The 57,671-nt window shown below is 62.0% G+C and carries 45 protein-coding genes and 1 tRNA gene (2 of these 46 running past the window's edge); 30 read left to right on the plus strand and 16 right to left on the minus strand.

Going from position 1 to position 57,671, the window contains the following annotated elements; translation table 11 throughout:
• Positions 1-1,236, plus strand: the final stretch of a protein-coding gene (locus tag HG800_RS00675) for an ion transporter (protein ID WP_169972698.1). 3,153 nt of this gene lie to the left of the window's left edge; 1,236 of the gene's 4,389 nt are visible here — the last part of the coding sequence; its start codon lies beyond the left edge, outside the window; it ends in the stop codon at positions 1,234-1,236.
• A 144-nt stretch (positions 1,237-1,380) separates the two neighbouring features.
• Here the strand turns inward: HG800_RS00675 and HG800_RS00680 are convergent, their stop codons facing one another.
• A complete protein-coding gene (locus HG800_RS00680) occupies positions 1,381-2,532 on the minus strand; it encodes a citrate/2-methylcitrate synthase (RefSeq protein WP_169972699.1) in 1,152 nt (383 codons plus the stop codon).
• Between the two features lie 676 nt (positions 2,533-3,208).
• Positions 3,209-3,814 carry a GbsR/MarR family transcriptional regulator gene (locus tag HG800_RS00685; RefSeq protein WP_235963170.1) on the minus strand — a complete coding sequence of 202 codons (606 nt, stop codon included), beginning with the start codon at positions 3,812-3,814 and terminating at the stop codon, positions 3,209-3,211.
• A gap of 332 nt (positions 3,815-4,146) precedes the next feature.
• Between HG800_RS00685 and HG800_RS00690 the strand changes: the two genes are divergently transcribed.
• On the plus strand, positions 4,147-4,323 hold the full coding sequence (locus tag HG800_RS00690; RefSeq protein WP_169972700.1) for a toxin-antitoxin system HicB family antitoxin: 177 nt from the start codon (positions 4,147-4,149) through the stop codon (positions 4,321-4,323).
• 152 nt (positions 4,324-4,475) lie between these two features.
• Positions 4,476-4,548: transfer RNA gene (locus HG800_RS00695), tRNA-Asn, on the plus strand.
• A gap of 497 nt (positions 4,549-5,045) precedes the next feature.
• On the opposite strand, the gene HG800_RS00700 is transcribed toward HG800_RS00695, so the two are convergent.
• Positions 5,046-5,798: a hypothetical protein gene (locus HG800_RS00700; RefSeq protein WP_169972701.1), complete on the minus strand. Its 753-nt coding sequence runs from the start codon at positions 5,796-5,798 to the stop codon at positions 5,046-5,048.
• A gap of 298 nt (positions 5,799-6,096) precedes the next feature.
• Here HG800_RS00700 and HG800_RS00705 point away from each other — a divergent pair, with 298 nt between their 5' ends.
• Positions 6,097-6,309 (plus strand): hypothetical protein, encoded by a 213-nt coding sequence (locus tag HG800_RS00705; RefSeq protein WP_169972702.1) that lies wholly within the window; start codon positions 6,097-6,099, stop codon positions 6,307-6,309.
• Positions 6,310-6,476: 167 nt separating this feature from the next.
• On the opposite strand, the gene HG800_RS00710 is transcribed toward HG800_RS00705, so the two are convergent.
• The 6 genes from HG800_RS00710 to HG800_RS00735 all read right to left on the minus strand — a co-directional run bounded on the left by HG800_RS00710 (position 6,477) and on the right by HG800_RS00735 (position 15,514).
• Positions 6,477-7,202 carry a hypothetical protein gene (locus HG800_RS00710; protein WP_169972703.1) on the minus strand — a complete coding sequence of 242 codons (726 nt, stop codon included), beginning with the start codon at positions 7,200-7,202 and terminating at the stop codon, positions 6,477-6,479.
• Positions 7,199-8,686: a hypothetical protein gene (locus tag HG800_RS00715; RefSeq protein ID WP_169972704.1), complete on the minus strand. Its 1,488-nt coding sequence runs from the start codon at positions 8,684-8,686 to the stop codon at positions 7,199-7,201. Before HG800_RS00715 ends, HG800_RS00710 begins: the two co-directional genes overlap by 4 nt.
• Positions 8,687-8,819: 133 nt before the next feature.
• Complete coding sequence (locus HG800_RS00720) at positions 8,820-9,836, minus strand: DUF1214 domain-containing protein (RefSeq protein ID WP_169972705.1); 1,017 nt, start codon at positions 9,834-9,836, stop codon at positions 8,820-8,822.
• Positions 9,837-10,253: 417 nt separating this feature from the next.
• The gene (locus HG800_RS00725; protein ID WP_315851943.1) at positions 10,254-12,692 is read right to left on the minus strand and encodes an efflux RND transporter permease subunit; all 2,439 of its coding nucleotides are present in this window, start codon (positions 12,690-12,692) and stop codon (positions 10,254-10,256) included.
• A gap of 263 nt (positions 12,693-12,955) precedes the next feature.
• On the minus strand, positions 12,956-13,720 hold the full coding sequence (locus HG800_RS00730) for a DUF6655 family protein (RefSeq protein WP_169972706.1): 765 nt from the start codon (positions 13,718-13,720) through the stop codon (positions 12,956-12,958).
• 183 nt (positions 13,721-13,903) lie between these two features.
• Positions 13,904-15,514 carry a trypsin-like peptidase domain-containing protein gene (locus tag HG800_RS00735; protein WP_169972707.1) on the minus strand — a complete coding sequence of 537 codons (1,611 nt, stop codon included), beginning with the start codon at positions 15,512-15,514 and terminating at the stop codon, positions 13,904-13,906.
• 286 nt (positions 15,515-15,800) lie between these two features.
• On the opposite strand from HG800_RS00735, the gene rlmN reads away from it, so the two are divergent.
• The 10 genes from rlmN (at position 15,801) to HG800_RS00790 (ending at position 32,362) form a co-directional block, all read left to right on the plus strand.
• Positions 15,801-16,856 carry a 23S rRNA (adenine(2503)-C(2))-methyltransferase RlmN gene (gene rlmN / locus HG800_RS00740; RefSeq protein WP_169972708.1) on the plus strand — a complete coding sequence of 352 codons (1,056 nt, stop codon included), beginning with the start codon at positions 15,801-15,803 and terminating at the stop codon, positions 16,854-16,856.
• Between the two features lie 188 nt (positions 16,857-17,044).
• Complete coding sequence (locus HG800_RS00745; RefSeq protein WP_169972709.1) at positions 17,045-20,170, plus strand: PSD1 and planctomycete cytochrome C domain-containing protein; 3,126 nt, start codon at positions 17,045-17,047, stop codon at positions 20,168-20,170.
• A gap of 3 nt (positions 20,171-20,173) precedes the next feature.
• A complete protein-coding gene (locus tag HG800_RS00750; protein ID WP_169972710.1) occupies positions 20,174-21,649 on the plus strand; it encodes a DUF1501 domain-containing protein in 1,476 nt (491 codons plus the stop codon).
• Positions 21,646-24,159 (plus strand): PSD1 and planctomycete cytochrome C domain-containing protein, encoded by a 2,514-nt coding sequence (locus HG800_RS26880; protein WP_206352071.1) that lies wholly within the window; start codon positions 21,646-21,648, stop codon positions 24,157-24,159. The genes HG800_RS00750 and HG800_RS26880 overlap by 4 nt, the downstream gene beginning before the upstream one ends.
• A gap of 36 nt (positions 24,160-24,195) precedes the next feature.
• Positions 24,196-25,647, plus strand: a complete 1,452-nt coding sequence (locus HG800_RS00765; RefSeq protein WP_169972711.1) for a DUF1501 domain-containing protein — start codon at positions 24,196-24,198, stop codon at positions 25,645-25,647.
• Between the two features lie 96 nt (positions 25,648-25,743).
• Entirely contained in the window at positions 25,744-27,018 is a 1,275-nt protein-coding gene (locus HG800_RS00770; protein ID WP_169972712.1) for an L-rhamnose isomerase, read from the plus strand.
• Positions 27,015-28,532, plus strand: coding sequence for a sugar ABC transporter ATP-binding protein (locus HG800_RS00775; protein ID WP_169972713.1), 1,518 nt, complete (start codon positions 27,015-27,017; stop codon positions 28,530-28,532). Before HG800_RS00770 ends, HG800_RS00775 begins: the two co-directional genes overlap by 4 nt.
• The gene (locus HG800_RS00780) at positions 28,529-29,461 is read left to right on the plus strand and encodes an ABC transporter permease (RefSeq protein ID WP_169972714.1); all 933 of its coding nucleotides are present in this window, start codon (positions 28,529-28,531) and stop codon (positions 29,459-29,461) included. The genes HG800_RS00775 and HG800_RS00780 overlap by 4 nt, the downstream gene beginning before the upstream one ends.
• Before the next feature lies 1 nt (position 29,462).
• Entirely contained in the window at positions 29,463-31,559 is a 2,097-nt protein-coding gene (locus tag HG800_RS00785) for a substrate-binding domain-containing protein (protein ID WP_235963171.1), read from the plus strand.
• 14 nt (positions 31,560-31,573) lie between these two features.
• Positions 31,574-32,362 carry a 3-keto-disaccharide hydrolase gene (locus HG800_RS00790; protein WP_169972715.1) on the plus strand — a complete coding sequence of 263 codons (789 nt, stop codon included), beginning with the start codon at positions 31,574-31,576 and terminating at the stop codon, positions 32,360-32,362.
• 70 nt (positions 32,363-32,432) lie between these two features.
• Here HG800_RS00790 and HG800_RS00795 read toward each other — a convergent pair whose 3' ends face one another.
• The 3 genes from HG800_RS00795 to HG800_RS00805 form a co-directional block, all read right to left on the minus strand.
• Positions 32,433-32,906, minus strand: a complete 474-nt coding sequence (locus HG800_RS00795) for a VanZ family protein (protein WP_169972716.1) — start codon at positions 32,904-32,906, stop codon at positions 32,433-32,435.
• Between the two features lie 217 nt (positions 32,907-33,123).
• On the minus strand, positions 33,124-33,936 hold the full coding sequence (locus HG800_RS00800; protein WP_169972717.1) for a carbon-nitrogen hydrolase family protein: 813 nt from the start codon (positions 33,934-33,936) through the stop codon (positions 33,124-33,126).
• 34 nt (positions 33,937-33,970) lie between these two features.
• Entirely contained in the window at positions 33,971-35,053 is a 1,083-nt protein-coding gene (locus HG800_RS00805) for an alpha/beta hydrolase (protein WP_235963173.1), read from the minus strand.
• 305 nt (positions 35,054-35,358) lie between these two features.
• Here HG800_RS00805 and HG800_RS00810 point away from each other — a divergent pair, with 305 nt between their 5' ends.
• The 3 genes from HG800_RS00810 to HG800_RS00820 all read left to right on the plus strand — a co-directional run bounded on the left by HG800_RS00810 (position 35,359) and on the right by HG800_RS00820 (position 38,152).
• Positions 35,359-36,138: an ATP-binding cassette domain-containing protein gene (locus tag HG800_RS00810; RefSeq protein WP_169972719.1), complete on the plus strand. Its 780-nt coding sequence runs from the start codon at positions 35,359-35,361 to the stop codon at positions 36,136-36,138.
• The gene (locus HG800_RS00815; RefSeq protein WP_169972720.1) at positions 36,135-37,715 is read left to right on the plus strand and encodes an ABC transporter permease/substrate-binding protein; all 1,581 of its coding nucleotides are present in this window, start codon (positions 36,135-36,137) and stop codon (positions 37,713-37,715) included. The genes HG800_RS00810 and HG800_RS00815 overlap by 4 nt, the downstream gene beginning before the upstream one ends.
• A 74-nt stretch (positions 37,716-37,789) precedes the next feature.
• A complete protein-coding gene (locus HG800_RS00820; RefSeq protein ID WP_169972721.1) occupies positions 37,790-38,152 on the plus strand; it encodes a 4a-hydroxytetrahydrobiopterin dehydratase in 363 nt (120 codons plus the stop codon).
• Here the strand turns inward: HG800_RS00820 and HG800_RS00825 are convergent.
• The 3 genes from HG800_RS00825 to HG800_RS00835 are packed head-to-tail and all read right to left on the minus strand — an operon-like array spanning position 38,142 to position 42,145.
• The gene (locus HG800_RS00825) at positions 38,142-39,209 is read right to left on the minus strand and encodes a hypothetical protein (RefSeq protein ID WP_169972722.1); all 1,068 of its coding nucleotides are present in this window, start codon (positions 39,207-39,209) and stop codon (positions 38,142-38,144) included. The two genes, HG800_RS00820 and HG800_RS00825, sit on opposite strands and share 11 nt — an antisense overlap.
• 51 nt (positions 39,210-39,260) lie before the next feature.
• Positions 39,261-41,069, minus strand: coding sequence for a lipopolysaccharide kinase InaA family protein (locus HG800_RS00830; protein WP_169972723.1), 1,809 nt, complete (start codon positions 41,067-41,069; stop codon positions 39,261-39,263).
• Positions 41,066-42,145, minus strand: coding sequence for a glycosyltransferase (locus tag HG800_RS00835; RefSeq protein ID WP_169972724.1), 1,080 nt, complete (start codon positions 42,143-42,145; stop codon positions 41,066-41,068). Before HG800_RS00835 ends, HG800_RS00830 begins: the two co-directional genes overlap by 4 nt.
• 296 nt (positions 42,146-42,441) lie before the next feature.
• Between HG800_RS00835 and HG800_RS00840 the strand changes: the two genes are divergently transcribed.
• From HG800_RS00840 to HG800_RS00885, 10 genes are all read left to right on the plus strand, one after another.
• Entirely contained in the window at positions 42,442-43,371 is a 930-nt protein-coding gene (locus HG800_RS00840; RefSeq protein ID WP_169972725.1) for a hydroxypyruvate isomerase family protein, read from the plus strand.
• A gap of 84 nt (positions 43,372-43,455) precedes the next feature.
• On the plus strand, positions 43,456-43,734 hold the full coding sequence (locus HG800_RS00845; RefSeq protein ID WP_169972726.1) for a hypothetical protein: 279 nt from the start codon (positions 43,456-43,458) through the stop codon (positions 43,732-43,734).
• Positions 43,735-43,862: 128 nt separating this feature from the next.
• Complete coding sequence (locus tag HG800_RS00850; protein WP_169972727.1) at positions 43,863-44,630, plus strand: YkgJ family cysteine cluster protein; 768 nt, start codon at positions 43,863-43,865, stop codon at positions 44,628-44,630.
• Positions 44,631-44,818: 188 nt separating this feature from the next.
• A complete protein-coding gene (locus HG800_RS00855) occupies positions 44,819-45,040 on the plus strand; it encodes a hypothetical protein (RefSeq protein WP_169972728.1) in 222 nt (73 codons plus the stop codon).
• Positions 45,041-45,684: 644 nt separating this feature from the next.
• Complete coding sequence (locus HG800_RS00860) at positions 45,685-47,262, plus strand: UxaA family hydrolase (protein ID WP_169972729.1); 1,578 nt, start codon at positions 45,685-45,687, stop codon at positions 47,260-47,262.
• Positions 47,238-49,412, plus strand: a complete 2,175-nt coding sequence (locus HG800_RS00865) for a hypothetical protein (RefSeq protein WP_169972730.1) — start codon at positions 47,238-47,240, stop codon at positions 49,410-49,412. The genes HG800_RS00860 and HG800_RS00865 overlap by 25 nt, the downstream gene beginning before the upstream one ends.
• Positions 49,409-50,812, plus strand: coding sequence for a glycosyltransferase (locus HG800_RS00870; RefSeq protein ID WP_169972731.1), 1,404 nt, complete (start codon positions 49,409-49,411; stop codon positions 50,810-50,812). Before HG800_RS00865 ends, HG800_RS00870 begins: the two co-directional genes overlap by 4 nt.
• 8 nt (positions 50,813-50,820) lie before the next feature.
• Positions 50,821-51,858: an NAD-dependent epimerase/dehydratase family protein gene (locus HG800_RS00875; protein ID WP_169972732.1), complete on the plus strand. Its 1,038-nt coding sequence runs from the start codon at positions 50,821-50,823 to the stop codon at positions 51,856-51,858.
• 245 nt (positions 51,859-52,103) lie between these two features.
• A complete protein-coding gene (locus HG800_RS00880) occupies positions 52,104-52,694 on the plus strand; it encodes an FHA domain-containing protein (protein WP_169972733.1) in 591 nt (196 codons plus the stop codon).
• A complete protein-coding gene (locus tag HG800_RS00885) occupies positions 52,658-53,035 on the plus strand; it encodes an FHA domain-containing protein (protein WP_169972734.1) in 378 nt (125 codons plus the stop codon). The genes HG800_RS00880 and HG800_RS00885 overlap by 37 nt, the downstream gene beginning before the upstream one ends.
• Before the next feature lie 11 nt (positions 53,036-53,046).
• Here HG800_RS00885 and HG800_RS00890 read toward each other — a convergent pair whose 3' ends face one another.
• Positions 53,047-54,393 carry a hypothetical protein gene (locus tag HG800_RS00890; RefSeq protein ID WP_169972735.1) on the minus strand — a complete coding sequence of 449 codons (1,347 nt, stop codon included), beginning with the start codon at positions 54,391-54,393 and terminating at the stop codon, positions 53,047-53,049.
• A 203-nt stretch (positions 54,394-54,596) separates the two neighbouring features.
• Between HG800_RS00890 and mbhE the strand changes: the two genes are divergently transcribed.
• The 3 genes in view from mbhE to HG800_RS00905 are tightly spaced (each overlapping or abutting the next) and all read left to right on the plus strand, a layout consistent with a single transcriptional unit that may run on beyond the window.
• Complete coding sequence (mbhE, locus tag HG800_RS00895) at positions 54,597-56,915, plus strand: hydrogen gas-evolving membrane-bound hydrogenase subunit E (protein ID WP_169972736.1); 2,319 nt, start codon at positions 54,597-54,599, stop codon at positions 56,913-56,915.
• Positions 56,912-57,346: an MnhB domain-containing protein gene (locus tag HG800_RS00900; RefSeq protein WP_169972737.1), complete on the plus strand. Its 435-nt coding sequence runs from the start codon at positions 56,912-56,914 to the stop codon at positions 57,344-57,346. Before mbhE ends, HG800_RS00900 begins: the two co-directional genes overlap by 4 nt.
• On the plus strand, positions 57,343-57,671 hold the 5' portion of the coding sequence (locus HG800_RS00905; RefSeq protein WP_169972738.1) for a sodium:proton antiporter. It continues 7 nt past the right edge of the window; the window shows 329 of its 336 coding nt (coding positions 1-329); its start codon is at positions 57,343-57,345; the stop codon falls past the right edge of the window. The genes HG800_RS00900 and HG800_RS00905 overlap by 4 nt, the downstream gene beginning before the upstream one ends.

Consider the following 57,671-nt stretch of genomic DNA (forward strand, 5'->3'; position numbering starts at 1 on the left):
GTCGACTTTCTGATTGCCGACCCGGAGCGTGACGAGCTGATCCGGCTTCGCTACGGAGACGCGGTTGCTTCGTTATTGCAGATCGATCGCGAGCGGAACCTCCGGAGTGCGTTCCGGAGCTTGCCCTTACACCGCGCCCCGATCTCGCAGCGGACGATCAACCTGTTCCACCTTTATGAATCGTACCTGGCGGGTGGTCGCCTGCTGATCCTGCCGTTCCGGATGGTCTGGTGGGGGTTCCGAGGTCTCGGTTACATCGCCGTTCGGATCGTGAACGTGATTCGGGAGATCCTGAACCCGACCGTCTCGACGACCCCTGACGAGCCGGGAGAATCGTATCAGGCGGCCGTTCGGAAAATTCACCGGATGCGCAAGCCAGCGTTTCTCGAAGCGCTCTGGATGCGAGCACGGTTCGATGTTGAATATCTGGGCTTGCCCCTGCCGCAGGTGCCGATCAGCGTCGGAAGCGATTCACTCATGGAGATCGACCTCGACTTCATCGGGGCCTCTCGGCACGAGCGGGTCATGGCCGAGCGGTTCCGCAACCAGCAGCACGATCGGATTGAGTGGCTCAACCACTTCCTTTCCGAATTTCAGTGGAATTTCGACAATTTGCCCGAGATGCTCGGACGGGATCTTCCCCATCTGACGGATCGGCGTGGTGAGGTGATCCGAGCGCTTGTCACCGCCTGGGTTGCCGACCATGACGATGTGGCCACGCTCGGTCTCGCGGTGCTTGCAATGCGGAGAGTGGTGAGTTATGCCGCCGATTCCGATTCAGATCCGCGACAGCTTCCCGAGAAACTTCCCGACCCTCCCAACCTGAGTGAGCCGCTCTGGCATCGAATTCAGGATGTGCGACGACCGATGGACGACCTGCTCGAACTGCCTTGCTTCCCAAGGTACGACGCGGAGCAACGGTTGCGGATTACCGCCTACCTGCGACGCCACCGACGCGCGGTCCGCGAATGGGTCAGGGTAATCCGGGGCCAGGGAGGTCCAGATCCGATCGAGACGCTCCGGACTCGATTCGTCGAGGTAATGCTCCGAACCGATCTGTGGAGCGACCAGATCCTTACGCTCCGGGCCGTCCAGACCCTGACGATGCTCGACGTGCAGCATTACATCGAGCTGGTCTGGAACCTTGGCGGCTATGACCGGCTCTCGCCGGTGTCTCAGGTGGTTGATCTGCCGTTTGCGGATCCGGAACTGCTTGAAGAAGCCTCGGCACGCTGAATCCGAAGCGTAGCGGAAGTGCGTTCCATCGATTGACACTCCTCGCAGGCCCCAACGGGAACCCCTCCGCACCTTCATTCGAAGGGTGAAGGTTGCGGAGGGGAGCATTCGATCGTTTCCCGTCGCTGATCCGAAGGGCAACGCTCAACCGCGTTCGGAGATCGGTTTGACTGATCGCTGCGGGGCACCGACGTATCGAGCCCTCGGACGCATCAGCCGATTACTGTCGAGCTGCTCGATCACGTGAGCTGACCAGCCTGCGACCCGAGCCATCGCAAAAATGGGGGTGTAGATTGGCACGTCGATCTTCAGATAGTGGTACAAGCGGGCGCTAGGCCAGTCGACATTGGGGGGCAAACCCTTCTGTTCGGTGACGGCACGCTCGATCGGCTCGGCGGTGCGTTCCCAGCGATCGTCGCCCATTTCCTTGGCGACGAGCTGGCAGTGCCGCTTGAGGATCACGGCGCGGGGGTCGCCGGTCTTGTAGACGCGGTGGCCGAAGCCCATGATCCGCTCTTTGCGGGCCAGAGCGTCCTTGATCCACTGCTCGGCCTTTTCGGGAGCGTCGACCTGCTGGAGGACCTCCCAGGATCGCTCGTTAGCTCCGCCGTGCAGGGCCCCCTTGAGGGTGCCGACGGCCGAGACGATCGCCGAGTGAATGTCGGAGAGGGTCGAGGCGGTGACGCGGGCGGCGAAGGTCGAGGCGTTTAGCTCGTGCTCGGCGTAGAGCGTCAACGAAAGGTCGAAGGCGTCGGTTTCGGCTGTGCTCGGCTCAGTCCCGTTGAGCATGTAGAGGAAGTTGCCAGCGTGGCTCAGATCGTCACGAGGGGCGATCGGCTCTTGCCCTCGGGCAACGCGAGCCGCGGCGGCCACGGCGGTGGCCATCTGGGCGATCAGGCGCTCGGCCTTGCGGACATTAGCGTCGTGGTCTTTCGGGTCGGCGTTGACGTCCGGATCGTAGTGGGCCAACACACTGACGCCGGTCCGTAGGGTGTCCATGGGGTGGATGTTGTGCGGCACCGCTCGAAACAGCGTCACGAGCGAGTCGGGAATCGAGCGGGAGGCCCGGAGCCGACCGTTGAACTCGTCGAGCTGCGACGGGGTGGGCAAGTCGCCATGAAGCAGCAAGAACGCGGCTTCCTCGTACGACACCTTCTCGGCGAGATCCTCGATCGCGTATCCCCGGTAGGCCAGGCCACCCTGACCCTCGGTTCCTTGCATGTCGGCGATGGCCGTCTCGTTGGAGACCACACCTTCAAGACCGGGGAAAAAGTTCTCCTCCGACGCGCTACTCATCTCGGCTCGGCTCCAGGTATTTCCGACTCGAAATGCTCCCGAGCCTCAACGGCCGGGAGGACGACGACCAGAATACCATCCCCCCGGGAACACGGACGAGGCAAACGGATACCTCGGTCACCGGAACCCGTCAGAATGCGCTCCGAGATTCATCGACACGCGGTTCAAGCAAGCAGGGCTTGGCGTGACATCCGAGTGAGCAATTTCCCGGGATGGTTGTGGCCGTCGAGCCATTATGGCACCAGTTTATGCGCAACAAGAGCCGACTGCCAGTTAAACCCTCCGAGAAGCATTGAATCATCAAACAGGACAGCGTTTGCGTCTCACAATTCACTCACGCGAATCGAAAGAAAAACCGGGGGCCTCGGCACGTAGATCACGCAACCGAGACCCCCGGATCGTTACGGCCCCGACAAGTCCTCACCCCCGAGGTGAGTTGCTCACGCCTTCCGCCCAAAACGCGCAAGCGACCTGACGGGTACCGTTCGCTCGCTGGTTCGTGAAGCCCTTTCGGGCATGACCTCGTTTTAGACGTTCAATTGCGTCTGAAAAGGGTGTCAGCTCGATTTTCGACGAAATTCTTTCGACACCCCTCGGGCTGATCGAGGGACCTGGGGCGTAAGCCCAAACCAGAGCAAAACCTACGGGTGTTGCCTGCTCTTTTTCGGTGCGGCGATCAGGAGAGGGGATCGCGAGGTGAGGGGTCGGAATCGGTCGAGTCGTGGTGTTCGAGGAGCATGACCAGATCTTCGAGTTCCGCTGGTCCAAGCGCATCGACCCGGGCTGCCAGCGCATGGACGAGTGCAAAGAAGCGCCGAAGTGCTGCGATTCGCTCCAGGTAGCGAGGGGCGAGTTCGGGATCCTCGGAAATCTGTTCCACGGCACGGTCGAGGACGACCAGGGTCGGGTCGAGTTCTCGACGTTTGCGTTCCAGCAAGATTCGGCGAAAGAGGGTCCAGATGTCCGTCTCGGCCCGGAAGTATTCCCGACGCTCTCCCTGACGGTGGACCTTGTGAACAACCCCCCAGGCGATCAGTTCACGAAGGTTCATGCTCACGTTGCCCCGCGAGACTTTCAAGCGATGTCTCAGGCCATCGGCCGTCCAGTCAGTCCCGGTGATGTAGAGCAGCGCGAACAATTCTCCCATCGTGGGATTGATGCCCCAGGAGCGAGCCATCATGCCCCAGTGTTCAACGAACTGGCGGATAACCGCCGCCTCGGCCGGGCTCTCCCGAGGGAGTTCCGGCTCTTCGGATGATTGAGGTTCGGGAGACGCCGACATGCTTGAACACCGTCCTGTCATCGCGATGAGGGCAGAAGGGGATGTGCCCGGGAGCTCGATGATTTCATGCGACCATTCGGGCGCGGTGCCTCGCGCGGGATGATGCGGACACCCAGGGTCACAACATCGGAGCTCATCGACCGATCGGGAAAATCGAGGTTAGAAGATACTAGGCGAGAACGCAAATTAGAGGTTAGAATACCGCATTGCTCGCATCCTGGCTTGCCTCAGCTTCCGGCTGGTTTGGACTGGCCACGTCGAGTAATTCTCGAGTGTTCCTGAGTTGAGCCTCCCCCCCCCTTCTTCGGTCCCTGATTCAAGGAGGCATATCGATGCCAGAGACAGTCGTTCATTTCCAAATTCGCATGCCTCCAGCCCTTCATGAGCAATTGGCGAGCTGGGCCAAGGAAGATAAGGCGTCTCTGAACGCTCTAATTGTCGGACTGCTTGAGAAGGCAGTCGAACAGCACAGCAAAGGCGGATCGAAGGAAAAAACCCTCTCCGGCTGATGTTCTCTGCGATCGCTTCCATCGTTTGCATCTCAATCGATCGGAACGCGATGGAAGCGATCAATCGCAATCATGAATGATCGGGATCGACGGACTGAAGGCACTGACCCCTTGATTGACTCACGCTGATCCGGTATCTTTCCCCTGTCGATTCCCCGATAGCTCAATCGGTAGAGCGAGCGGCTGTTAACCGCTAGGTTCAAGGTTCGAGTCCTTGTCGGGGAGCTCGTTAACTTTCTCCGGAAAGAACCACCAAACCAGTAAATACCCAACGCCGAGAGAACGGCTGTTGGGATTTTTTTGTTTACGGCTGGTTCCCGCAAGGGGTTGCGTCGATTTGCACGGGTTCTCTGTCTCGAGAGAGAACCTTCGCGGTTCGAATGGGACCTTCAAGGTTCCTTCCGCAGTCCGGATCTCGGGCCAAAACTCTCGAAGCCCCTGTTTAACAGACCTCTAATCGGTATCAGGCTGGTCTCTTTCGATGGGCGAGAGGGTTCAGCGGATGCCTTAGGGTTGTGCAGAAAACCATGGCATGCGCGCCAGGAACGGATCCGAATGGCACGAGAGTCTTGTAATCCCCTCGACTCTCTCCCTTCTCAGTGCTCGACATTGAAATGGCGCAGAAGCGGATGTGAAGGGGGTCATCGTTGCCGCATTGCCCAACCCGATCGGAACTGGATTTTCGGAGCCGCACGCAGGGTGATGTAGCAGCGAGAAGCTAATCACTCGACAGGACCCGTTTGTGCCTTATATTTTCGTTGCAGCGTGGAGGGCAGGTTGTCCCAAATTACGGGAGGAACAGCCATCATCTCATCAACTTCAGTTTCCGCCACGGTTCCGTCGGACTTGAACTCAAAGAGCTTGAAGTAGCCGATATCGCTTCCGTAGCCCCAGAGCCTTGAGGGAGACTCCCAGTAGAGGAACCATCGCATCGCAGCCCAACCGATGGAATCGCTTGCAAGTTTCTTTCCGCTGGCGGAATCGACCACCTCAAAGTCCACAAGGTCCTTGTCACGTCGCTTCACTTCTAATCGCTTGGTCCCATCTGGGGACGTGAAAGAGCCAAAGTCCCTGACAAGAGGACCAGACCGGATCACGAGAATTTGGACGCGAGAATCCTCGTTCCCTTCGTTGTACTTGACATGCATGACCTGAACATCGATGTCGGGTATCTTGGCATTCTCGTATACGAAAAGATTGACCTCGGCAATTGAAGTCAGGCCTGTGTTGGCTGCGAGGCTCATCTCCTCCGGACTGAGTGTTCGCTTACGCCATTCCGCTCCGAGGAACTTGCTCAGCGTGGTCGAGAACTCCTTGGCGCTGAGAGCTGTCTTCAGGCTATAGATCTCTTGGCCGTTGATCTTCAGCTTCCTCTCCAGATTCACATCCGGAATGCCTTTCGAGAAATCCGGAACGGTCAGTTCTTGAGCAGATAGCGGCACGGCGAACAGGAGAAGGCATAATGGTAAAAACATGCGTGAAATATCCATCTGATGGCCTGTCTGAGTATTTTGTCTGTATTGCGTGAAGATGCTGCGGGGATCAGCGAATTCCGCCGCGGAACGTTGAAACGCTGCTTAGCCGCCTCACCTTTCGCCCAGCCGAAATTGTATCCGCCAAACTCTGCTCAGTCGAGTAACACGTCATGGACGTCAGTCAGCATGCGAACCGGGTAGGTTAACAAATAGAGGCTGTTAACTCGTTTGTTTCGCCAGACATCGCGCCGGTCGCCAAGCGAAGGTTGATGTGGGCATTTCCACACGGAGGCACCACATGCGACCATTCGACGATTCTCATTCCATGACACCTGACGAGCGTCGCGCGGCCATTGCCAAGAGTTCTCGGCTGGCGTTCTTCGTCTCCACACGCGGGCCGCTCTCCCGCCAGCATCTGCGTCATCTTGCGACGCCGAAAGCACCGAGCGAGAGGGGAACCGCCACGATTGTGCTTCGATCGTGGTTCGGTTCTCTGATTGTGAGTTTTTGAGCGTAATTGTTGGATCGTTTCCCTCGATGGTAACGCCGACCTTCATCGGTCATCGTCCGAATCAAGGTCGGCTTCCTGGTGATTTCATTTCACTGGGATTGAAGGTCAAGAGGCATGCAGATGCCCTGGCGTGACGATTGATTGGTCGTGAAAGCCGGTTGGATCGGCTATTCAGGGATTCGGATGTAGATCTGATCGAACTCGTCCTGGACGGAAGGGATGGGAGCGTTCGGCGTCAGCTTCATCTCCAGGTCCTCCTCCAACGATCGGACGCGATACTGCCATCCCTCGGGTAGGTCGGCAAACTTCTCACCGAGTGTGGCGAGTTGCGACTCGGGCACTTTGTGCCCTTGCAAGACATAGACATGGCCGTCTGGGTCGACGAGTTGGTACACGGGCTTGCCGCGCTCCCAGGTCAGGTTTTGAAATTTGGCTGGGCTAAAGATCGTGTATTTCGCGATCTTCAGCGTACCGGGCGGAAGGTGGGCACCGAAGACCATCTCCACACCTGCGACAGATACCGGCTGGGATGCCATGACTCCGACTTCATCCATTGACCACCACTGCGGCCCATTCTTGTAGACCGATTCGGCGCCGAACTCCTTGGCGAGGGCGTCGAGGTCAAGCGTGTTCCACCAGTCGAGGTCGGCCCTGGCCAGTGGTGAGGTGCTGTAGATGTCAGACCCTTTTTGGCCGTAATTGAAGACCAGCTCGCAATACTGGTAGCCTCGCGAATGGGGCAACTCCTGCATGGTGAGCGTCATGGACTTTCCCTGTCCGGTGGTCATCGTGACGGTTGGAGGCTCCTGGGCCGAGCTTTGCTGATTCCGCTCCAAGCCCATTCCGGCGTAAATGTTGATTGCGAGCAATTGTGTGAGTGTAAATGTTTTCATGGAAGCTTTACTCCGTTCGATTCAAAGTCTGTCCTGGTGGTGTAGTAGCCTCGGGGGAAGTAGGGACCCATCACCTCGGCTTCGGTCCCTGGTGTGGTGATCAAATCGGGGCGTTCCTTCCATTCGGGGTTGTTTGCCATGATTCGCATAATCAACATCCCGAAGTCAGACCGGTTTCGAGGATCGTCCAGCCCTTCGCCGCGAGGGCTCCACTTGAGCCAGGCCACGCCGTTCTCGAGCGTCGCGTTCGAAGGGCGGTCTTCCGGCCGGCTCACGACGATCGTGTAGTTTCGGTCTGCGTCCAGGGGGACCTGGAAATCGGCGATCCCGTCCACGACCTGACCGCTGGGGACCGCTTCGCAACTGACCAGTGACCAGTATTGGGTCTGGGCTTCCGGCATGATGGCAAGGCCCTTGCCGTCTTCCCCCGCGAAGGTGTCGGGGAAGGTGGGCATCTTGCCCTGCAGCACATAAACGGGGCCGAATGTTCGAGAGAGGAAGGTCACGAGATAAGGCCCCTCACCGCCTCCTTCCATGGCCCCTTCGTAGCGGATATTGGCACGTTCGGTGGGGGGCTTGAACGCACCGAACAGGGTGTAGGCGTTGGTCCAGTATTTTTCCCATTGGGGAGGATTTCGGGCGGGAGCAGTCTCGGGTGGCAGGTCGGGATCATTGCGCTCGCTCTGGACCAGTTGCACCCATTCGTCCGTGGTCATCGGCTGCTTGGTTGCAGCCGAAAACGGCTTCCCGAATTGCTGAGCGACCTGCTCAGCGTTGAGCTTCGTACCGTCGGCAAGTGTTCCCTCGTACACGGGCAAGCCCGTGCCTGCGAAGGGTGCGTCTGCCGGTCCCCAGCCTGCTCCATCCTTGTTTTGGTCCGCAAGGTAGATCCGGATGACACCTTGAAGCTCGGCTCCGTCTCGACCCACATAGAGCGTGTTCGTCTCGCGTTGCGAGGCGTCTTGCGGTGGCGGCTCGGCGAGGATTCGGATGGTGTAGTTGCGATGCTCTGCCAGCCGATTCGCTCCGACGCGAAAGGGATTTTCGGAGAGGGGGTCCGGTTCGAAATCGGGACCTCGGAGCGACTCTCCAATCGCGACGAACGTTTCTCGCTCGAACTTGTAGATTGCGAACTGGAAAAATCGGGCGTAGGGGAAGCTCCCCCGCAAGGTCATCGAGCTACCGGGCGGCATGGCGAAGCGGCCAAGGAAGTAGGTCGACTGCATGTCGGGCCAGAGATTGGGATTCTGGATCGGTTTGGGCCCTTCCAGAACATTCCAGTACACCCAACCCCGAGGCCCTTGGAACAATCGGTCATGTCCATAGCGCTCATCGGTTCGAACAACGGTTCCAAGCGATTTGGCCGCATGCTCGCTCACAGGCTGGGCAGCGGGCCGGACCTCCTCAGAGGTTGCATCCTGTGCAGAGGCCGGCAGCAACGTCAGTGTCACCGTAAGCCCAGTCGAGAGGGCCGCAATCGCCATTCGTATGAAATCTCGCGAGTTGAGTTTGCATAAACTCATGTCTTGTACCTTCCACACAGGTCTGAAACCTCAATCCGTGGGAGCTTTCGTACGCGGGGCCCGTCCTTGCTCAACGAACTCTCAGCGGCACTCGTCAGTTGACCGGCTGCGCTTCGGGAGGGATCCAGTTTCCCTCGATGATCTCCCAGCCTGGCAGATAGCAGCGGATGACGTAGTTCCAGCCCTCAGTAATCGGCAGAAAGTTGGTCGATTTGGGATCGCCGCCGAAGTGGATTGTCACGCGACCATCATCGTCGCGTGTTGCGGTGATGCTGTTCCATGAATATGCGTTAAGGTCGTTGGGCGAAAAGAATCCGTCCTTGTTGTAGACGGTCACCGACCAGAACGCCTCGACGGGCACCTCCTTCGGCATGGTCAGGGTGTAGGCGGCCTGGCCGTCGTTTCGCTCGGGAGCGAAGCTGAAGTACATCGCTCCGCGTTGAGGATTGCCTCCCCAGCCTGCGGCGCTCCCTATGAGGTGTTGCACGGGGTCGACCTCGCCTCGACGTCCGAAGGCCCCGGAAAAGTCAGTCATCTTCAGGGCCATCTGATTGAGCTGCTTGCGCGTTTCGAGCAGTGAGGGCTGATCCCAATCCGGAAGGTCCAGGGTGCCCGGCGAGGCCTGTTTGATCTGAATTGCGTCTTGCAGCGCATGAGCCTTTTTCAGGTCCTCCGGGTCATTGGGGTCCGCAAAGGTCCGGACCAGCGCCATCGCGTACCGGGTGCCGACCGAGTCGAGGCTCAAGGTTACTTCGCCCGAGCCGTGTTTGAGCACAGGGTTGTACTCATCCTGGTCGATCACCAGCAACGATTGGAACCGTCCCTGGGAGTCGGGCATCACGATCGTGACCGGAGAAGCCAGGTCAAACACACCCGCCGAATAGAGCGTGTCGCGATTGCCCCGTATGGTCGTCTGGTCCTCGACCGAATAGGGCTCTCGCAGATGCATCAATATTCCGATGCCACCTGCCTTGGCGGCATAGGCCTTGAACTGCATGTCGGTTTCCGCTCGCGTGTAATTCAGCACGTTGACCGGTTCGTTGCCCTTTGCTGAGGTCGACGTAACGGAAAGCGCGAGGATGAGCGAATATCTTACGTAAGCAGAGATCATGAGGAACTCCGGATCGGTTCCGTTCAATTTCAGCGAATCCTTCAGCACAGCCCTCTCGCCATCAGCACAGTCCTGACTGCGGTTGGACCTGCGAGTTCGGTTGAACGTACTGCGACTCCGGTTGAACAACAAGGTTGTGCTCGATGAGCGAGTTGTCACCCGGATTGAAGAGGCGATCTCGCTTTCTCTGAGCGTTGACGTGGGGAACGGTGTGGCACGGGTTGCCGGGACCATCAGACGGTTGAGTCCCTGTGTGCCACAGATGCGAGCTGTTTCGAGAAACCGACCTTCAGCAGTCGCCCTGCGAGCGATCTTCCCAGGTGAGAAACTCCGGCTCCGAGAGATGTCATCGCGAGCATCTGGCGACGGCGAATACCGATGAGTGTTGGTCGAAGGTGGGCGAAGCAGCGATCCTGATCAAGATCGCGTCGCATCGGCTTCAAGGGTGTCCGAAGACCGCGAATCGATCTCCCCCTCCCCGTTTCTCCAGCGGTGAGCCAGGCTCAGACAGGCTGGAAGCAGGATCAGATTGCCGATGGTGCTGCCGGCCGTGGCAATGGCGACCATCAGGCCAAAGGTGGCGAACGGCACGAATTCACTGAACCAGAGGACCGTGAAGCCAAGAGCCACGGCAAGGCTCGATAGCAAGACCCCTGGCCCCGTCACCGTGTAGCTGGCAAACAGGGCGTCCTCGAAGGGCTGGGTCAGTCGCCGTCTGCGGAATTGAAGCAAGCAGTGAAAGGTGTCGTCGATCGACAGTCCCAGAGCGACGCTCGCGACCAGAGCCGTGGCGAGGTCGAGCTTCACGCCGAGCCACCCCATCAGGCCGAGCACCAGGCCCACGGCCAGCATGGTCGGCAAGATCGCAAGAATAGCCAGTTTCGGCCCCCGGAAGGCGAGCGTGAGCATGAGCAGAATGCCGACGGTGGCAATGGCCAACGTCGTCCACTGGGTCTCGATCACGCCTCGGGTGGTTTGCGTCAAAAGGTGGGATAGTCCAGTGAGATATGCTCGGTTGTCGTAGCGATTCCGAGCAAGCGACTCGGCCTGGTCAAAGAGAAGCATCTTGGCCGGGGCAGGCTGGCTTTCGGAAAGACGGACCATCGAGCGTGCCCAGCCGGTCTGCGGGTCCCAGAAACTTCCGAGTAACTCCGCCTGCGGCGTGGCCGAGATCAGGTCCAGTTTCGTCGATAGTAACCAGGCAGCTCGCTCGGGATCGAGTTCGGCGAGACGTTCGTCCGGGTCGAGCACCGTGGCGAGCGAGGTGACGTAAGCAATCCCCTCGCTGTTGCGAGGCGGGGCAATGTCCAGCACGGCGCGATCGAGGGTCCGGATCCGTTCGAGCGTCTGCGGCGTGATCTCCCCTTCCGTGGGAACGATCAACCCGGCAAGGCCGATTCCTCCCAGATGCTCCTCGATGAAGCGATAATCCTGCACCACTCGGGTCGAGGCTCGGAAGGCGTTAATATAGTTTGATTCGTATTGAAGATACGGTGTGCCGGCGATCATGGGGATCACGATGATCAAGGTGCCGAAGACGATCGGCGCCGGGCGTCGGTAGACCCGAGCAATCAGGCCGTTCATGGCCTGGGCGATCCGGGAGGTCGAGCCGAATCGAACCGGGATTTCCATGATCTTGAACGGCGGAATCATCGCTCCCGGGGAAATCAGCAAGGTGAGCAGTGCCGCCGCTGCGGTGGCGATGGCCAGCACTGTGCCGAACTGGCGGATCGGCATCACGTTGCTTGTCCCAAGGGCTCCGTAGCCGATGGTGGTGGTCAGGGCACACCAGAAGATCGGCTCGGAGACGACCTGTAAGGTTTCCCGGGCAGCCTCGCGACGGTCAGCCATGCGGCGGAGGTCTTCGCGAAAGTGCAAGGCCAGGTGGCTGGCGGCAGGCATGGTGAGCACAATGATCTGGGCAATCATCGGGCCGCTGGAGAGAGAGAGTTTCAGGTCGAGGACCCCGAGAATTGTTGAGGTCGCCAGCCAAACTGTCCACCCGGCGATCAAGGGGACCAGGGCCCACCAGAGGCTCCGGGTGGCGATCAGGGTGACGGCGCCGATCAGGAGCATGCCGACGGTCGCGAGCCGCTGGCCGTCAATCTCGATCGCCCGGAAGCCGTCGGCCAGCAAGACCGGAGGCCCGACGACGGCCGGATCGCGGTCGAGATCGTGCCGATCGGCGAAGTCGTCTGCAATGGCTCGGAGTGCCTCGACTGTGATCTTGACATCGTGCTCTCCGGCCGATTTGAGGCGGGTCATCAGGGCGGTGTAGGTGCCGGATTGGTCCACGAGCGTTCCGAGGAGCAACGGATGCGCAGTGATCCGCTCCCGAAGTTCGGCCAGACGCTCGGGCTGGTCAGCGGTCGATCGCAGGGCGCCGGCGATCGTCGGGGTGGCCCACTGGCCCCCCCCTTCCCCGGAGATTCCTTGCTTGATGAGATCGAGAACCTCAGCCCGACTGGGGAGAAACAGGCGCTTTTTCTCGGGGATCTTCTCAAGGGCGAGCAAGGCGTCGTCAAGCTGCCAGAAGAGGGGCATTTCGTCGAGCGACTGGACCGACAGCACACCTTCGATCTCGGTCGATCGGATCGCGCCGGCCAGTTCGGCCACCCGGGCAATTCCTTGCGGCGTTAGCAATTCGGGATCGTGATAGGCAACAAAGACGAACTGATCGTTGCCGAATTGGGACGACGCCTGTCGATAGGCGACCACATTCGGATCATCCTTGGCGAAGAAGGACTCAATCGATTGATCGTAGTTGACTTCCTTGCCATAGATCCAAAGCAAGCCCAGCGCAAGGGTTGTGCCGGCAAACAGGAGGAGTCGAGCCCGGAGCAAGAGGGCAATCACGAGGGGCGGTCCTTGGCGAGGGTCGAGGCGTCAATCGGGGAGGTCGGCCGTGGTGGTCGCGATCGCGTTCTCCCGGGATCGTTATAGGCCGATCCCCCGTCCCGCGTCGAGTCGGACTCTCGACGGAGCGCTCCACGATCGATCCTCAACACCGGGTTCGATCGGCTGTTGTGGCGTAACGCCGTGCCTCGGTGCTTCGGGAGCCTGGAAGGTCGCTCCTCGAACCAGCGTGAAGCCCTGGAACCAAGGGGAGATGATCCGAGTTATCGGGGCAGGAAATCACCTCGGTCGAGCACGCCGACGGGAACCTGGATCGCAGGGTCGGTAAACGGCACGGCACCGCCGGTCCGCTCGTGGGCGGGCTGATTCTGCTCGGACTCGGTCAAGGGAATCGTCATGCCGATGAACTCGGTGCCCCCGCGGAGCGATCCGGACTGGAACGGCCCGAGTCCGCCGATGTGAACGTTCTTGTCGTCCGAGGTTCCCAGGACGGTCCCCGAATTCCAGACAAGCTGACCGCTGGCTCGGTCGTAGGCGAACAAGGCCAGTTTGGTCACAGCCTGTTGATCGCTCTTTTTGATGAGAGGAATTTCCGGCACGTTCCCGGCAGGGATGCCCGGAATGGTCATCGGCACGTTCATCTGCGGAACACCGATGAGCAACTGCGAATCATCTGTGCCGTAAGCTCCGGTACGGGCCTCGACAACCCATTGCGCGTCTTCTTTCGTCTCTCGGAGCAAGACCCCTTGAGAGAGCAACGCCTGGCGAAGGCTCGAGGTCACCCAGCCCTTGTCCACCGCCTCGACGTGCGTCGTGTCAAGGAATACGGGCACGCCGATGAGCGGGCGGAAGTCAACCTGCCGCAGTGCCTGGTCCCAGGAATTGGTCAGTAAGAGCTGCTCGGTCCCGGTTCTCGCGGTGTTCGTCATCCGGGTACTGCCGCAGCCACCGGCCAAGGTCAGGACGAGGCCAGTGAGGGCCAGGATCACCCTAGCCGATCGCCGGGCGACCGTCGCTTCCATGCACATCAGGCAGAAACTCCTCAAAGGTCCTGAAGCCTTCAGCACGCCGGGGCTTCCGGATCCGGGGTAGACGGTATCGCAAACCGCCCGGCCGGTCAACGCGGATCCTTTTTCCAGAGAAAAAGATCGGCGAGACCGGCCGGGCGGGTGAAGAATCGCGGTCTTGAGGATTGGTTCGGCTCAGGCCGATCAGTTGTCGTTGTCCGATTCCTCGGCCTTTAAGACGATGAACCGGCCTGCGGCATCGGGCGGCTGGACGTAAACGGCCAGGCTGTCCGAATCGCCGACCATGGCCTCGAATTCGTCCAGATTGGTCACGTTTTGCGGCTTACGGTCCTTGATCACCTTGGTGATCAGGTCGCCCGGCTCGATCCCCTGAGCAAAGGCCGGCGACTCGGGAGCGACGTTACGTACGAGCACGCCCTGAGTGCCCGCCTCGTAGCCGAACTGCTCGGCCAGATCGGGAGAAAGATCCTGAAGCTCCAGGCCGAACCGGTTCAGCTCAACGCCTGGGGTTTCCCTCGGGCCTTCGCGGCTCGGAGCGCGAGACAGCGCGGCGATTTCGACCTCTTCCGAAGGAGCCAGGTTGATCGTTGCCGATCGCTCCTGACCTTCGCGAATGTAGGTCAGTTCATGACCTTCGGTCAGGGGGCTGGTCGAGACCTCCAGACGGAAGCCAGGAACACTGCGAACGTCTCGGCCCTTAAAGCCGACGATCACGTCACCCGGCCGCAGGCCGGCCTTGTCCGCCGGGCTACCGGGGGCAATCTCGTTGACGAGGATGCCGTCGAGGTTCGGGTCAATGCCGAACGACTCAGCCAGTTCAGGGGTCAACGGAGAGATGACGACGCCGAGCCTGGCTCGCTGCACCTTACCGTTTTCGATCAAGTTGTCGGCGACATACGACGCCAGCTTGATCGGGATGGCGAAGCCAACTCCAGCATTGGCCCGGCTTCGCGTGGCGATGGCCGAGTTGATGCCGATGACCCGGCCTTCGATGTCGACCAGCGGCCCGCCAGAGTTCCCCGGGTTGATCGCCGCGTCGGTCTGGATGAAGTCCTCGTAACCTTCTCTCGGGTCGAGGATGCCAACCGCCTGTCGGTTCGTTGCCGAGATGATCCCGGCCGTAACCGTCTGACTCAGGCCAAACGGCGAACCAATCGCCAGGACCCACTGGCCAACGTGCAGATCCTCGCTCGTCCCGATCTGCGCGGGTCTCGGCTCGTTGCGCAGCTCAGCCGGATTGACCTTGATCACGGCCACGTCGGTCGCCGGATCGAGCCCGACTATCTTGGCCTGTGCTGTGCTGCCATCAGAAAAGCTGACGAGAATGTCCCCCTCGCCGGCCCCTTCAACCACGTGGTTGTTGGTCAGGATGTGCCCATCGGTATCGTAGATGAAGCCCGAGCCGGTTCCCTCGATCGGCATCTGCTGCGGCTCGAACCGGAAGAAATCTTCCGGAATTCCAGGACCGCCTTCCGGGAAGAAGCGTCGGAATCGCTCCATGAACTCTTCCATCTGCTCGGGAGTCATTTCGCGGGGCATCCCGTCGCCCCGAGGAGGCTGGCCGTTGTTCCCCTGGCGACGCATCTCAGGCACGCGCTGCACGCTGATTTGCACTACCGACGGGCTCACGAAGTCCGCGACCGCCTCAAACGCACTGGAGAGTTTCTTGGCCTCTGCCAGCCCTTCCTGAGGCATTTGCGGGCCGGCCGGCACGGTGCGCGACCAGTTCTGCGATCCGATCAGGGCGACGGTCGAAACGACGAGTGCCGCCCAGGCGACTGTGTTCCGTCTCATACGTTGAATACTCCTGTATGAACACTGGCGATCGGCCTTGTTGACCCCAATCCAACCATTCGGGATCGAGCGGCACGGTCGATGTCGGTTCTCGAAAAGCAGACCCCGGCACGGGACGGGCCTTCATGACGCCAGTTCTCTTCCGATACGATCGTCGATCCGGGAAGGTTTGATCGGCAATCCAAAACGGAAGTTTGAAGGCTCATGGTTCGGCCTTCTCACTCTCTTGTTACTTTAGGAAAATCGGATTGTTCGGCAATGAGCAAGAAACCCCTGAGCCACTTTGATGAACTTGAGCGTCAGATCGACACCCATCGACCCCCGAAATTGGCTTCCTGAGCAGTTCATCGCCTATGCCGCCACGCGTCAAACACCTCCCGAGCCGGCCCGAAGACTCCTTGCGGCGATTCTCAAGGACGGAGAACACAACCCGGTCGCCTGGAATCAACGCTTTCAGATCCCCCGCCGGTTGTTCGAAGACTGGCCCGCGCTGCCTCGATTGACTCGGGAACGGGTTGAGACGTCTCCCGCCGATGGTTTCCAGAAAATCCTGTTCCGAACGAGCGATCATCTGGCCGTCGAGACGGTGTTGATCCCCTTGCACAAGGCCGGGGCGGTCAGCATCTGCCTCTCGTCTCAGGTCGGCTGTCCGATGGCCTGTGCCTTCTGTGCCACGGCCCGGATGGAGCAACGACGCAACCTGGCCACCTGGGAGATGATTGATCAGTGGGTCCAGGCTCGCGACCTGGCCCGGTCGCAGGGACGCCGCGTCACCGGCACCGTCTTCATGGGGATGGGAGAACCGTTTCTCAATTATGATCGGGTGATGGCCGCTGCCGACCTACTCCGCTGCCCCTTCGGCGGTTCACTCTCGGCCAAGGCCATGACCGTCAGCACGGTCGGCCTCGTTCCCGAGATCGACCGCTTCACGGCGGAACGACGCACGATGCGCCTCTCGATCAGTATTGGTGCCGCAATCGATGCCAAGCGACAGATGCTCGTTCCGGTTGCCGCCCGAACCCCTGTCGCAGAGGTCATGGCCGCGGCCCGTCGCCATGCTGAGGCGCGTAAGGGACGTGTGATGATCTCTTACGTCTGCATCTCGGGCGTCAACATTGGCGAGGAGGATGCTGAGGCGATCGCCCGGGTCGTCGGCGACACCCCGGTTCGGCTTGATCTGATCGATGTCACCGACCCAACCGGCCGCTTCGAGCCCCCCTCCCCTGCTGAGCTTTCCCGATTCCGCGACGCCTTGACCCGCCATCTCGGTCAGCCGGTCGTCCGACGCTACTCGGGAGGCGCCGACATCCAGGCCGCCTGCGGCACCCTCGCCGGAGCCTGACGAGGGGGCCTCTGGCACCCCGGTTCCGAGGTGATCATGATTGAATCTCCCCGCAACTTGTCACACAATGGTACAATACTGCTCAGGCTCGTAAGCCTTCCCCCCCCGTTTCGATCTGACGCGTCCCGCCTTCCGCGCGTTTCGATGTGTTCTGAATTCCGTTTCGAACCAAACGAAATGGTGGTCCGATGGTTCTGAACTGGCTCCGACGGTTTGCGCTGGCGATGCTGGCATCGGCCCCGGTGAGTTCCCTGGCAATGGCCCAGGTTGACGAGCCGAGCTTGCCACCACCGGCCGATCGTCTAGTCCGATTCGAGACGGACATCCGACCGATGTTCGAGGCCCATTGCATCTCCTGCCATGGTCCCGACCAGCGCAAGGGGGGACTGCGGCTCGATAACCGATCCGATGGCCTCGCCGGGGGCGATTCCGGGCCGATGATCGAACCGGGTGACAGCGCGCTGAGCTACCTGATCGAGAAGGTCGCCGGACTCGATCCGCTCTCCACCATGCCCCCTTCGGATGATCCGCTGACTCCTGAGCAGATCGGGATTCTCCGCGCCTGGATCGATCAGGGGCCCGATTGGCCTGATTCGGACGCTCCCACCCGGGGGCCATCGAGTGATCACTGGGCCTTCCAAGCTCCCGAACTGCCTGAATTACCGACGGTTAGCGATCCGTCGTGGCCCCGTAACCCGATCGATCATTTCATCCTTGCACGTTTGGATGCCGAAGGGCTTGCTCCGGCTCCCGAGGCCGACCGGACAACCTTGATCCGTCGCCTCTCGCTCGACCTCATCGGTCTGCCGCCGACCCCTGAGGAGGTGGATGCGTTCGTCAATGATCCTCGCGCCGACGCCTACGAACACCTTGTCGATCGCCTGCTCGCCTCGCCTCACTACGGCGAGCGGTGGGGACGCCGATGGCTCGACCTGGCCCGCTATGCCGACTCGAACGGCTACGAGAAGGACCGCCAGCGCTCTATCTGGCCCTTCCGCGACTGGGTTATCCGCGCCCTCAACAACGACTTGCCCTTCGATCAGTTCACCATCGAACAAGTTGCCGGCGACCTGTTGCCCGACCCCTCGGTCGATCAACGGGTGGCCACCGGCTTCCATCGGAACACAATGATCAACGAGGAAGGCGGAATCGATGTCGAGGAGTTCCGCTACGCCGCCGTCGTCGATCGCGTCGCCACCACCGGGTCGACCTGGCTCGGCCTGACGGTCGCCTGTGCCCAGTGCCACACCCACAAATACGACCCGATCACCCAGCGCGAATATTATCAACTGTTCGCCTTCCTCAATAATGCCGACGAGCCCGAACTGCCCTTGCCCGACCCCGAAACTCTTCGCCGTAGGGCCGAGCTTCAGGACGAGATTGACGCGGTTGTCGCCTCGCTCCCCTCCCTCTTTCCCGTACCCGACAACGCGACTGGGGATGAATCCCTGACTGAGGACGAACGCCGACGGCAGCATCTGACCGCTTCGATGGCCCGGTGGGAGGAAGACCTTACAACCTTCGGCTGGACTCCCATCGCCCCGTCCTCGCTTGCGTCAAAAAACGGCGCAACGATGGAAGTGCTCGAAGACCGTTCGGTGCTGGTCAGCGGCGACAAACCGAATCAAGATGTGTACACAGTCGAACTCGAAACCGATCTTGAAGGGATCACAGCCCTTCGTCTCGAAGTCCTGCCTCATGAAAGTCTCCCCAATGGCGGTCCCGGCCGCGCTCCCTTGTTCTCGGTCGGTGACTTCCTCTTGACCGAGTTCACTGTCGAGGCTGGTTCCAAGGGGGCCGACCTGGAACGGATCACGATCGCCCAAGCCTCCGAGGACTATGCCGAGAAGGGCCACCCGGCCTCAATGGCGATCGACGGCGTCTACGACACCGGTTGGAACGTCAAGGGAGCCATCGGCCAGCCTCACGCTGCGGTCTTTGCCTTTGCCGAGCCGGTCGGCAAGGAGGGGAACACCACGCGCTTCGTGCTGACCCTTCGGCAAGAATATATTCACCAGATGACGATCGGCCGCTTCCGCCTCTCGGCCACGACCGATGCCGGGCCGGTTCGAGCCTCGGGCCTCCCGAGCGAGATCGAGGCGATTGCCCAGATCCCACCTGACGAGCGGACCGCGGAACAACACGACCGGATCACCGCATATTATCTGTCGGTCGCCCCCGAGCTAGGTGAACATCACGAGCGTATCGTCGAGCTTCGCAAGGCGATGCCCTCGCTCCCCACGACCATGGTGATGCAGGAACGCCGACCCGAGCACACCCGCACCACCCAGATTCACCAGCGCGGCGAATTCCTCCAGCCGACCGGCAATCCGGTTGATCCCGGAGTTCCTTCGGTCCTGCATCCGCTGCCCGAAGATCAACCGCTCAACCGCCTGACCCTCGCTCGGTGGCTCGTCAGTGAGAACAACCCGCTCGTGGCCCGGGTCACGGTCAACCGCCTCTGGGCGGGACACTTCGGCCGAGGGCTTGTCCCCACCCTCGACGACTTCGGTACTCGCGGCGAGCCCCCCTCGCATCCGGACCTGCTGGACTGGCTGGCCGTCACCTTCGTCGACGAGGGCTGGAGCCAGAAGGCAATCCACCGGTGGATCGTCACGAGCGCCACCTACCGGCAATCGTCCAACGTGGAACCGTCGCTCCTCGATCGCGACCTCGAGAACGTCCTGCTCGCCCGCGGGCCTCGCTTCCGGCTAGAGGCGGAACTGGTCCGCGACCTCGCCCTCTCGGCCAGCGGCTTGTTGACCCCGACCGTCGGCGGCCCAAGCGTCTACCCGCCGCAGCCCGATGGGGTGACTGCCTTGGCCTACGGAGGTCCCGGCTGGCCGACCAGCACCGGCCCCGATCGCTACCGCCGAGGCCTGTACACCTTCATCAAGCGTACCGCTCCGTACGCTGCGTTCACGACCTTCGACGCGCCGACCTCGGAGGTCACTTGCACGCGTCGCGAACGCTCGAACACCCCGCTCCAGGCCCTCACCTTGCTCAACGATCCGGTCTTCATCGAGGCCGCTCAGGCCCTCGCGCAGCGGATCGTCTCGGAACTTCCCGAAGGAGACGCCGAGGCCCGAGCGGCTCGGGCGTTCCGGCTCTGCCTCTCCCGCGAGCCCGATGCGTCGGAACTGGCCGCGATTCTCGATTTCTACCAGGCCCAACGCGATCGGATCGCGTCGGGTGAACTGGACGCCGAGACCCTCGCCGGCACCGCGGACTCCGACCATGCCGTGGAACTGGCCGCCTGGACGACCGTGTCGCGGGCCTTGCTGAACCTCGACGAAACCATCACCGTGGAGTGACTTATGCCCCCGCGGAACCGCGACCTCCGATCCCTCGCCGCGCTCGAATCCCTCCGGGCCGTCACCCGCCGCCACTTCTTCCGCGATTGCGGTGTCGGTCTGGGCAAGATCGCGCTGGCGTCGCTGCTCGCCGGCGGTACTCGGGCGATTGGCTCCGACGTCCCCGCCTTCGACGTGAGCAGCCCGCTGACTCCCCGGGCCCCCCACTTCGCCCCGAAAGCGAAACGGGTGATTTATCTCTTCATGGCCGGTGCCCCGAGCCAGCTCGATCTGTTCGACCCCAAGCCGATCCTCGCAAAGTACGACGGTCAGCCCGTTCCGGCCGAGGTGGTGAAGGATCAGCGCTACGCCTTCATCCGGCCCGACGCAAGCCTGATGGCCCCTCGTTTCCGCTTCTCCCGTCACGGCGAAAGCGGCGCGGAGCTGTCGGAAATGCTCCCGCACCTGGCTCAGGTAGCAGACGAGATTGCCATCGTTCGATCGGTGCGTACGGATCAGTTCAATCACGCTCCTGCTCAGATTTTCATGAACACAGGATCTCCCTTGCCGGGACGCCCGAGCATGGGATCCTGGGTGACCTACGGGATTGGCAGTGAGGCGGAGGATCTCCCTGGCTTCGTTGTCCTGTCCTCCGGCAGCGGCATCAGTGGCGGCGCGGCCAACTGGTCAAGCGGCTTTTTGCCGACCTCGTATGAAGGAGTCGTGTTCCGATCACAGGGGGATGCGATTCTCAATGTCTCCAGTCCCCCGGGCTTTGACGATCAGTTGCAGCGCGATTCGCTCGACCTGATCCGGACGCTCAACGATCGCCAGCTTGGCCGCGTGGGCGACCCCGAGATCGCCGGGCGGATCGCCTCATACGAGATGGCGTACCGGATGCAGTCGAGTGCACCGGAGCTCATGGACCTCTCCGGCGAATCTCAGGAGACGCTCGACCTCTATGGCGTCACCCCCGGCAAGGCGTCGTTCGCCAACAATTGCCTGCTCGCGCGTCGGATGATCGAACGCGGCGTCCGCTTCGTCAATCTCTATCACGAAGGCTGGGACCATCACTCCGATGTCGAGGGGGGCTTGCGCAACCAGTGCGGCCAGACCGACCAGGCCTCGGCGGCGCTCGTCCTTGACCTGAAGCGTCGGGGACTGTTGGAGGACACTCTGATCGTCTGGGGAGGTGAGTTCGGCCGCACGCCGATGGTCGAATCGAACGCCACGCTCGGCCGTAGCCTCGGCCGCGACCACCACCCGCAAGCCTTCACCATGTGGTTTGCCGGCGGAGGGATCAAGCCGGGCCTGACCCTCGGGGAGACCGATGACCTGGGCTTCCACATCGTTGACCACCCGGTTCACGTCCACGACGTCCAGGCCACGATTCTTCACCTGCTCGGACTCGATCACGAACGCCTCACCTTCCGGACCCAGGGGCGTGACTTCCGCTTAACGGATGTTCACGGCCATGTCGTCGAGGAGTTGCTCGCATGATGGTTCGTTCACTCGTTGTGGCATTTGCGGTCGCGATTTCTCTGGCCAACTCCTGGGCCTTTGCCGACGACGACCCCGTCGACTTCAACCGCGACATCCGGCCGATCCTCTCGAACAAGTGCCTCTTCTGCCACGGTCCCGACGAGGCGGAACGGAAGGCCGGTCTGCGGCTCGACGTGCGTGACGATGCGCTCGACGCGAGCAAAGGGTACGCCGCCATCCTCCCCGGGAACCCCGACGAGAGTGAGCTGATCTATCGAGTCGAGTCGGAGGACGCGCTTGAGGTTATGCCACCTCCTTCGGTCGGTAACCCCGTCACCCCCGAGGAAGCTGAACTGCTCCGCCGATGGGTTGAGCAAGGAGCCGAGTACGCCGTCCACTGGTCCTACGCCCCTCCAAAACGGCCGGATTTGCCCGAAGTCTCCGACCCTTCCTGGCCCCGCAACTCCATCGACCACTTTATCCTCAACCGCCTTCATGCCGAGGGGCTGACTCCTGCTCCCGAGGCCGATCGCGCCACCCTCATCCGGCGCGTCTCGCTCGACCTGACCGGCCTTCCCCCCACTCCCGAGCAGGTGGGCGAGTTTCTCGCCGACTCCGATCCGGGAGCCTTCGAGCGTCTCGTCGATCGGCTGCTCGGGTCGCAAGCATACGGCGAGCACCAGGCCCGGCTCTGGCTCGACCTGGCCCGCTATGCCGATTCGGCCGGCTACGCCGATGATCCCCCCCGGACCATCTGGGCCTACCGCGACTGGGTCATCGACGCCTTCAACGCCAACAAGCCCTTCGATCAGTTCACCCTTGAACAAATGGCCGGCGACCTCCTCCCTGAACCCACCGAGGATCAGCTGATCGCCACCGCCTTCCATCGCAATACGATGACCAACAGCGAAGGGGGCACCGATGACGAGGAATTCCGCTCCGCCGCCGTCGTCGATCGCGTGAACACGACGATGACCGTCTGGATGGGCACCTCGATGGCCTGCGCCCAGTGCCATACGCATAAATATGACCCGATTTCTCAGGTCGATTACTTCCGCCTCTATGCCATCCTGAACAACACCGCCGACGCCGACCTCCGCGACGAGGCTCCCCTGCTCCCTCTGTTCACCGACGAACAGCTCGCCCACAAGGCTGACTGGGAAACGGAAGCCGCCATCCTCCGGGAAACGCTCGACAATCTCACCCCCGAGTTGGAGCAGGCGCAGCAAGATTGGGAACGCGCGGTCCTTGCTGAGGAAGAACCCTTCCCGAATGCGCCCAAGGTCCCAGATCCGATCATGGCCCTCCTGCGCATCGACTCGGGTGAACGCTCGGAGGAGCAAGCGAAGCAGCTGACCGACCACTTCCTCAAGATTACCCCCCTGTTGCAGGCGGAGCGCGGACGTCTCGCCGAGCTCGACGCAAAGCTCGCTCCGTTTACGACCGTCCCCATCATGCGGGAGCTGCAAGGCGACTCGCGACGGACAACCCACGTTCAGCGGCGTGGAAACTACCTCGATCTTGGCGAGAAAGTCTCGCCCGGAGTTCCCGAGTCGTTTCACCCCTTGCCCGAGGGAGTGGAACCCGACCGGCTTAGCCTGGCCCGCTGGCTGGTCTCGGAAGAAAATCCACTGACCGCTCGTGTGGTGGCCAATCGGTGCTGGGAACAGGTCTTCGGGCAGGGGCTGGTGCCAACCGGCGAGGAGTTCGGCTCGCAAGGAGAACCCCCCACGCATCCCGAATTGCTCGACTGGCTGGCGACCGAACTGGTCCGGACCGGCTGGGACCTGAAAGCCTTTTTCAAGCTCCTCGTCACGTCGAGCACTTACCGCCAATCCTCCCGCGTCGATGCGGAACTGCTCGAACGAGACCCGGCCAACATCTTCCTCGCCCGAGGCCCTCGGTTCCGCCTCTCCGCCGAGATGATTCGCGACCAGGCCCTGTTCGTCTCGGGATTACTGAGCCCGCAAATGCACGGTGCCCCGGTCAATCCTCCGCGACCGGCCACGGGCCTCAATGCCGCCTTCGGCAGCGCCATCGACCGCGAAACCAGCACCGGCCAGAATCGCTACCGTCGCGGCCTTTACACCGAGTGGCGTCGCACCAATCCGTATCCGTCGATGACCACCTTCGACGCCCCGAACCGCGAGGTCTGCACCGTTCGCCGCGAGCGCACGAACACCCCGCTTCAGGCGCTTGTGACCTTGAACGACCCGGTTTACGTTGAGGCCGCTCAGGCACTTGCCCGCAGGATGGTTCGAGAAGGAGGCGAGACGGCCGAGGATCGGATCAATCGCGGGTTACTCCTTTGCCTTGCGCGAGACCCCTCGGACGCAGAGCGTGAGCACCTGCTCGCCCTTGTCGAGGACGCTTGGCTCGCCTTCTCAACCGATGAGGAAGCCGCCCTTGCGATGGCCACCGACCCGCTCGGCCCCCTCCCCGAAGGCCACTCCCCCGCCGAGCTGGCCGCCTGGACCGTGGTGGCCAACGTGCTGCTGAACCTCGATGAAATGGTCTTGAAGCGTTAATCAATCGACCGCGCCGAAGCTCGGAGGATCTTCCCGATGGACCCTCGTACCGAACGCTTGCAGCACGTCACCCGCCGGCATTTCCTCAAAGAGATGCCGGTTGGCCTCGGCGCCGTCGCGCTTGCGTCGTTGCTTAACGACGGAGCCCTTGCCAGTGATCGTTCACTGAGCGATCCGATGGCCCTGCGGCCGCCGCACTTCGCCCCCAAGGCCAAGAACGTCATCTATTTGCACATGTCGGGAGCCCCGCCGCACCTCGACCTCTTCGACTACAAGCCGGAACTGGTCAAGCACAGCGGAGAAGACTGCCCCGACCGCTTCCTGGAAGGCCGTCGCTTCGCCTTCACCTCCGGCACGCCGAAGCTGCTTGGCACCCCTCGCACCTTCGCTCCTCGCGGCGACGCGGGAATCTGGATGTCCGACGCCATCCCCCGCCTCCACGACGTGGCCGACGAGATCTGCCTCGTCAAGTCGATGTATACTGAACAATTCAACCATGCGCCAGCTGAGTTGTTGCTGTTCACCGGCTCGCCCCGGCAGGGCCGCCCGTCGTTCGGCTCGTGGGTGACATACGGCCTCGGGTCGGAAAGTCAGGACCTTCCCGGCTTCGTCGTGCTCATCTCCAGTGGCGTGCAGCCAAGCGCCGGTCAGGGAGCCTGGGGCAGCGGGTTCCTCCCGTCCGTTTACCAGGGGGTCCAGTGCCGATCGAAAGGGGATCCAGTCCTCTACGTCTCCGACCCTCCCGGCATGGACCGCTCCCTCCGTCGCCGCAGCCTCGACGCGCTCAACGAGCTGAACGCGCTCCAGGCCGAGGAGCTGGGCCACCCGGAGACCAGCACCCGGATTGCTCAGTATGAACTAGCATATCGGATGCAGATGTCTGTCCCCGAAGTCATGGACATCAGCCGCGAAACTCCTTCCACGATCGACGCCTACGGCGCTCAGCCGGGCGCGGCCAGCTTTGCCAACAACTGTCTCCTTGCCCGTCGACTGGTCGAGCAAGGGGTCCGTTACGTCCAGCTCTTCGACTGGGGTTGGGACTTCCACGGCACCGGCCCCGGCGAGGACCTCCGCGACGGCCTCACGAAGAAGTGTGCGACGATGGATCGCCCCGTGGCCGCCCTCATCAAGGACCTCAAGGCTCGTGGCCTGCTCGACGAGACCCTCGTGATCTGGAGCGGCGAGTTCGGCCGCACCCCCTTCCGAGAAGGTCGGACCTCCGGCGGCAACATCCTCGGCCGCGACCACTACCCCGACTGCTTCGCCATCTTCATGGCCGGCGGCGGCGTCCGCGCCGGTTATTCACACGGTGAGACCGACGAGCTTGGCTTCTCGATCGTCGAGAATCCGGTCCACGTCCACGACCTGCAGGCGACTATTCTCAACCAGCTTGGCTTCGACCACGAACGACTCACCTATCGATTCCAGGGGCGCGACTTCCGTCTGACCGACGTACACGGCCATGTGGTCAACGAATTGCTCGCCTGATTCGTGACCAGCCGGTCTGACGGCTCGCATCGGAGGCCCGATCCCCTTAAACTGAGGCTCTTCTCTGAGATTCGTTCGAGCGAAGGGGTCGGGCCGATGGACCGGAAAATTGACGACGCGTTCTCGATCGCCCGCGATCGCTATGCCGAGTTCGGCGTGGATGTGGATCGGGCGATGGAGATCCTCGGGCGCCTCTCCGTCTCGCTCCATTGCTGGCAAGGCGACGATGTTGCCGGCTTCGAAGGGACCGCCGGTGAGCTGGGCGGCGGCCTTGCGGTCACCGGCCGCTACCCCGGCCGCGCCCGCACCGCCGATGAACTGCGAGACGACCTCGATCTGGCCCTTCGCCTGATTCCCGGCTCGCACCGCCTGAACCTCCACGCCAGCTACGCCGAACACACTGGGACTCCCGTTGATCGTAACGCGCTGACCCCCGAACACTTTGCTCGATGGATTGATTGGGCTCGCGACCGGAAGATCGGCCTTGACTTCAATCCCACCTTCTTCGCCCACCCCCTCGCCGCCGACGGCCTCACCCTTGCTCATCCCGACGCGACCGTCCGCCGCTTCTGGATCGACCATGGCATCGCTTGCCGCCACATCGGCGCCGCCTTCGGGCGGGCGACCGGCTCCCCTTGCATCACGAACCTCTGGATTCCCGACGGTTCGAAGGATACCCCCGTCGATCGCAAAGGCCCTCGCGAACGCCTGCTCGAATCACTCGACGCGCTTTTCGCAGATCATATCGCTCCCACCTTCAACCGAGATGCGGTCGAGGGGAAGCTTTTCGGCATTGGGGCCGAGGCCTACACCGTTGGTTCGCATGAGTTTTACCTCGCCTATGCCGTGAGTCGTGGGGTCCTGCTCTGTCTCGACGCCGGTCACTACCATCCGACCGAGGTTCTCTCTGACAAGCTTTCCGCCGTCCTCGGGTTCCTCGACGAGGTACTCTTGCACGTCAGTCGCGGGGTTCGATGGGACAGTGATCATGTCGTCACGCTTTCCGATGAGCTCGACGCCATTGCTCAGGAACTGGTCCGGGGCGAATACTTGCACCGCGTCCACCTCGGCCTGGATTTCTTCGACGCCAGCATCAATCGCGTGGCCGCCTGGGTCATCGGCACCCGCAACCTCTTGAAGGCTTTGCTCCGGGCCTTGCTCGAACCGATCGACCTTTTGCGATCGATGGAGGCATCTGGCGACCTGACCGGGCGGCTGGCCCTGCTGGAGGAGGACAAGCTCCTTCCCTCGGGAGCCGTCTGGGATGCCTACTGTCTCCGACAGGGAGTGCCGGTCGGGCTCGACTGGTTGGACGCGATTCGATCCTACGAGCGCGACGTGCTTATCCCCCGATCCGGATCGAGGGCATGACCGTGCAAACCGTGCTCCGACTTCGTGGCATCAGGAAATCGTTTGCAGGCGTGCAGGCGCTCGAACGCGTCTCGTTCGATCTCCGAGCCGGCGAAGTCCATGCTCTTGTCGGTGAGAACGGCGCGGGCAAATCCACGCTAATCAAGGTCATCACCGGCGCTCATGAACCGGACGAGGGGACGATCGAGGTCAATGGACGGTCGATTGTCGAAAACGACCCCGTCCGCTCCCGATCGCTCGGCATCGCGGCGATTTACCAGCAACCCGCGCTGTTTCCCGACTTGACCGTGGCCGAGAACATCGCGATCGGGCTCGAACCCGGAGGCCCCTGGCACCGGGTCCGATGGGGAGAACGGCATCGCAGAGCCCGCCTCCTGCTCGACCGCATCGGAGCAGCGATCGACCCTGAGACCGAGGTCCGCCGCCTGACGATGCCGGAACAGCAACTTGTCGAGATCGCCCGGGCTCTCGGGGCCGACGCCCGGATCCTCATCATGGACGAGCCGACTGCCTCGCTCGGCGATCAGGAGGTCGAACACCTGTTCGAGGTCGTCCGGGAACTCAAGGCACAAGGGGTTGGAATTATTTACATCTCTCACCGTCTTGAAGAACTTTCCCTGGTTGCTGACCGGGTCACTGCTCTCCGAGACGGTCGCCTTGTCGGAACGAAGCCGATGGCCGAGGTCGATCGCAGCGAATTGATCCGCATGATGGTCGGTCGCGAACTGGCCGCGGTCTTCCCCAAGGTTGAGGTTCCACCAGGCGAGGTCGTCTTGTCGGCCGAGGGGCTTGGGTGCCAGGCATCGGGCGTTCACAACGTATCATTCTTCGTCCGCTCCGGAGAGATCCTCGGGATCGCGGGACTTGTGGGAGCAGGACGGACCGAGATGGCTCGCGTTCTCTTCGGCCTGACCCCGGCCGACCGCGGGACACTCCGAATTCTCGGTCGGCCCGAATCCATCAACGCCCCCGACCAGGCCGTGGCATTGGGGATCGCCTATGTTCCTGAAGATCGCCGACACCACGGCGTCATTCCACCCATGAGCATTGCCTCGAACACCACGCTGGCAACCCTCCAGACGATCTCCAAAGGCGGCCTGATCGACCGCAGCCTGGAACGCGAACTCTCCTCCACCATGACGCGACGGATGGGTGTGAAGGCTCCGTCGATTTACGCTCCCGTTGCAAATCTCTCGGGCGGCAACCAGCAAAAGGTTGCCCTCGCCCGGTGGTTGTCGTGCAAGCCCCGCGTGCTCATCCTCGACGAGCCAACTCAGGGAATTGACGTGGGCGCCAAGGCAGAGATTCATCGCTTGATGGGAGAACTTGCTCAATCGGGACTTGCGATTCTCATGATTTCTTCAGAACTCCCTGAGATTCTCGGCATGAGTGACCGTATCGCAGTCATGCACGGGGGCACCATCGTCGGGACACTCGACCGCGCCGATGCGACCCAGGAGGAAGTCCTCCATCTCGCGCTCGGCCATCCAGCCGGGGAGGCCGCCCCCCAATGAGGCTTGGACGATACCGGAGAGAACTGTCGGTCTTCGTGGCCTTCCTGGGGGTGCTCGCCCTCCTGGCCCTGGCCGCCCCGCGGTTTTTCCGGCCAGAGCAGCTGATGGCCACCGCCGTCAGCAACGCACCGGTCCTCGTGGCCGCCGTTGGCATGACCATGGTCATCCTCTGTCGTCAGATAGACATTTCCATTGGTTCTCAGTTTGGACTCTGTGGTGTTGCCGCCGGATTGATGGCCCAGGCGGGATTACCGATCCCCTTGGTCGTCTTCGGCACGCTCCTGGTTGGGGCTTCGTTTGGAGCCGTGAATGGCTGGCTGATTGCCCGCGTCGGTTTACCCTCAATTGTCGTCACGCTGGCCACCATGGTCATCGGCCGCGAGGCCCTTCGATATGGCCGCCAGGGCGCCTTCGTACGCAATTTGCCCGACGACTTCCAGTGGTTCGGGGCCGGTCAGGCAGCTGGCCAGTGGATTATCCTCGGCTCGGCACTCGTGATCTTCCTTGTCTTTGCCTGGGGCCTTCGCAACCTCGCGGCCGGTCGGGCGGTCTACGCAACCGGTTCCGATCCCGAGGCGGCCCGCCTTGCCGGGGTTCGCCCCGCCTGGGTCGTCTTCAGCGTCTTCGTGGTCATGGGAGCCCTCACCGGTCTTGCCGCCTTGCTCAGTGCGGTTCGATTCGTGGATGTCGACCCAAATTCCGGAATGGGCCTGGAACTCCGTGTCATTGCCGCGGTCGTCGTGGGTGGGGTCGCGATCTCAGGAGGACGAGGAATGCCCCTGGGCGCCCTGATCGGCGTGGCCCTGCTCGGCATCATCGGCCCCGCGCTGGTGTTTCTTCGGGTCGAGCCTCAATGGGAAAAAGCAATCCAGGGAATGATCATTCTTCTGGCTGTTGCCACTGACGCGCTCGATCGAGGGGGACGCTGACATGGCCACGACCACCGAGTCCACCGTGAGCGGTGATCGGCTTCCCCACTCCAGAATGCTGGAACCCGCTCAGATCGCACTCGTCGCGCTCCTGGCGGTCGAAGTGATCATCTTCGGATTGATCGGCACCAACTTTTTCACCTTGACCAACGGCTTCGAGATCCTCCGCCTCAGTGTTGAGATTGGCCTGCTTGCGGTTGCCCTCACACCAGTGATTGTGAGCGGCGGAATCGATCTCTCCGTCGGCTCATTGATGGGCCTCTCCGCAGTCGTTTTTGGGAAACTCTGGCGCGACGCCGGCCTGCCGATTCCCGTGGCCGCAGCCGTGACGTTGGGCTTGGCAGCCCTGGCCGGTTCCTTGAATGGCGTGTTGATCACTCGCCTGCGCATCCCTCCGTTGATTGTCACGCTCGGCACCTTTTCCCTCTTTCGGGGGCTGGCCGAAGGGATGACCGGAGGGGTGGACAATTTTACACAGTTCCCCGGCTCGTTTCTGTTCTTGGGTCAGGGATACATGTTTGGTCGGATCCCCACACAGGTACCGATCTTTCTCGTTGTGGCCGTCGGGTTCTGGATTCTGTTGCACCGAAGTACGATGGGCCGCGGCCTGGTCGCGATCGGGTACTCTCCCGAAGGGGCGCGACATGCGGGAGTCCGGGTCGATCGCCTTGTCTGGAGTGTCTATGTGCTGTCTGGTTTCGCCTCTGGCCTGGCGGCGATTATCTATGTCGCTCACCTCGGCCAGGCCAAGGCCGACGCCGGTCTCGGTTACGAGCTGCTGGCGATCACGGCGGTCGTGCTCGGTGGTACATCAATCTTCGGCGGTCGCGGCAGTGTGCTCGGCACCTTGCTCGGGCTCTTTGCCATCGCTGTCTTGCAAAATGGGATGAGGCTGGCGGATCAGCCTGGCGAACTCTCGGGAGTCTTGACCGGTGTGCTGTTGCTTGCCGCCATCGGCCTCGATCGCCGGCCCTCGCGAACGCCACCCTTGAACGATCAATCAGGAGTCGATTCCGAAGGGGAGTGGACCGTGAAAAACTCACAGGTGGCCGTGATCTGTGGCGTGATCCTCATCGCTGGGGGAATCATCGCGGCCAGTAACATTTATATGGTTCGTACACTCACCGATCGCTTGATTGGTGTCGGCGGCAGTGTGTCGAACGTCGAGAACCAGGCCGCCCGCTCCAATGATCGCCCGATCACCGTGGCGATGATGCCAAAAAGCAAGGGAAACGCCTATTTCATCGCCTGCCGTCAAGGCGCCGAGGAAGCCGCCGAGGAACTCGGCGTGAACCTCATCTGGGACGGACCGACCGACCCCGATCCCGCCCGTCAAAATCAAATCATCGACACCTGGATTACCCGAGGGGTCGACGTGATTGCCGTCGCGGTCGAAAATCGCGACGGGATTGCCTCCGTCCTCAAGAAGGCCCAGGATCGCGGGATCAAGGTCATTACCTGGGACGCCGATGCCGCGACCGACGCCCGGACCTTCTTCGTGAATCAGGCCACCCCCGAAGGAATCGGCCGCGCCCTGATGGACACCGCCGCCGAGATTATGGGCGGTTCCGGGAAGTTTGCGATCATCACCGCCTCGCTCACGGCCGCGAACATGATCTCCTGGCAGGAACAGATCGAACTGCGCCGGGCCGAGGAATACCCAGACATCGAAATGGCCGTGCTTCGCCCCTGCGACGACCTTCAGCAAAAGGCCTATGACGAAGCGAACAACATCATGAACGCCTACCCTGACGTTGAGCTGATCATGGCCATCTGCACCCCCGCCGTCCCAGGCGCGGCCGAGTCCGTGAAGCAGTCTGGCCGCGACGATGTGAAGGTCATTGGCCTCGGCCTTCCGAACGACAACCGCCGCTATGTTCACGAAGGGATCACCGAGGCCGTCATCCTCTGGAATTCGATGGACCTTGGCTATCTGGCCGTCCATGCCGCCAAGGCGCTCGAAGAAGGAACCCTGACGCCCGGTGACGAGCAGTTTGAGGCTGGCAGGCTCGGCTCGGTCAATCTCCGGGGAGACAATATCCTCCTCGGCGAGCCGTTCATCTTCACCTCTAACAACATTGATGACTTTGACTTCTGACCCCGAGGCCCCTCATGACGCGTTTTCCTCTGTCGATCCTCGTCCTCGCCCTCTCAGGTGCGATACTCTCTCCCTCGACAGCGGGCGAACCTCTGCCCGAGGACCAATGGATTCCCCTGTTCAACGGCACCGACCTTGAGGGCTGGACCCCCAAGTTTGCCGGGTCCGACGCTGGGGAGAACGTCAAGAACACGTTTCAGGTCGTCGATGGTTTGCTCACGGTTTCGTACGACGAATATGAGGATTACGACAACCGATTTGGTCATCTCATCTCCAACGACTCCTATTCAAACTACCGCCTCCGCGCCGAGTATCGTTTCATCGGTGATCAATGCCCCGGTGGGCCAAGCTGGGCCTTTCGGAATAATGGTCTCATGCTCCACTCACAAGCGGCTGAAAGCATGACCAAAGATCAAAACTTTCCTGTCTCCATCGAGGTCCAGCTTCTGGGCGGTTTTGATCAGGGGGAGCGTCCCACGGCCAATCTCTGTACTCCCGGCACCCACGTCGTCATGAACGGCGAACTGCTCACCCGCCACTGCACCAATTCCTCCTCCAAGACGTATCGAGGCGATCAGTGGGTCACGGTCGAGCTTGAAGTGCGGGGGGGTGAGGTCATTCGCCATTACGTTGATGGCGAACTGGTGCTTGAATATGAGAAGCCCCAGCTTGACCCCGACGACCCGGATGCCAAGCGCTTGATTCAAGGAGACAAGCTCATTCTCTCCGAGGGCCGTATCGCCATACAGGCAGAGAGCCACCCCACCCAATTCCGTTGCATCGAAATTATGCCACTCGATTGACAATGCCAGAACATCGAACGTTGATCATCTTCCTAACCGAGGTGATCAACGATCGTCACATCACACGATCCTACGAACGGAGCCAGATGCCGCCCCGGACCGTCGTTTCTTCGATGGGCAATCCGACACATCTGGCTCCAACACATCGCGCCATCGCAAACCCTCGGATCGCTCCATATCCCAGCGCCGCCCCAAGGGTGTTGAGCAGCACATCATCCACGTCCGCCATGCGATGCCCGCAGGCATACTGTGTTCCTTCGATGGCGGCACTCACCACAAATCCAGCAAAGGTCACTCCTGCCAGGTTCCAGCGTTTCAGCCCTTCCCAGAACCAAGGCCAAATGATTCCCAGGGGAGCAAGCAGCGCGAGATTTCCCAAAAGGTTGACCACCATCGTCTCGCCACCCATCTCCCAGCACGCGGAAATTGTGCGGAGGGGTTCCATGTTCGGAGTGGGATTGCGTTGTGGACTGATGATCAACGTAGCATAAACAAGACCGATGACGTAGGCGATTGTAAAGAGTCCTTGCACCAACCTGCGCATCGGATCGCCCCCGAGCGATCGGCGGCCGGGCAATCACCACCACGATGATCCCCGAGCCTCCAGGACCGTCGGTCGATCGTAGCCGAGGACGATCGCCTTCAATCTGTTCGACCGCGATCCGCCCCCGCATTCATCGTTCAACAACCCACCAGGCACGAGCCGGCTGTCGAATTCGGATTTCTCGAAGAACCGTTCCGATCCCTCCTATCGGGGTGATTTAGAGATCCGGAAGGAAGTGGTTGACCACCGGCACAGCGCGTCGAATCCGGACAACTCGTTCGAGATCAATCTCCGCAAGGGCCAGCCCAGGCCCATCGGGGGCGGTTGCGAGGACCTGGCCCCAGGGATCAACGATCATCGCGTGGCCAAACGTTTCGCGAAGGCTGTCATCCTCATGTTGTCCCCACTGTGCGGGTGCGACCACAAAGCTCTGGCATTCGATCGCTCGGGCTCGCAACAGGACCTCCCAGTGCGCCCGGCCGGTCGTCAGCGTGAACGCCGACGGCACGCAAAGCACCTCCGCCCCCTCACGGACCAACCGACGGTAGAGATTCCCGAACCGCAGGTCATAGCAGATGGATAACCCAAGCGTCGCCAGTGGCGTTGTTGCAACAACCGGGACCGATCCTCGGGTGACGTGATCCGACTCTCGAGACCGAACCGATTCCGAGAGATCCACATCGAACAAATGGATCTTCCGATACACAGCCACGATCGTTCCGTCCGGTCCGAACAGCACGCTCGAATTCGAATAGCGATTTGGATCGTTTCCCCGTTCGTTCATCGAACCAATCAGGAGCATAATCCCCAACCGCCTGGCCAGCGCTCCAAAACGCTGACAGGTCGGACCATTCAGCGGTTCGGCCGATCGGACCATCTCCGGCATCGGCGCTAGCATCCGGGTATGTTCCGGAGTCGCGACGAACTGCGCCCCGTAACCGGCAGCTCGCTCGATGAGCGGCACCACCTGAGCCTCGTTCGCGGTCGGTTCGGCAGTGGCATTCATCTGCACGGCGGCGGCAAGAAACATGGGATGCTCCGCTGCGACGAGATTGGCTCGAGGCTCACTCGTGCTGAGGGGTGGCCTGGACGCGTGCCTGCCGTGGTTCGAGCCAATCGAGAATCTCCGGGAAAATCTCGTTCGTCGCGTGCCGGCTCCAGACGAGGTCGCAATGCCCGTAATCGGCCACATGTCCCTCAGACCGTCCGAATCGAAGGAAGGTTTTGTCGGTGCTGCCGATACCTTGATATGTCCGCCACTTCGAATGAAGATCGGCGAGAATGTCCCCGTCACCCGCGATGAACAGGGTCGGCGTTTTTACCTCGGGGAGTCCCTCGAAGTAGTCGATCGAGCCATCTGCCGACTTCAGTCGTCCCGTCTCCAGATAGGTGTCGAGCTGTTTCAACGCCCCCGGACCCGGATCTTCCAGGGTCGAACCGTAGAAACGGTTCACCGTTTCGCGGTCCACATTGTCGGCCGAGTAGTAGAATCGGTCGATCTGGTCGAGTCCTGGTGGTCGAGCGATCGACATCGGTCGCGCGATCCGTCCCGTGCTGATCGCCGTCATCAGCACGCGGAGACCGCGATTGGCTCGAAGCATGCGCTGAGCTTCCGGCGATTGGGCCACGCAGGCCGGGCTTCCCATGGCCACGAAGTTTGCAATCCGATCGGCTTGCCCCGATTTTTCGAGGAATGCGAACATGAGCATCCCGCCGAGGCTATGTCCAATCCAGTTGACCTGTGATTGGCCCGTCTGTTGTTCCACATAGTCGAGAATTGCGGGAACGTCGTAGAACGCCTGGTGGTCCATGGTCCACTCATCGTTCCCAAGCTCCGGGATGAAGGTTTGTCGCAATCCTGAGTTGACCCAGCCAAGGGTTCCGTCCCGATAACTCCCGCCGGATCCCCTCATGTCGACGACGAAGACCTCGTAGCCGCGCTCAACCAGTTTCGACGGGAGGTGGCGGTCAGTGATCGTCCAGAAGGTCCCGTTCAGTCCCAGACCGTGGCAAAGCACGACCGGCAGCTTGCTGGGGTCGGGCCGTTCGGGGTGATAATGACGGATGCCGAGCATCCAGCCATCAGCCGTTTGTGCAAACCCGTCTGTACACGGCCGCAGGTCTCGGTTCAGGTTTAGCCGCCTCATCGAGGCGCACCCCATCATCCCGAGCAGCAACACGCAAGCCGCCAAGGCCGTTCGGACGAGGCGACCCCCGTGACTGCGACCTGGAATCCGTTCCTCAATCATGCGCATCGCAACGTTTCGAATGGGCCTTCCCTGTCCCGACTCGGTCGCGCAACTCGATCCCGGCTTGTTCCACAATGCTCGAAACCATACGATCCAGGCAGAAATTGATCAAGACCAAGCCCGGAATCTCGCTGATCTGCGCCCTTATTCGAGTTGATCGCCAACCTCTTCAGGGAGTTTGAATCATCGCTGACTCGACCACCATGATCTCCGTTTCATCCGTCTCGAAATCCTTTGATAATGGTCAGACCTACTCCGTTTCCGAGCTCGATCTCGATGTCCGATCCGGTGAGTTCCTGGTCCTCCTCGGCGAGTCTGGCAGCGGAAAAACGACGACGCTCAAGATGATCAATGGCTTGATCACACCCTCCTCGGGTTCGATCGTCGTTGACGGCTCCGACATCGCCTCGGTTGATCAGGTCGCGCTCCGTCGGCAAATCGGCTACGTGTTTCAGGGGATCGGACTCTTCCCTCACCTGACCGTTTCCGAAAACGTGGCCATGGTTCCGAGCCTGCTCGGCTGGTCCCGGGCCGAGCGGTCGCAACGTGTCGACGAGCTGCTCTCCCTCGTCCAGCTAGACCCGGCAACGTACCGATCTCGAGCCCCCTCAAAGCTATCAGGTGGGCAACGTCAGCGGGTTGGCATCGCCCGGGCCCTCGCTGGTCGGCCCAAGATCGTCTTGATGGACGAGCCGTTTGGAGCACTTGATCCAATTACTCGCGATCACCTTCAGCTTGAATATCTGAACATCCATCAGAGTCTCGGCCTCACCACCGTGATGGTCACTCACGACATCACCGAATCACTCCTGCTCGCCGATCGTATCGCCGTCATGTGCAGTGGAACGCTTCGACAGCTCGGAGAACCTGCGGAGTTGATCGCCTCGCCAGGAGATCCCTATGTCGCTCAGCTCATGGAGACCCCCCGGCGCCAGGCCGATCGCCTGGCGCATCTCATTGGCCAGAATGGGAGGTCATCATGAATCAGAACCTTGCTCGACAGATTGAAATCCTGCCGCTGAACCTCTCGCATCACTTGAAAATCACGGTGATCGCCCTGGCCATCGGGGTGATTGTCGGACTTCCACTCTCCATTCTGATCGCTCGGCGACCGAGACTACGCTATCCGGTTCTGACCATGATCGGCGTGATCCAGACGATCCCCAGCCTTGCCTTGCTCGCGCTGATGGTCCCCATGCTCGCCATGCTCAGCGACCTGACCGAGCGTACCGTGGGGACCGGTTTCTCTTTCTTCGGCTTCTACCCGACGGTGCTGGCACTCTCGCTGTATAGCCTCTTGCCGATCGTCCGCAACGCGGTCACGGGTATCCTCGGGGTGGAGCCGACTCTGATCGAGGCCGCCAAGGGAATCGGCATGACCCCCCGGCAGACACTCTTACGTGTCGAGCTTCCGCTGGCGGCCCCGGTCATCGTCGCCGGATTGCGAACTGCTACGGTCTGGGTCGTCGGCACGGCCACCCTGGCCACTCCCATCGGTCAGCGATCGTTGGGAAATTATATCTTCAGTGGACTTCAGACCCGAAACCGCGTGGCCGTACTCTTTGGCTGCGTGGCCGCAGCCGCGCTCGCTGTGATCCTTGACGTTCTGATTGGAGCCTTGCAGAAAGCCACCGCCGAGCGTCGCCGAGGCATAGCGATTGCCTCGCTGCTGGCGCTTGCCCTGGTGTTCGGCGGAGGACTCGTGGCGCCAAACTTGCTCGCTCACTGGCGAGGGGTCAACCGATCCGATCAGATCGGAATCGGAGCGAAAACCTTTACCGAGCAATACATTCTTGCGTCACTGTTCGAACAGGTGCTTGAAGACTCGTCGATTCCTGCGCGGCGGAACGAAAGCCTCGGGTCCAGTGTCGGCCTCGATGCCCTTGCCCGGAGCGAGATCGATGTCTTTGTCGACTACAGCGGGACCATCTGGGCCAACGCAATGAAACGCCTGGGGTCTGCTGATCGCGAGACGGTCCTCAACGACGTGTCCGAATGGCTTGCGTCCGAGCTCGGCATCGGCACCCTCGGCCCGCTTGGTTTCGAAAATGCGTACGCAATTGCCATGCGACGCGATCAGGCCGAGACCCTTGGCATTTCGACCATCGCCGATCTCGCTCGCCACGCATCCTCGTTGAAGATCGGAGGTGATTACGAGTTTTTCGAGCGCCCCGAATGGTTTGCCATCCAGCGCCTTTACCGACTCGACTTCGAGCGCGAAGTCACGTATGACTCGACATTCATGTATGAGGCCGCCTACCGAGGCGAAGTCGACGTCATCTCTGCGTTCACCACCGACGGGCGCATCGACACCTTTGACCTTGTGCTCCTTGACGACCCGCTCGGTGCCATCCCCCCGTACGATGCCCTTCTCTTGCTCTCTCCCGAAGCTTCCGAACGCGACGACATCATCAACGCGCTAAGTCCCTTGATCAACGCCATTAATGATGACCTCATGCGTTCCGCGAATTCCCTCGTCGATCGCGACGAGGACAAGAAAACCCCCTACGCCGCCGCGGCCGAACTCAGACGCATGATGAAACAGAACATGACTCCGTGATGGATACGCGAGTGTTCGCGCTGTCCGATGGATCGCTTCGTTTTGCTGACGATGACTCTCAAGGAGCCTGTCCCATGACACCCTCAACCTCAGAACAACTGACGAAAAAACGCTGTCTCCCCTGCGAGGGAGGGGTTCCTCCGCTGACCTCCGACGAAGCCATCGCCCTGGCCCTGCAGGTCGAGGGCTGGTCGATCACCCCCGATGGCAAGCTCATTCGCCGCGAATGGACGGTCAAGAATTTCATGGCGGCCATCGACTTTTTCAACAAGGTCGCCGCACTGGCCGAGGATGACGGGCACCACCCCGATCTGCACCTCGTCGGCTACCGAAAGGTGGCCATCGAATTGACTACGCACGCCATTGGCGGCCTTTCGGAAAACGATTTCATCCTCGCCGCAAAGATCAATCAACTGCCAATCGATCTCAAGGGATGAGTCGGTTGAAGAAGTTTCCAATCCCTTCCCGCAACCGGCCAATCGGACCTCTCGGTGGCTCGTTCGGGAAGGGAAGTCCGGGGTCGCTGGGAGTCACCACAATGACGCGCGGCTGAGTCGAGACCGTTCCACCAATTGCGACCGTCCTCGGAGACGTCGGTGGACTTTGGAGGCGTGTCAATCGCGGCGAGTCCAGATGATCCGAGGGCGAAACCTGAGCCAGAAATTGACGATTAAGCTGGGCGAGATCCTTCCGTAAGCGTTCCGAGATGCTCGGCGCCAGCTCCCCTTCAGTTCGGAGCTGCTCAAGGTGCGCGACGAGGCTCTGTCGCCGAGGGCCGTGCAAGAGCAACACCGTCCAGGCCCAGGCTTCCCGGTAGTCGGTCGGTGACATCACCGCCACCTGCTCGACCGCTTCAAGACGTTTCAGATCGGGTCGCCACCCCTCGCGGTACGATCCCGCTAATTTTCGGAAGCGTGCGACGGCCTCAGTGGGGAGCGCCTGCGGTTGCACCTCGAAGTATTCGGCCAGCCCTTCATCGAGCCAGAGCGGCACATGCCCGACCGCCCGGTGCAGCAAGGCATGAGTCGCCTCGTGCCGTAAGTCTTCTTCCAGGTGGGAGCCCCTTGCCGTGTAGACCGCGGCCACATCTCCCACCGCCAGAAAAAAAGCCCGACGGTTGGGAAGCTCGGGGTGATGAAACATTAAAAAAGTTGTAAATGCCTGGTTGTCATCGAGAATGTAGACATCGATTGGTGGTTCGTCGTCCTCAACCTTCACGCCCAGAACCCGCTCCAGTCGATCCTCCAGCCCCGCCAGCGCCTGGAGCGCCGGATCGTCCTCAGTCATGGGCAGGTTCGATGCGACCCGAAACGCTCCCACCTCGGCATGATACCGGGTCGGAATCAACGACGTTCCGGTCGCTCCCCCCGCCCAGTGCCGCGTTGCCAGGGTCGAGCACCCACTCGACATCATCAGCAGAATCAGGACCACCGATCGCACGAGTCTCGGCCGCTCCCAGCAGGGGCTGGGTTGCGTCGCAGTGTTTCGCCTCATCGATGCCTCCCTCGTCGTCGATCTGCGTTGTTCAATGGGGTGGGTGGGGAGTCAGGAAAGTGGTCTTCCCCGTCTCAGGTTGCGGGCTCGTTTGCGTCGGATTCGCCGCTCGATCCGCCTCCAAACCTGCTTCCAGCGCCCGGCTGCCGATTCGTGCTGCGGCAGATAGGCCCGCAGCAGCCGAAGCGAGTCGGTTCGGTTCCACTCGGGGTGCTCGGTCAGACTCGCGATCAGGCGGGCCAGATTCTGAATTCGTCGGTTTTTGGGCAGCGGACTGATCAACCGAACGCCCACCAGGTCGATCAGGCTCAATCGCGGTCGAATCGCATCAGGATTCCCTTCAATCAAGATGTTCGACGCTTTCAGATCACGATCCGAGAGACTCCGATCGTGGAGCTCCCTCAGCAGACGGCCCAGTGCTCCCGCCAACCGGCGTCGGGCCGCAATCCGATCCGCTTCGGGTCGTTCCGGAAGGATCGAAACCAGGTAATCACTGAGTGTGATCGACGGCTCAGCCTTCACCGTCATCAGAAACGTCTCGCTTGGTCCTGAAGGGAACCACCGGAGACGTCCCGGTCGGTGATCTCGACCAAGCACCAGCAGATCTGGCGGTGTCGGCAGTCCCCGGCTCCTCAGGTGATGATTCGCTTGCCAGGCCCGCCAGGCCCGAGATGGTCGAACCGCCGTCAACACCGCTTCGAGCCGCTTCTTGCGGTTGAACCGCTTGTAGACCACTCGCGTCGGTGCTTCATCGACCAGGATTGTCAGTTCCACCACGGTGGTTGTTCGAGAATGTTTCAGCAAGACTGCGTCGGGATCGGAGAACGGACCGTCCGGATTCACCCTCAAGCGATCCAACGTCTCCCGATCGATCGATCGCGAGGCAACGACCCATCGGTCCCGCTCCCGAATCGCCTGAAAATCGGTGTTCGACCCCACGCACCGCCGCGCCCGACGCCTCCAGAGCCGCTCGGCCCAGCGACGGGTCAGCCCAACCACCTGCTTCGTGAACGGGCCAAGTTCACCGAGCACCGCTCCTCGCACCTCAACGTACGCACGCAGAAATCGCTGTCGATCCGTCCGGCTCGCCAGCAAGAGCGACGCATGGTTGAGCCGTGCCAGGTTCGCCGCCGCGGCCTTCGCACTCAGCGGTTTGCCCACCCGCATCGCATCCAGGTCAATCATCGCCAGCCACGGCTGATCGTCGCCGTCGAGCCGGAGCAGCAAGTTTCCCGGATGAAAATCATCGTGCCTCATCCCCGCCTCGTGCATTCGGGCGGTCAAGGCCCCGAGCGCCTCGGCCAACCGATGCCGGACGATCACCGCCCGCCGCCGTTCCATCGATGGCAAGACGTCTCGCAGGAACCGATCGAGCGGGATCGCTTCGGGAATTTCAGGTGAAATGAGCGTGTTTTCAAACAAAAACTTGCGAACCCGACGCTCGCCGAGCGCCACCGGTCTGATGGTCGGCACTCCGATCGCTGCGAGTTTCCTCGCCTGTTTTGCCTCGTTCCGTCCTTTTCCCCTTCGGAACCACTGACGCAGCACCTCGCGCCAGGTCGGCACGAGGAATTGTTTGACATAAACCGGTCCGCTTGGCAGGGCCACTCGTGAGACAATCCGGTGTGGTCCTCGTTTGATCGTCTCCACCCAGCCGTTTGCCCGCCATTCGTCGAGGCGCAAGGCCCCCTCAGGGGTCAGCAGCACCGATCGCCAGTCAGGGCGAACCCACCAGCCCACCTCGCCGGCATGGGCCCATTGCCAGTCGGGCGGCTGGAACAATCGTCCTTCCGGTCCGTGTGCCTTCAGCCGCTCGGCGGCGATCCGCCGCGATCCCGTCCCACGATCAACCGTACTCATCGTCCCGTCCCCTCGACCCGGCCCGAGGGGAGCGAGCGCCCGACGCCGATCGCATCAAAATGCGGTCGTGTCGGCATGCCTCCCAACGACCCCGTCATCGCGTTCACGAACGTCGAGGTCCAGCGATCCACCGCGTAGGATTTCTCGACGGTCGCTCGCGCAGCGGCTCCCATGCGTCTTCGCAGATTCCAATCACCGGCAAGCCTCGCAACGGCTTCAAGCCAGTCGTCCTCAGTGACGGCCAGGATTCCCGAATGATCCTGTGCGATCATTTCCGGATGAACCCCGATCGGATTCGCTACCACGGGGAGCCCTGCTGCAAGGTATTGCAAGACCTTCAGGCCGCACTTGCCCCGGCTCCACAGGTCATCGGGCAACCAGGCGAGGCCGATGTCGCACTCGGCCAGCGCCTGGCCTTCGTTTGCGTCCGACCAGGGAACGAACTCGACCGGCAAGGCGCCGAACTCGGGAGCGCGATCGCAGATGACCCTCAGAATCACTCCCGGTACTGCTCGGCCGATCCGGTCCCAGAGGTCTCGCTGTTGCTCCAGCCCGCGCAGCGTGCTCGACGATCCGATCCAGACCAGGCGGACCGGCGATCCTTCCGCGTGGGATCGCGTTGGGCAACGGCCCGGATCGATACAGGTCGGCAGGCGCCGCACCGCTTCCGGTGCCGCCCCGGCGAGCAAGGCCCGCCCGACCAAGAAGTCATTACCGGCCAGCACAACATCGGCCTGACGAACCAGGCTGGCGAAGCGGCGTTCGCGAGCCGGACTGCGCACCCCTTTCGGATGGTACGAATCGCGCCAGAAGACCGCGTCGTCGAGGTCGAAGATTAATCGACGGCTCGATCGCCTCAGCAACGCCATCTCCCAGGGGTTCAGGAGTTTGCGTTGCAAGATCACGGCATCGAACTGCCGTGCCTTGAGCAATTGGCGGGGCCGGGCAAGGGCCCCTCGGGCAAGACCTTCGAGGGTTAACGACCATCCGGCCGCTGCCAGGGCCTCCGCAAAGGCTCGGACTCGGTATCGACAGCAGACGTGGTCGGGAGCGTCGACCAGGGCGAGGACCTTCATGCCGTCCTCCCTGACGGGACAAAGAGTCGGCCTGCCTTCTCGAAGACGGGCGCGATCGAGGGGGTTGCCCGCGATCATAGCCGAACGCACGATCTTGCCAAGGCGGATCGTGACAAACTCAGCCTTCCATCGATTCCCAGCCAGACCGATCCTGCCTCCCCTCCTGCGACGGCCCATTGTCGCGGCCGATCCTCCTGGTACATTCAACAGAAGAGAACGGCCGCGTCGTCCGGCGACCCGCTCGGGTCGGGTTCGGTAACGACCTTCCCGGCCGATCGACGGATGGAGACGCAAGAATGTCGTTCAATCGCCGTGATTTCGTTGCTGCTGGGCTGGCCGCCGGCGCTGCCCTGACCGCGGTCCCTCGTGTCTCGACTGCCTCGCAAGCTCAATCCACCGACGTTCCCCATCGCGACTTCCGTCTGAAGTACGCACCGCACTTCGGCATGTTCCGCAACCATGCTCCCGGCGGAGTGCTCGATGAGCTAAAATTCATGTCCGACGTCGGGTTTCGTGCCCTCGAAGACAACGGCATGATGCGCCGTCCGGTCGAGGAGCAAGAGGCGATTGCCCGCGAAATGGAGCGTCTTGGCATGGAGATGGGGGTGTTCGTCACCACCGCCAGCTTCTCCGACCCCATCTTCACCTCCGGCAAGGACGAGCACATCGAGAAGGTCCTTGCCGACGTCCGCAGCGCGATCGAGGTCGCCAAGCGCGTGAACGCGAAGTGGACGACCATCGCCCCCGGCATCTTCGACCACCGTCTCCCGCTCGACTACCAGACCGCCAACGCCATCGAGCTCCTTCGTCGCTGCTGCGAGATTTGCGAAGCCAGCGGCCTGATCATGGTGCTCGAACCCCTGAACCACTTCCGCGACCATCCCGAGATGTTCCTCTGGCAGATCCCCCAGGCCTACATGATCTGCCGGGCCGTCAATCACCCCTCGTGCAAGATCCTGTTCGACCTGTATCATCAACAGATCAGCGAGGGGAACATCATCCCCAACATCGACGCCGCCTGGACCGAGGTCGCCTACTTCCAGACCGGCGATAATCCCGGGCGCAAGGAGCCGACCACCGGCGAGATGAACTACACCAACATCTTCAAGCACATCCATTCCAAGGGGTTCGACGGCATCCTCGGCATGGAACACGGCAACTCCCGCCCTGGAAAGGAAGGCGAGCTGGCCGTGATCAACGCCTACATCGCATGTGACTCCTTCTAACCGCTCCACCCAGAACCCGGCCTCGCGATGCTCCCGACCTCCAATCACGTCGGGAGCTCCGCCCGACCGGCGGAGGATCGCAAGATGCACCACTTTCGAGGCATTCTCAAAGAAGGTTCCGAGCCCCGGCTCGACCCTGCCAACGTCTATATCGAATACCTAGGCCCCCAGGACGGCACCCGCTCGAACTGGAACGGCTACCTCCTCGTCTCCGACAAATCCGCCGTCGAGCCTGGAGTCCTCTACACCCTCGAACTCTCCGACGGCCGCTCCGGTGACCTCATCGTCGATCGCTTCGTCCCCGACGAAACGAACCCCGACCGCCTCCGCGCCATCTTCTACACCGAAACACCCCTGGCCTGATCGGGGGGGCCGAGACAAGTGCCCTGGGGTGGCGTCGAGCGGAGCGAAGACCCACCACTCGGCCGCATCGGGGGCGATCGTCGCTACCGTTGACACCACCCGACACCGTTTACAAGAGCTCTGCCCCCTTGCCCCGCCGTCGACCCGAACCCGCACGACACGATCGCCCCATCCCCCGACGCCTTCGGCCGTCTCCAACCCTCCCACCGCCCGACCCCTGGTCACTTGAGGTTCTGGTCAAGGAAATTGAAGGCCGGGTGAAGTCGATCGCCGTGGAGCACTCGGACGAGCCCATGACCCAATGGCTCTACCCGGTCCTCGATGCCTGGGTCCGCGATCGGGACGACGCCTGGCGTCAGGAGCGGGAGGCCCAGGGGCTTTCGATTCTCCAGGAACCGGCCTGTCAGCTCGGATGCGACCACTGCTGTTATCAGCACGTCGCCGTGACCGACCTCGAAGCCGAGATCCTCTCACGGCACGTCCGCCTCCACTTCGATCCGGCGAAGTACGTTGTCCTTCGAGATCGGGTACGACGTGATGCGGAGCAGTACCAGCAACTCGCCGCAGAAGCCCCGACTCTCGACACCTACCGCGCCGCCCTTTCCCGGATCCGACGACCCTGCCCGATGCTCGACGAGACCTCCAGCCGATGCCTCGCCTACGAGGCCCGCCCCGTCAACTGCCGTCGAGAGAACTCGGTCGATGTCGAGGTTTGCCGCCGCTACCGACTCGACCCTGATGCCACCGAATCCTCTCTCCGACTCATCCGCTACGACCTGCTCTGGGGAGCCGTCCACGTGCTTCTCGCTCGATGGGCCGCCAATGACGAGGCGCTCGACTCCGCCTCCGACACCATCGAGCCCCTTGCCGTCGCCCTCGCTCGCCATTTCAAGTGACTGGCGCGGCCCGATTCCTCGATACTCTCTGTTGAGGGAAGCGGCGTTCCGTGCTTTCCCTGCCTCAATCGCGAGCGATCGAGATCCGCTCCTTGGCAATTCGACTGCAGGGAACTTTGGGAGTGTGAGTGACATCGAACCTCCCGGGCCGCTGGCCCGTTTCGATCCCAGCTCAGGGAGGCTCGACCATGCGGATCCCAGAAGCAGGGCTCTCTCCTTGTCTCGGCCCACACCGGCGATCCACCGATCTCGGCCGCAAGCTCCGCCGCTTTCCGACCGGATCGGCCCGAGCCCGGCTCTGGCGCACCCTCCGGCCCCCAAGCTTCGACGATCACGTCCTCCGATGGCTCGGCATCACGTCCCCCCACTGGTTCCCCGATCGCCGCGCTCCCCGATGCAACCGCAGGTGATCCCGGTCCGACCGATCCTGAAACGCTGTTCCCAGAAACGAACGGGTGACAATCGGCGCAATCTTCTCGCTGTGAATGAGTTGTGATTGACGACTGAGGCGCACCAGAAGCGCACCGAACCCCGCACCTCCGGCGCACCAGCGACCAGGCATCCCACATCAAACGCCCCTGGGTACCCTGGGAACCCATTCTTCGAGGGAGATCGCCGAAACGAAGGATGCAAAATCGCGGAACTCTCATCAGGATCGGAGGTTCCGTCGATCTCTCCAGGCGCACCGGGGCACACCTCAGCGCGTACCGCCCGCGCGCTGCGTTCCCCAAGAACCCCTCGGACAGGGAGACGCGGTTTCCCGAAACAAACCGTTTGATCGAGCGGAACGTCATGGGAGGAAACAGGTTGCGAAACGCGATCCAGGCGCACCTCATCGCTATTGCCCCGCGCACTCCGTTCGGTGGTCCTGCAATGGGACAGAGACTTCGCAGGCAATCCGGCTCGCCTGGCCGATCCAAGCGGTTTGGACCTCACCCTCCGTGAAGATCTCGCGGTGACGATCCGGGAGCGATAGACTGGAGGTCAGCTATGGGAAAGCGGGTCGGACCAATCCCGAGCGGGCATCATCTGGGATCGTGAAAGGGACCTCGGCATGGCAACGGCGATCGGCGATCGGGCTCCGGCGGTGATCCGGCTCCGCGAGGAGGACAACGTGGCCGTCGCGGCCCGAGGGATCAACGCGGGTACGCTCCTGGCGATCGACGGCCTCGCGGTCGAGACGACCGAGCCGATCCGGCCCGGCCACAAGGTCGCCCTGACGGCAATCCGAGCGGGTCAGCCGGTCCTCAAGTACGGTCAGGTCATCGGCTTCGCCTCAGCCGACATCCCCGTCGGAAGCTGGGTGCATGTCCACAACTTGCGGGCCGACCTGTTCGAACGCGACTACGCCTTCGCCACGGAGCGTCCCGAACCCCCCGCGAACGAACGCCCCCGGACCTTCCGCGGTATCCTCCGGCCCGACGGCCGGGTTGGTACAAGGAACTACGTCGCAGTCGTCAGTACCGTCAACTGCTCGGCCAGCGTCTCGAAGTACGTCGCCGATCGCTTCCGAGATGGAGCCTGGAAACGGGACTACCCAAACATCGACGGCGTCTTCGCCATCACCCACAAAGGAGGGTGCGGCCTTCAATTCGAAGGTCCCGACCACGAGCAGTTGCAGCGCGTGCTGGCCGGGTTCGCCACCCATCCGAACGTGGCCGCTTACGTGCTGATCGGCCTCGGCTGCGAGGTTGGCTTTGCCAGCCACCTGGTCGAATCGCGCCACCTGGTCACGCTCGGCGGGGCCCGAACCCGAGGCGAATCGAGCGGCGCGGAACCGCCTCGCGTGCTGAACATCCAGGAGCAAGGCGGCATTGCCCGGACGGTCGAGGCCGCAGTCGAAGCCGTCAGCCGCCTCATGCCCGCGGCCGATTCCTGGAGACGCACCGATCAACCGGCGTCGAAGCTCGTCGTCGGCCTCGAATGCGGCGGCTCCGACGGCAACTCCGGCGTTACGGCCAACCCGGCCCTTGGCGTCGCGGCCGATTTGATCGTGGCCCAGGGGGGATCGGCCGTCCTCGCGGAAACCCCCGAGATCTATGGGGCCGAGCACCTCCTGACCCGCCGCGCCGTCAGCGAGGCGGTCGGCCGCAAGCTCCTCGATCGCATCAAATGGTGGGAATGGTACACCAGCGTCTTCGGCGCCGAGATCAATAACAACCCCTCTCCCGGCAACAAGGAAGGGGGCCTGACGACCATCTACGAGAAATCCCTCGGCGCCGTGGCCAAGGGGGGATCGACCGCCCTGGTCGATGTGCTCCACTATGCCGAGCCGGTGACGACTCCCGGACTTGTCTTTATGGACACTCCTGGATACGATCCGGCGAGTCTCACCGGTATGGTCGCCGGCGGCTGCAACGTGCTAGTCTTCACGACCGGCCGCGGGAGCGTCTCGGGCCTGAAGCCGTCGCCGTGCATCAAGGTGGCGACGAATACACCGATGTTCGAACGATTGTCCGATGATATGGACCTCGATGCCGGGACCGTCCTGGCTGGGGAGCCGGTCGAGGAGGTTGGCCGGCGGTTGTTTGACTTGATCCTGGACGTGGCCGACGGCTCCCCCACCAAGAGCGAGCTGCAGGGCGTCGGTGAGGAGGAGTTCGCTCCGTGGTCGATCGGGCCGACACTCTGACCCCCCCCGCCCCGCGGGCTTCCTGGACGATCGCCCTGGTCATTGCTGCGCAGGTCGCGGCGATCACCTGGTTGATGGTCGTCCCCTTGCCCAGCATTGAGGCCCAGAGGCGCGACGCCCTGGCCCGTGCCGAGGCGACCGGCGATCCCGGCGGTGTGACCCTTCAGAGTCTCCGGCGCGCCTACTTCCTGCTTGCCGCCGACGAGCACCTGGCGAGGGCCGTGGCCAACCTGTCCGATCCCGAGCATCTCGGCCAGCGTTTGCCGATCGTCCTGACCGCGCTGCTGATCGCCGGGTCGGCCGTCTCGCTCGGCGATGGGGTCCTCCGCCTGCTGGGCCTGGTGCGAAGGCTCTCCCCCCTTGCCCGATGGCCCTTGGCGTTCGTCTCGGGGGCGACCCTGCTCGCGGCCCTGACGCTCGGTCTTGGCCGAATGGGCGGACTGGAGCCGTTGCCGGTGCGGATCGGACTGGCAGGGTTCTTGCTGGTCGGGATCATTCTCTGGAGCCGAGACCTGCTCCACAGACGCCGGAACCCCTCACCATCCCCCAGTCGATCCTTTTCCTTTGGCCCGATTGGCCTGGCATTGATCCTCGCTCCGGTCCTGACCCTGATGGCCCTCGGGGCCATGCAGCCGACGATTGAGTACGACGCCCTCGAATACCACCTCCAGGGGCCGAAGGAGGCCTTTGAAACCGGCCGAATCGCCTTTCTCTCCCACAATGTTTATACGAGCATGCCCTCGGCTGTCGAGATGCTCCACCTGCTCGGGATGCTCGTGCTGGATGACTGGTGGCTCGGGGCCCTGGCTGGTCAGCTCTTGATCGCATCCTTTGCCCCGGTGACGGCCGCCTTAATTGCGGCCACGGCCTGGCGGTGGGCTTCGGGCCGATCGGCTTGGGTTGCCGGCCTCGTCTATCTGACGACCCCCTGGGTCTTCCGGCTTGCGACCTTCCCGTTTGTCGAGGGGCCGCTCTGCTCGTACCATGCAGCCTTGGTATTCAGCGCGGCGATGGCCTGGACGACGCCTCGGGAGGAGACGGGGCGATCATCCCCTTGCTGGCTGTTCGTCGGCTTGCTGGCCGGAGGGGCGATGGCCTGCAAGTACCCGGGGCTCGTGTCGGCGGTCGTCCCGTTTGGCCTGGTGGCGATGGGGGATGCCTGGCGTCGACGGATGTGGCGATTGCCGGTCGTGTTTGGCCTAGGGGTGATCATTGCGGTCGGTCCCTGGCTGGCGAGGAACGTCGCCGATACGGGAAACCCAGTCTTTCCACTCGCCTATGGAGTGTTCGGTGGCTCGGAATGGGATGCGGACCTCGACGCCCGCTGGCAAAATGCCCACGGTCCCCGTCCGGTGACGGCAGCGGCGTTCCTGTCCTCAACCCTTGATGTGATTGGCCGGTCCGATTGGCATTCGCCGCTCTATGCCTTGCTTGTCCCATTGGCCTTGCTGCGGCGCAAGCATCGGGGACTGATCCTGGCGCTCTCGGCATACGTCCTGTACCTGTTCGTGACCTGGTTCCTGCTTACGCACCGTCTCGACCGCTTCTGGCTGCCTCTGCTGCCGGCGGCAGCAGTGCTGGCGGGGATCGGGGCCGACTGGACCCGGTCGAAGCCGTGGCCGGCCTGGCTCTCGGTTGTGCTTGGCCTGGTGACGGCAACAAATCTGGTCTTTTTAACGACTCCGCTCTGCGGGCCGATCGACTGGACGGCCGATCTGAACCGCCTGCGTCGGGAGGCAATGGAAACGGCCACGCCCTCACTCGCCCGGCTCGACGCAGCCCTTCCCGATGGCTCGACCACCCTGGTCGTTGGCCAGGCGGGGGTTTTTTCCCTCCGGCATCCGATCCTCTACAACACCGTCTTCAACCGAGAGCGTCTGGCCGAGATCGTCGCCGACCGCTCCGCCGCCGAGGTGGCCGAGGAGCTGAAGCGACAAACGATCACGCATGTCTATGTCGATTGGTCTGAGATCGAGCGGCACCGCAAGCCCGGCGGCTACGGCTATTCTCCGGTCGTCACGCGAACCCTCTTTGAGGACCTTGTGTCGCGTCGGGTGTTGACCCCCCCTGTTCCGATGGGACCGAACCACCTGCTCTACCGGGTGGTCGAGCCGTCGGACACTTCTCCCGAGTACGACCCATCGCCATGAACGTCGAGGCAGGACCGCTCATTCACACACAAGCCGATCGCGATTCTTCCGCGCATCGTCCCGCCGGGAAGCGGGTTGTGCTGGTGACCTTCGGCTCTCTCGGGGATCTGCACCCCTACATCGCCCTTGGTCTTGAGCTGAAGCGGCGAGGGCATTGTCCGGTCATCGCCACCAGCGAGCACTGGCGATCAAAGGTCGAGGCCGAAGGGTTACCTTTTGCCCCAGTTCGTCCCGATGCCCCCGATCCTGACGAGATGAAGGCCTTCCTTGCCCGCCTGTTCGATTCGAGGCAAGGGGCCAAGGTGGTCATTTCCGAGCTGATGATGCCTGCCCTCCGCGAGAGCTTCGAGGATACCCGACGCGCCTCAGAGGGAGCCGACCTTCTGGTGGCCCATCCCTTGACCTTCTCGGTCCGTCTCATCTCGGAGCTGGACGGGATTCCCTGGGCCTCGTCGGTCCTGGCGCCACTCTCGTTTCTGTCGAGTCTTGACCCGCCGGTCCTGCCGATCATGTCGTGGCTGGAGCGGCTCAGGTGGCTCGGCCCTCGCTTCCATCGGGCTCTGTTCCACCTGGGTCGATTGCAAACGATTGACTGGGTGAAGCCCTGGCACGCGTTTCGGGCCGAGTTGGGCTTGCCCCCGACCGAGGAGAACCCGGTGTTCGAGGGGCAGCACGCTCCCGACCTTGTTCTGGCCATGTTTTCCGAGCAGCTTGCCCGCTCTCAGGCTGACTGGCCCCCTCAATCGGTCGTGACCGGCTTCTGTCTTTTTGATCGGCACGAGCGCGAGGAAGCCACCCCCGAGGAGGTTGAGCGGTTCCTGGATGCCGGCCCGCCTCCGGTGGTCTTCACGCTCGGGTCGTCGGCGGTCTGGTCTCCAGGCCAGTTCTATGCCGAGAGCCTGGAGGCGATCCGCCGCGTTGGAACTCGTGCGATCCTCTTGATCGGACCGGAAGGGGCCAACGCCTTGCCCGAGTCATTGCCCGACGGGGTGGCTGCCTTCGGTTATGCCCCGTATTCGAAACTGTTTCCACGCTGCGCGGCGATTGTCCATCAAGGGGGAGTCGGCACAACCGCCCAGGCGATGCGGGCTGGTCGGCCGATGATCGTCGTGCCGTTCGGATTTGATCAGCAGGACAATGCCGCACGAGTGCAACGTCTTGGAATCGCCCGGGTGATCCCGAAGGAGCGCTATACTGCCGGTCGGGTTACCGAGGCACTCCGCCAGTTGCTTGATCACCCGGCCCCGGCCGAGCGATCGGCTGAGATCGGCCGCCTCGTCCGACAGGAAGATGGCCCCGCTCTGGCCAGCGACGCGATCGAGGCCTTGCTGGCTCGACACTCCTCTTCGCCCAAGACGGGTCAGGCACCTGGCGATCCGTCGAGGACAATTCAGGATTGAAGACGCTCATGGATGACCTGACGATCGTCACGGGTGGCGCAGGGTTTATCGGAAGTCATCTCGTGGATCGGCTCGTGGCCGACGGGCGCCGAGTCCGTGTGCTTGAGCGACCAGGGGCGGAGGTGGGGCACCTTCCCAGCTCCGTTGAGATTGTCTTCGCCGACATCCGGGACCGATCGGCTGTCGATCGGGCCGTCGAGGGAGGGCGGTGGATCTACCATCTCGCGGCCAATCCCAACCTTTGGGTCCAGGATCGAAGGACTTTTGACGAGGTGAATCACCGCGGAACCATTCACGTCCTCGACGCGAGTCTGGCCAAGGGTGCAGAGCGGGTTTTGCATTGCAGTACGGAGAGTATCCTGACCCGAGCCCGATCGACCGGCCCAATCGGTGAGGATGTCGAGATCACCGAAGACGATGCCGTGGGCCCGTACTGTCTCTCGAAGCTCCGGGCCGAACAGGCCGCCATGCAACGAGCTCAGGCGGGGCATCCGATCCTGATCGCTAACCCGACGATGCCCGTCGGACCCGGAGATCGCGGGCACTCACCGCCGACTCGCCTCATGTTGGATTTTTGCAACAGACGGCTGCCAGCGGTCATGGACTGCACGTTGAACCTGATCGACGTCCGAGACGTGGCCGAAGGGCTATTGCGGACGATGGAACGCGGGACGCCGGGAAGGCGCTACCTGCTGGGAGCCGAGAATTTGACCCTACTCGAACTCCTCGGCATCCTCGGAGAGCTGACCGGCGTTCGGCCGCCACGGTTGCGGGTTCCGTATCCGGTCGCACTGGCTTCAGCGTATGTGAGTGAATTTTGGGCCGATCATGTGAGTGGCCGATCCCCTCAGGCAACCGTGACCGGCGTTCGACTCACACGCAGGACCATGCATTTTGACGCGTCTCGGAGTCTCCAGGCCCTCGGCCTGATTCCGAGACCGATCCGGGAAGCTCTGGACGCCGCAGTGCGTTGGCACGTGGATCAGGGAAGCCTCGGTTCTGGGGATGGGAAGCCGGCATCCCATTTGCTCAAGAATTCGGCATAATCTCCTTGACGGATCGCCCTGGCGATGCACAATTCCTTAACAGTCGCCGAAGACTTGGAATGTCCACTTCTCACAAACGTCCTCATTCGTGGAATCTCTCCGAATTGAGGATTCTTTTCTCTTGGATTCCCAGAAAGGGTCTGGCTAGAATGCCAGCTGATCGGTTTTCTGTGATCGCTAGCGGCCATCTCTCCCGGGCTGGAACTCTCTGATTCTACAGGCCGGGTGGCCGGGGGCTTTGTTCCATGCCCATACGATTGGTCGCCCTCGACGAGGGCTCGGATATCCTCATTGATCGGGCCATGGTCATTGTTGGGCGACACCCGCAATGCGATGCCAGGCTTGATTCGATTCGAGTCTCTCGGCGCCACTGCTGCATGATGCAAGATCAGAACAAGGAAGACGTGATCGTTCGCGATCTTGGCAGCACGAATGGGATTCGGATTAACGGCCAGCGAATCGAAAAAGGAACGCTGCGATCGGGCGACGAGCTATCGATCGCTCACCTCCGATACCGCATGGAGGTCGGCCATTCCGAGGAACTGACCCTCGCAGAAACGATTCCCGCAGACCATCGCGCACGCGACGCGAGATCTGATTCCTCCTCAAATCCGCTCGCAGGTCCGTCCTTGGCACCCGCTGCGGAAAATCCCCTGGCCGCCGCGGTTCGGGAGATGCTTCCCGCCTCCGTGGCCGATCGTTGTCGCATCCAGGTGATTGTGCAAATGCCATCCGAGAACGGGAATCAGGCTGACCTTGATGTTCCTTTGGATGCGAAGCCCTCGGAGCCCGACGCGTCATGCCCGCCCGACTCGTCCCCCTCGTCTCCGGGCTGATTCGGCCGATTCCCCTGGAACGACCGGTTGTGCTGATTGGGCGCCATCTGGAATGTGATGCCCAAGTGTCCCATTCTCGGATATCGAGGCGCCATTGCTGCGTGGCTCAGATTGCCGGTGGTCTGGTGATCCGGGATCTGGGCAGTCGCAATGGGACCCGGATCAATGGGGAGCAGATCGAAGAAGCCGCCCTCGAAGATGGCGACGAGATCGCCATCGGACCGGTCGTGTTCCGGCTCGAGTGGCCCCGATCTTCGAGTGAGGCTCAAAAGTCCGTGTCCCCCGAGGGGAAAATCCCGGAGGGCGACTCCGGGGATCTCGTGCCCCTCGAGGACGATTGATTGCACAAACGTCAATTGGCCCGGACGACCTCGGATCGAGCACTGCCCCCCTGAGGCAGATAGTCGATGAACTTCAGGGTCGGGTCGGCTGGGACGAGGACCGCGTTCCGTCGATCAACGGGGCCCAGGGTTCGTCGGAGCCCGAAGACGTCGGCCTGGCCGGTGGGGGCAAAGGCGATCGGTTCCAGACGGTCGGGCTCGATCATGACGGCACCGGGCTCAAACGCATCTCCTAGCGCTCCGGCGAGGCGAACTGCGCCGTCTTCTTCGATGGAAAAGCGAACGCCGAGATCACCGAAGGCAATGGCCTGATCGGTCGAGGTCGAGGCCCTCCGGAGCTGGAATCGCTCTGCCAGCGGGAACCGCATTTCAGTTTGCAGGGCCTGGAGCAATCCGGCACTGATCGCACCGGGACCGGCTCGCAACTCCCCTGAGACCGATCGCCAGCCGGAACCGGGGCCGACCGGCTGCGGGCCCCACTCGGCCTCGTCAATCACGAGGTGAGCGAGGCCGTCGAGCCGATGCTCGGAAATCCTCCGGGAGACGAGGGTGGCGAGGTCGACGTCGATCAGCTCGCCCGAAAAGTTCGCCCGCCAGTCTCCTGCACCGATCCGGGACAGGCGCAGTTCGCCCTGCATTCGGGCGTCGGGGCCGATCCAATCTGCCGAGGAGAAGAACGGGTCGAGGACCGAGGCCGGGAGCGGCAGTCCCTCAGCGGTTCGCAGCGTCAGAATCGTCTCGGGCTCGTTGCCCCGGCGATCGCGGACGAGGACCAACTCGCAACGATTGGCCGATCCCGAAGGAGTGATCACGCGATAGCTGGCCTCGACGGTCGGGGCTCCGGCATCGATTCGGAACGAGGCGGCGAGGTCCCGCAGGCCGTACTGAAGCCCATCGCCGAGATCGATGGCGCAGGAATCGGCTGAGATGGCGACATGGTCCCAGGCCTCATCTCCTGCAGCTCGGCTGAGCAACTCGCCGACTTGGTCCATGGCGTGGCGGGGTCCTTCGGCGGCCAGTGCCAGCCCCTCAGCCCGGAGCACGAGCCGACGACCATCCCGGGAGAACTTCAGGGAATCGGCCCGAGCGACCTCGACGAGCTGTTTCTCGCGCCTCGGCTCACGCTGCCAGAGGACGGCACCGGTGTAAACGATCTCGCCAGGTTTCGGGTATCGCACTCCCTCCAGAGTGACCTTCAGGCCAAGCTGGCGACCCAGCTCGGCCTCGACGTCGTGGCGATGGCCTGGTCGGTTGACATTCCAGGCAGTCAACGCAACGAAGGCCGTCGGCCCCATCGTCGCGACGACAATCCCGAGGGTAAACAGCACCTGTCGGTGCGGTCGGGACAGGGTTCGCATCCTTGCCTCCTGTCGGAACGGCTCGAGCCGGCATCCTCGGCACGGTGCCGCGCGCAGACAAAAAGGTCTTATGCCCGAGTCCGGCTCAACCGTCAATGCCGATCGTCTCGGTTGTTCTCGTCGAGGCTCTCGTTTTGGCATGAGGAATGCGATACGATGAGAGCCCTCTGGTTCGATCATTTGGTTCGTACGCAGATTTGATCATGACAGAAACCTTGATTGCGATCATCGGGTTGCCGTTTTGTGTTGCTCTGATCGCGTTGGTGGTGCCGCTACGATGGGTTGGTGTCCTGGCGTTGCTGGCCCCAACTGGGGTGTTTGCGCTGGCAGTGCCCTTCTGGCCGGAGGTGGCGGAGGGATCGGCCCGAATCGTGCCGATCGGGGGCTTGCCGGGCCTGTTTTCGCTGAATCTTCGGGTGGATCAACTGGGAATTTTTTTCGTCCTGCTGACGGCCGGGATTGGCCTGGCAACGGTTCAGTATGCGCGGGGGTATTTCGGATCGAAGTCATCCCGGCTTTTCTGGTCGGCCCTGCTGGCGTTCATGGGGGCGATGATTGGCCTGGCGTTGGCCGATTCGCTGATCTTGCTGTTCGTTTTCTGGGAAGTGACGACGATCACCTCGTTCCTGCTCATCGGCATGCACTTCGACGAGGAGGCCTCGCAACGGGGGGCGATCCAGTCGTTCCTGGTGACGGGGGCCGGTGGGTTGGCCTTGCTGGCGGGGATTGCCTTGATCGGTGGCCGGGCGGGAACGTTTGACCTCTCTGCCCTGGCGGCGCAAAAAGAGACGATTCTCGCCGACCCGATGCACCGGATCGGCCTGGTGTTGATGCTGCTGGGGGCATTGACGAAATCGGCCCAGTTCCCGTTCCATTTCTGGTTGCCGGGCGCAATGGCGGCGCCGACACCGGTCAGCGCGTTCCTGCATTCGGCCGCGATGGTCAAGGCGGGCATCGTGCTGATTGGACGATTGCTTCCGGTGTTTGGTCAATCGGAGCTCTGGCTGCCGATTCTCGCGAGCGTGGGCCTGGCGACCTATGTGATCACGGGCTGGCTCGCGTTGCGGGCGACCGACCTGAAAGAACTGCTGGCATTCAGTACGGCCGGGTTTCTGGGACTGATCACGGCCTTTTATGGTTATGCCGGTCGGGAAAGTTCGGCAGCAGAGTTTCTGCACATTCTCAATCATGCAACCTATAAAGCCGCACTCTTTTTTTTGGTCGGCTGGCTTGATAAGGCATCGGGGACTCGCGATCTGGGGCTCCTGGAATCGCAGCGATGGTGGAGCCGGAGCCGACCGGCGGCCGTGCTGTTCGGCATCGGGACGCTGGCCATGGCCGGTTTGCCAATGACCCTGGGATTCATGAGCAAGGAAGAATTCTATGAAATTGTCATGGGGGGGAAATACGAACGGCTGACCCCGGCGCTAGTCGCTGTGATTGTCGGGAGTTCGTTGATGGTTGCCTATTCGTTAAAAGTGTTTATTGGAGTCTTTTTTGGGAGTCATGTGCCTTCGGCTGAGAAGGGGGTGCCGCCCGAGAAGCGGTCGTCGTGGTTGTTGATCGTGCCGGGAATCTTGTTGTCAGTTCAGGTGGTGGGTGGCCTCGCGCCCCACTGGTTGCTGAGCGAGGTGCTCTCTCCGGGGCACGAATGGCCGTCGAGTCCGGCGATCTGGCATTACGTGGATGAGTTACTGGTGATCAGCCTGGTCAGTTACGCCGCAGGCTTGGTGCTGTTTCTGGGGTGGCATGTGGCTCGTCGGATGCCGGACGTGCCAGGACCGAAACGTGCCGCCGAGACCCTTTCGAAGGGGACGATCATTGTGTCTGACTGGTGGACACGAGTGGCACAGGAGGGGGGGCATCCTCGCTATTTATCGGTGATTCTCCTGACATTCGTGGCGGCAGGGGCGGCCGGACTCGGGCATGGCCGGGGGAGCCTGGCTGATTTGATCGGACCCTGGGGGCCGGAGTCGTTCGTGGGCCTGATCCCTTCGTTGATGATTCTGACGGCGGCAGTGTTCTTGCTAGTGCTGCGACGGCGCATCTCGAAGCTGATCATGCTGACGGTTGCCGGCTATGGCACGGTGGTTGTTTACATGATCTACCAGGCACCCGATCTGGCCCTGACTCAGATTTTGACCGAAGCCGTTGCACTCATTCTCCTGCTCCTGATCTTTCGTCAGTTGCCCGACCTGGGCCCCGACCCGCGGTCGATCCGCCAGAAAGTGGTCCACGGAACGGTTTCGGTCCTGGTCGGGCTCACCCTGGCGGGATTGACCTGGGGAGCGGCGTCGCAATCGCCGAGCGACCGGGCAGGAGCCGAGCATCTTCGTCTCTCGGAATCGGAAACGCTTGGTGAGAACGTCGTGAACGTGATCCTAACCGACTTCCGGGCACTCGATACGCTGGGAGAGATAGTGGTGTTGGCCCTGGCCGCACTGGGGGTCGTGGTGCTGTACCGAGCGAAACGGCGATCGAATCGGACTCAACGGACCTCGGCTCAGGAGGGTGGTTCGTGAACTCGTTGATCTTTCGAGAGGTGACCCGGGCCGTCTATCCTGCCGCGATCGTCTTCGCCATTCACTTGCTGATTCGAGGACATGATGAGCCGGGTGGCGGATTCGTTGCGGGATTGGTCCTGACGATGGCCGTGATGCTGGAGACGCTTGCCTTTGGAGCTGGGGCGGCTCGACGCCGCTATCGGTTGATGTTGCGTCCCGCCTTGGGAATCGGTCTCGCGATCGCGCTGGGGTCTGGGTTGGTGCCGATGATCTGGGGACATCCGCCGTTCACGTTTTCACAGGTAAAATACACCTTGCCGGGAGACAACGAATTGAAACTCTCGGGAACCCTGGCGTTTGACGTGGGAGTGGTGCTGGTGATCATCGGTTCGATGGGCACTGCGCTGGTGGTCATGATCGGCCTGAAACCAACGAGGACAGTGCCATGATCGGATTCGGAGCACTGTTCATCGCGGTTTTCACGTCGGTTTCTCTTTACTTGATGATGTCGAGTGACCTGCAACGCATCATCATGGGATTCGTCGTGTTCTCGAACGCGGCGAATCTGGTGATCCTTGTCTCCTCTGGGCTATCGGCCGACGCGGTTCCACCGTTGCTGGCAAGTCTCTCGATCGGGACGCTTACGGATCCCCTGCCCCACGCCTTTGTCTTGACGGCAATTGTGATTGGTCTGGGGAACGCAGCATTTCTGATCGTGCTGGCATCCCGGATTGCTCGGGAGACCGGCTCGGCAACTGTCGAGGGGGGATCGGA

The organism is Tautonia rosea (assembly GCF_012958305.1).
Classification (GTDB): domain Bacteria; phylum Planctomycetota; class Planctomycetia; order Isosphaerales; family Isosphaeraceae; genus Tautonia; species Tautonia rosea.

What these genes read in the sequence shown, in the direction of transcription:
- HG800_RS00680 (WP_169972699.1), bottom strand. Translation starts at nt 2,532, where the DNA reads ATGAGTAGCGCGTCGGAGGAGAACTTTTTCCCCGGTCTTGAAGGTGTG.
- HG800_RS00685 (WP_235963170.1), bottom strand. Translation starts at nt 3,814, where the DNA reads ATGTCGGCGTCTCCCGAACCTCAATCATCCGAAGAGCCGGAACTCCCT.
- HG800_RS00690 (WP_169972700.1), top strand. Translation starts at nt 4,147, where the DNA reads ATGCCAGAGACAGTCGTTCATTTCCAAATTCGCATGCCTCCAGCCCTT.
- HG800_RS00700 (WP_169972701.1), bottom strand. Translation starts at nt 5,798, where the DNA reads ATGTTTTTACCATTATGCCTTCTCCTGTTCGCCGTGCCGCTATCTGCT.
- HG800_RS00705 (WP_169972702.1), top strand. Translation starts at nt 6,097, where the DNA reads ATGCGACCATTCGACGATTCTCATTCCATGACACCTGACGAGCGTCGC.
- HG800_RS00710 (WP_169972703.1), bottom strand. Translation starts at nt 7,202, where the DNA reads ATGAAAACATTTACACTCACACAATTGCTCGCAATCAACATTTACGCC.
- HG800_RS00715 (WP_169972704.1), bottom strand. Translation starts at nt 8,686, where the DNA reads ATGGCGATTGCGGCCCTCTCGACTGGGCTTACGGTGACACTGACGTTG.
- HG800_RS00720 (WP_169972705.1), bottom strand. Translation starts at nt 9,836, where the DNA reads ATGATCTCTGCTTACGTAAGATATTCGCTCATCCTCGCGCTTTCCGTT.
- HG800_RS00730 (WP_169972706.1), bottom strand. Translation starts at nt 13,720, where the DNA reads ATGTGCATGGAAGCGACGGTCGCCCGGCGATCGGCTAGGGTGATCCTG.
- HG800_RS00735 (WP_169972707.1), bottom strand. Translation starts at nt 15,514, where the DNA reads ATGAGACGGAACACAGTCGCCTGGGCGGCACTCGTCGTTTCGACCGTC.
- rlmN (WP_169972708.1), top strand. Translation starts at nt 15,801, where the DNA reads ATGAACTTGAGCGTCAGATCGACACCCATCGACCCCCGAAATTGGCTT.
- HG800_RS00745 (WP_169972709.1), top strand. Translation starts at nt 17,045, where the DNA reads ATGGTTCTGAACTGGCTCCGACGGTTTGCGCTGGCGATGCTGGCATCG.
- HG800_RS00750 (WP_169972710.1), top strand. Translation starts at nt 20,174, where the DNA reads ATGCCCCCGCGGAACCGCGACCTCCGATCCCTCGCCGCGCTCGAATCC.
- HG800_RS26880 (WP_206352071.1), top strand. Translation starts at nt 21,646, where the DNA reads ATGATGGTTCGTTCACTCGTTGTGGCATTTGCGGTCGCGATTTCTCTG.
- HG800_RS00765 (WP_169972711.1), top strand. Translation starts at nt 24,196, where the DNA reads ATGGACCCTCGTACCGAACGCTTGCAGCACGTCACCCGCCGGCATTTC.
- HG800_RS00770 (WP_169972712.1), top strand. Translation starts at nt 25,744, where the DNA reads ATGGACCGGAAAATTGACGACGCGTTCTCGATCGCCCGCGATCGCTAT.
- HG800_RS00775 (WP_169972713.1), top strand. Translation starts at nt 27,015, where the DNA reads ATGACCGTGCAAACCGTGCTCCGACTTCGTGGCATCAGGAAATCGTTT.
- HG800_RS00780 (WP_169972714.1), top strand. Translation starts at nt 28,529, where the DNA reads ATGAGGCTTGGACGATACCGGAGAGAACTGTCGGTCTTCGTGGCCTTC.
- HG800_RS00785 (WP_235963171.1), top strand. Translation starts at nt 29,463, where the DNA reads ATGGCCACGACCACCGAGTCCACCGTGAGCGGTGATCGGCTTCCCCAC.
- HG800_RS00790 (WP_169972715.1), top strand. Translation starts at nt 31,574, where the DNA reads ATGACGCGTTTTCCTCTGTCGATCCTCGTCCTCGCCCTCTCAGGTGCG.
- HG800_RS00795 (WP_169972716.1), bottom strand. Translation starts at nt 32,906, where the DNA reads ATGCGCAGGTTGGTGCAAGGACTCTTTACAATCGCCTACGTCATCGGT.
- HG800_RS00800 (WP_169972717.1), bottom strand. Translation starts at nt 33,936, where the DNA reads ATGTTTCTTGCCGCCGCCGTGCAGATGAATGCCACTGCCGAACCGACC.
- HG800_RS00805 (WP_235963173.1), bottom strand. Translation starts at nt 35,053, where the DNA reads ATGAGGCGGCTAAACCTGAACCGAGACCTGCGGCCGTGTACAGACGGG.
- HG800_RS00810 (WP_169972719.1), top strand. Translation starts at nt 35,359, where the DNA reads ATGATCTCCGTTTCATCCGTCTCGAAATCCTTTGATAATGGTCAGACC.
- HG800_RS00815 (WP_169972720.1), top strand. Translation starts at nt 36,135, where the DNA reads ATGAATCAGAACCTTGCTCGACAGATTGAAATCCTGCCGCTGAACCTC.
- HG800_RS00820 (WP_169972721.1), top strand. Translation starts at nt 37,790, where the DNA reads ATGACACCCTCAACCTCAGAACAACTGACGAAAAAACGCTGTCTCCCC.
- HG800_RS00825 (WP_169972722.1), bottom strand. Translation starts at nt 39,209, where the DNA reads ATGAGGCGAAACACTGCGACGCAACCCAGCCCCTGCTGGGAGCGGCCG.
- HG800_RS00830 (WP_169972723.1), bottom strand. Translation starts at nt 41,069, where the DNA reads ATGAGTACGGTTGATCGTGGGACGGGATCGCGGCGGATCGCCGCCGAG.
- HG800_RS00835 (WP_169972724.1), bottom strand. Translation starts at nt 42,145, where the DNA reads ATGAAGGTCCTCGCCCTGGTCGACGCTCCCGACCACGTCTGCTGTCGA.
- HG800_RS00840 (WP_169972725.1), top strand. Translation starts at nt 42,442, where the DNA reads ATGTCGTTCAATCGCCGTGATTTCGTTGCTGCTGGGCTGGCCGCCGGC.
- HG800_RS00845 (WP_169972726.1), top strand. Translation starts at nt 43,456, where the DNA reads ATGCACCACTTTCGAGGCATTCTCAAAGAAGGTTCCGAGCCCCGGCTC.
- HG800_RS00855 (WP_169972728.1), top strand. Translation starts at nt 44,819, where the DNA reads ATGCGGATCCCAGAAGCAGGGCTCTCTCCTTGTCTCGGCCCACACCGG.
- HG800_RS00860 (WP_169972729.1), top strand. Translation starts at nt 45,685, where the DNA reads ATGGCAACGGCGATCGGCGATCGGGCTCCGGCGGTGATCCGGCTCCGC.
- HG800_RS00870 (WP_169972731.1), top strand. Translation starts at nt 49,409, where the DNA reads ATGAACGTCGAGGCAGGACCGCTCATTCACACACAAGCCGATCGCGAT.
- HG800_RS00875 (WP_169972732.1), top strand. Translation starts at nt 50,821, where the DNA reads ATGGATGACCTGACGATCGTCACGGGTGGCGCAGGGTTTATCGGAAGT.
- HG800_RS00880 (WP_169972733.1), top strand. Translation starts at nt 52,104, where the DNA reads ATGCCCATACGATTGGTCGCCCTCGACGAGGGCTCGGATATCCTCATT.
- HG800_RS00885 (WP_169972734.1), top strand. Translation starts at nt 52,658, where the DNA reads ATGCCCGCCCGACTCGTCCCCCTCGTCTCCGGGCTGATTCGGCCGATT.
- HG800_RS00890 (WP_169972735.1), bottom strand. Translation starts at nt 54,393, where the DNA reads ATGCGAACCCTGTCCCGACCGCACCGACAGGTGCTGTTTACCCTCGGG.
- mbhE (WP_169972736.1), top strand. Translation starts at nt 54,597, where the DNA reads ATGACAGAAACCTTGATTGCGATCATCGGGTTGCCGTTTTGTGTTGCT.